This is a genomic window from Aromatoleum toluclasticum ATCC 700605 (genome assembly GCF_000378245.1).
Classification (GTDB): domain Bacteria; phylum Pseudomonadota; class Gammaproteobacteria; order Burkholderiales; family Rhodocyclaceae; genus Aromatoleum; species Aromatoleum toluclasticum.
In genome coordinates, this window is the sequence record NZ_KB899494.1 from 287299 (window position 1) to 344446 (window position 57148).

Genomic DNA, 57148 nt, shown 5'->3' on the forward strand with positions numbered 1-57148 from the left:
CGTCCTCGATCAGCTCGCGGCTGAGGGCGAGTCCGAGGCCGGTTCCCTTGCCGGCCGGCTTTGTCGTGAAGTATTCGTCGAACACCCTCCCGAGCGTGCCGGCGTCGATGCCGGCGCCGTTGTCCACGATCTCGACCAGCGCATCGTGCTCGAACGCCTGAGTACGCACGAGAATCCGGGCGGGATGTTCGGCAGGCATTTCCTCGAGGGCGTCGGCGGCGTTGAACAGGAGATTCATCAGGACCTGCGTCAGGTGATCGCCGATTGCCCGTATGGCCGGCATTTCACTGTCGAGTTCGGTCGTCATGGCGATGCGCCGGAAGCGCCGGTCGTAGCTGACGAACGCGCAGGTATTGCTCACGAGTTCGTTCAGGCTCAGCAGTTCCGGGCGCTGGGGCTGCGGTCGCGTGAAGTCGGCGATCTGCCGCGTGATTGCAGAAATGCGCTTCGCCTGTTCGAGGATCAGTCCGGGATGGCACGACACGCCATGATTGGGGCACTGTCGGGACTGCTGCACCTGGTTCATCGCGCTTGCGACCCCCGTGATCGCCGCAATGGGATTGTTGATCTCGTGTGCGAGTTGCGCCGCGAGCGAGCCGACGGCCACCATCTTCTCGCGATGGAACTGTTCGAGCCGCGCGCGTTCGATGTGGCGTTCACGTTCGCGCAGATCCTGCTGCATACGGTTGACCGCGTGCATCAGCGTTCCCAGTTCGTCATTGCGTGTAACGGGCAGGGCCGCATCGCGATTCCCATTCACGATTCCGTGTGCATGTGCCTCGAGTTTGCGGATGTCCCACGTCAGACGGCTGAAGAATATGGCGGTAACCGCGCCCAGCAGGATCAATCCGATCACGAGCATGGCCAAGCTGCTCAGTGTAATTCGATCGTAATTTTCCCGGTACTGGTCGAGGAGCTTCAGCCGGTGCGCATGCGCATTCTTTGTAACGCCGTCGAGTTCGATGATCAATTCGTTCAGGGTTGCGCGCGCAACCCCCAGGGTGCTGAGCGTCGGCGACTGCGCCAGGTCGCGCACCAGCGCGTGCAGCTTCCCGGCAAGCATCAGCACCGTCGGGTGGCGGTCCTGTATCGCTTCGAGCAGGGACAGGCTGGCTTCGACCTCGATCATCGAACGGATTGCCGACGTCGCCAGGTCGTCGTCCGAGAAGGACATGTTCACGGCGAACAGCGTGCGCGCCATGGAGGTGTTGATCTCGAGGAGCTGTGCTTCGGTACGATGGGCTATCTCGAGCTCGTCGACCACGCGCAGGAGGCCTTGGCGCTGCGTTTCGGTGGTTACGCCGATCAGCAGCGAGTACGCGACCATGAGGATGAAGGCGATGATGCCCTTTGCCCTGAGCGACAGCGAGCGCGGCTGCCGCCCGAGGTGATCCTGCGGTCGTGTGTCGTCGTCGGGCATCTCGAAGAGACCGTCGGCGGTGCTGAAGGTCGTGTTCATCTCATTTCTCAGGGCGCGTACCGCTTCCGTCGGAACTGTCGGGCTACACTAGACGCGCACGCACGCATTTTCTCAGATGGCGCGCTTGCCCGCACGATGGCGCCACGCGGGGGAGAAAAAGATAAGAACACAGTACCGGCGATACGTTCGCAATCACGTGGGACGGTACGGTTATTGCGTGCGGGTTCGGCAATACGCCGGGAGTGTTTGCTGTCGCTGCTCCCGGACACAGAACTGACTTGATAGGGAGAGGGTTTTTTCATGTTGCGTCGTCTTTCCTTTTGCATGTTGTTGCTGACCGGAGCCGTGCATGCCGCCCCCATCGACGATGCGCTTCGCCAATACGATGGCGGCCAGTACGAGGTTGCCGCCAAACAGTTCGCACCACTCGCCGAGGGCGGGAATGCCGTAGCCCAGGAAAGACTCGCGATCATGTACTTCTACGGACGCGGCGTGCCGGAGGACGAGGACAAGGCGTTGCAGTGGGCTCGACGCAGCGCGGATCAGGGCAATCTCGATGCAATGTACTTCATCGGCAATATGTACGTGTTCGGTGACAGGCTCCCCAAGTCCGTGCAGGATCCCGACCAGGAGGCGGCGCGCTGGTATTTCGAAGCCGCACGCAAGGGGCATGCCGAAGCGGAGTACGGTCTGGGACTGCTGTTCCTGGCAGGCAAGGGTGTCGTTCAGGACCAGGAGGAGGCGATGCGCTGGATTCGCTCGGCAGCCGACCATGGTCACGCCGGCGCGCGGTCCTTCCTCGGCGGACCGACGGGGGCGGGGCACTGAGCGTGCCCCAGGCAACGCACATCGCGAGTGGTGTCGGTATCTGAAGCAGCCGCGCTCCGATTGGTTTCATCGCGCATGAACCGGAGAAGTCGATGAGATTGCGCTGGATGACGGGTGTCGTTGCCGCAGTGTTTGCCGTGACGGTGGCGGCGCAGGCGCCAGCCGACGGAAGTGATCAGAAGCGGCGCCTGATCGAGCAGAAGATTCGTCTGGTCGAGACGCTGATCAACTCTCCGGCGGCCAGAGGCGCGGCGGAGGGGCGCGAGGCGGAATCCCGGTCGCTCATCGAACAGGGTAAGCGCGCAATCGACGACGCTCGCAAGGCACTTGCCGACGCGCGTTTCGATGAGGCCGCAAAGCTGGCGGACGACGCCTTGCGGTCCGTGTCGAGCGCATCGCGCCGGATGTCACCCGGCGACGGGGCCCTGCCCGAGAGTGCGCAGCGCAAGAACCTGCAGGATCTCGACGACCAGGTCGGGATGTACAGGAGCTCGATCGAGGAGTTGTCCAGGGATCCCCAGAAAGGCGCCGCGGCCAAGGCATTGCTCGGGCGCGTCGATGGCCTGGCGGCCGAATCGAGGCAACTTGCCGAGGCGGGGCGCGTCGGCGAGGCCGGCAAGAAGATGGCCGAAGCCTACAAGCTTGCCGTCGAGGAATTGTCGCGTCTGCGGGCCGGCCAGGAGGTTTTGCTGTCGCTGAAGTTCGACACGCCTGCGGACGAGTACGCATACGAGAAGAAACGCTTTGCGAGCAACGAGATCATGGTCGACATGATGGTTGCGGAAGGGCGGGCTGCCGGCGACAAGCGGCGTCTGGTCGAAGGCTTCGTAGAGGAAGGGCGCAGGCTCGGCGCACACGCCGACGAGCAGGCTAAGGCAGGTCAGCACGCGGAGGGGGTCAAGCTCATGGAGCAGGCCTCCGCCCAGCTGATTCGAGCCTTGCAGTCGATGGGCGTACCGGTGTTCTGACGCGAGGAGCGCTCAATGATGCGGAAGCTGTTCGTTCTCCTCTGGGCAATGATGGCGACCGTGGCCGCGCACGCCGCTGCGCAGCCGGGCGTATCCCCCGGCGACATCAATGCCGCAGGCGAACTCCGGATGCTGTCGCAACGTCTGGCCAGGTCCTATGTGCAGCTGGGCCTCGAGGTGGTCCCCGCCGCTGCGCTGGAGCAGTTGCAGGATTCGATCGTGCGCTTCGAACGAAATCTCGAGCGCATGCAAGTGCTTGCGGCCGGCGTGCCACCGGCGGGGCCGTCGATCGAGCGCCTGAGAGGGGACTGGGCGGCGCTGCGCGCCGCGGTCGCCGAACCCGCCGACAGGACGCGCGCGCTGCTCGCGTCACGACGCAGCCTCGATGTTCTCGAAAGCGCGGACCGGCTGGTCGTTACGCTGGAAGCCGCGGCCAATGGCGTCGGTGCACGCAGGATCAATCAGGCGGGAAGCCTGCGCATGCTCTCGCAGCGTGTCGTGAAGGCCTACATGCTGTACTCGTGGGGCGCCGATACGGCGGCAAGCCGCCGCGAGATGGAGTCCGCAGCCGACGAGTTCGGGCGCGGCCTGACTACCCTCGCGGCCTTGCCGGGCAACACCGCGGACATGCGTACCGAGCTCGCGGAAATCGCGCTGCAATGGGAGTGGTTGCGCACCGCATTGTCGGTCGAGGGGGCTGGGTCCTATCGCCTGATTGCTGCGGAAGCCGCAGACTCCATACTCGCGGCGACGGATCGTCTCGTTCGCCTGTATGAGCGCCCGGAATCGCGCTGACCCGCACCTGATCAACTCGTTCGAGGGGGAGACGATGGGTATTTCGCGCCGCCAATTCATCACGTCAGCCGCATCGTCGCTCGGCCTGATCGCACTTTCTCCCCGGCTTGGCAATGCCGCCGCTCAACGGGCCGCGATGTTGCGTGCGGCGCCGGTCGAACAGTCGATTCGCGCGGGGGCGCCGCGCACTAATTTCTGGGGCTTCAATGGAAGCGTTCCGGGGCCGTTGCTGCGGTATCGCAAGGGCGAATCGGTCCGCCTGAGCTTCCAGAACGCACTGGACACGGAGTCCGCAGTGCATTGGCACGGGGTTCGTGTACCGAACGCCATGGATGGCGTTCCCTACGTCACCCAGAATCCGGTGAAGCCGGGCGAGGAATTCGTCTACGAGTTTCCGCTGCCGGATTCAGGCACCTTCTGGTACCACCCGCATCAATCGAGTTTCGAACAGGTGCCGCGCGGACTCTATGGTGCCCTGATCGTCGAGGAGGAGCGGCCGATCGAGGTCGACCGCGAACTCGTCTGGCTGCTGTCGGACGTGCGGATCGGCGACGATGGACTGCAGATCGAGGACTTCGGCCGCATCCTGGACATCGCCAACGACGGGCGGATCGGCAACGAGGTCCTGCTCAACGGCAGCGCGGCCGGTGCAGGAAACGTCCTCGAGGTCAGAAGCGGCGAGCGCCTTCGCCTGCGGCTGATCAATGCGGCAGCAGCGAGGATCTTCCAGCTCGAATTGCACGGCCACGCGATGAACGTGATCGCCCACGACGGTCAGGCCGTCGAACCGCATGTGGTCGAACGCCTGGTCCTTGGGCCGGGAATGAGGGCGGATCTGGTCGTCGATTGCATGCAGACCCCTGGAAGCCGCTTCCTCATGAACGACACCCATCGCCGCAGCGCGGGACCGATCGCATCGCTGGTCTACGTCGATGCGCGCCCGCTGCGCCGCAAGCCGTTGGGAGCCCCGATGCGGCTGGCACCCAATCGCCTGGTGGAACCGGACCTGGCGAAGGCGACCGAGCACTACATCATGTTCCAGGGTGGAATGCGGGGTGCCCCGACTATGGGCATCGTCGACGGCAAGCCGGTCCGTTCGCATGAACTGATGGAGCGGCATGGTCTGGCGTGGACGATGAATTACACGGCCCAGCATGAACATGCGCTGACGCACGAGCCGTTCCTGCACCTTCGGCGGGGCGAGCATGTCGTTCTGCGCATGATCAACGAGACCGACTTCATTCACCCCATGCATCTGCACGGTCATTTCTTCCGCGTCCTTGCCGTCGATGGTCGCAAGGAGGCCCGGCCGGTCTGGCGCGATACGGTCATCATGGGCCCCCGCCAGACCGTCGACGTCGCGTTCGTGGCCGACAATCCGGGCGACTGGATGTACCACTGCCATATTCTCGATCATGCCGCGGGCGGCATGATGGGGACAATTCGCGTCGTGTAAGGCACGGGTGGCGGCCCGTGCAGCGCGCCGGCTAGGGCTTGGTTGGCGTCTTCGCAGCAAAGCGGCCGCGCACTTCGCGTACCGTCGCGGGATCGGCCCAGTCCCGCTGTCCGAGATGACTGCCCAGGATGCGCCCGTCTGCTCCGACATACAGCGTCTGGGGGAGCGCAATGACCCCCAGTGCGGCCATGGCCTGGCTCGGTGAGTTTGCGATGCTCACCGGCAGGGTGATCCCGTACTTGAGTACGAATTCGCGCACGAGGTTGTGATCGCTATCGACGGACAGCGCGAGCACGCGAATGCCCTCGGGTGCGAGGAGCGCTTCGAGCCGCTGCAGCGAGGGCATTTCGGTGCGGCAGGGGGCGCACCACGTCGCCCACAGATTAAGCACGGCCGGACGGCCGTCGAGCCAATCCTGGCTACGAATTGCACCACCTTCGAGACCGGTGAGTTGCAGCGCCGGCATTGATGCGGGTGTCTCCGCGGCTCTTGTCGGTGCCGCATGCGGAGTCAGGAGGGCAATGACGGCAAAGGTCGCGAAGATGCGGCGGGTGAGTGTGCGCCGCGTGGCTGCGACGGCGCTAAGCGGTGACGATCGGTGATCAGAATCTCGAGTCATCATTTCGCGGCTTCCTCTCCATTCTTGCAATTTTGGCATAGCGGCCAAGATGCTCGAGGATGGAACGGCGCGTCAATGCAAGGACGGCAATTTCCGTGAAGATGACAACGATCGCAACGAGGTAGGCGCTCCAGACGTAGAGGCCGTCGCCGCCCATCGCCCAGAATTCGCTCCAGCTGCCCCAGTTCATGGTCGGGCACCGAAGTTTTGTATGACCCACTCGCTGTTGCGTTCGCGCTTGAGTATGACGTTGCGCAGGCGGGCGAGCGTTGCCGCAACGGCGTAGGCGAGCAGGCCCAGGCTCATCAGCAGTATTCCTGTGCCGATCACCGGAGTTCCCGGGGCCGACAGGCCTTGCGGTGCCGCGCCATACATGCCGCTCCAGCGAAAGACGGCGAAGTAGAGCAGGGGCAATCCGAACGCTCCGATCAGGGCCAGGAGTCCGCTGGCGCGGTCCGCGCGGCGTGTGTCGTCTATGCCTTCCTGCAGGGCAACGTAGCCGAGGAAGAGGAAAAGCACCAGCAGCTCGGCGGTCAGGCGCGCCTCCCACACCCACCACGCACCCCAGATCGGTTTGCCCCAGAGGGACCCGGTCCATAGTGCCAGAAACGCAAACAGCGCCCCTGTCGGCGCGAGGGCCGAAGCGATCATCGACAGAAAGCGCTGTCGTCGCACAAGACCGTAGCCCGCCGTGCCCGCGGTAATGAAGTAGATCGCGACGGACAGCCAGAGGGACGGGGTATGTATGAACGCGATTCGGTAGTGCTCGTGCTGGTGCGGATCCGTCTGGGCGACGACGAGACCGACGAACAGGCCAATCGAGCAGAGCACCGCAGCCGCGCAGGCGAACCACGGGCACAGCCGCCCTGCATGAACGTAGCCGCGCTGCGGGGTCGCTGCCGACCACGCGGCCAAGGGCGGCGATTCGTCCGAGCTGAGGGTGGTGCTGAGTGCGGGCATCTTGTCGTGCGTTTTCGATGGCGGGGTCGTGAGATTGATCTAGCAATCGGCATGCCGACCCGCAATCGCTCGAAATCCGGGGTGGACGTCCAGGCCGCTGCGTTTCGGGGAGCGCAATCGAGACTTCGGGATGACGGTCTTCCTGATTTCAGGAATTCGTCCTCGCGGGTGCGGATCAGGGTTGTGCCGTCTCTCCATGCATGATCGAGCGCGGCACGCAAACGGCTCAGCCGGGAATGTAGATACCGGCGCTGCGGATCGCCTTGACCAGTTCGCTGGTCGATTGTTCGAGCAGTTTGATCCCTGCCTCGAAATCCTTGCGCGATGCGGCCGCTTCGGCTTCGCCGCGGAGCGAGCCTGCGTTCGTGAGGAATTCCGTGACGCGCGGGCTCATCGGGGCCCCGGCGAGTTTTTCCTCGAGCAATACCTTGACGAGCATCTTGTGCGTCTCGTTGCGGTCGATCTCGTAGTGATATTCCTCTTCCTTCGATGCGAAGTTCAAGGAACGTACCAGCGTGTCGCCGGAGCGCATCGAACTGACCGATGCCTTGGCAAGGAGGTATGCCTGTTCGAGAATCGTCCGGCCGCTCGCATATTGGCCGGCTGCTGCCTTGCGTTCTGCGTCGGCGATGAGCGCCTCGACCTGCCGGCTGCTTTCCTGCGATTCCTTGTTACCCTTTTCCGACGCAATTCGCTGCTGCGCGGAGAGCAGGGCGCGGACACTTTCGAGCTTGTTCTTGTAGTCCGTTTCGACTTTCTTTCCGTTGACGCTTTCCGGTGCGGCAAGCCGTGCCGCTTCGAACATGGTCTTGCTCGCAGTGGAAAGCAGGCTGGAAGCCTTTGCGAGATCGCCTGCATCGAAGGCGGCCTTTGCTTGCGTGTATTGTTCCTTGGCCGCCTTGCGCTTCTCGATGGCAGGCGCTTCGCCGCTCGACTCGATCTGGCGTGCTGCAGTGGATTTTTCGATCAAGGTTCCAACCGACTCGAAACGGCGCTCGAGCTGGGCTCGGTCGGGCTCGTTGGACTGGAGGCGGGTCGATGCGCTGCCCGGCGGTACGGGCTCGGTCTGCGCCATCGTCGCGCCGCCCGAGGCAAGCGTCAGTGCCAGTGCAAGCGCAGCATGCCCAAGAGTCCCACTACGGTAGTTCGGTTTCATCACTGTGGACTCCTGGGCATGGATGTTGTTGGCTGCGAAACGACTTACTGACCCGTGCGGGCGACCGGGCCGTCCTTCTTCTTCGAGTGGCACAGGCGGCACTCGGACACCGGGAAGGCAACCTTGCCGTGGCACACGCCGCATTTCTGCCCGAGAAGGATGGCCGCCATGCTGATTTGGTTGGCGCCTTTCTGCGGGACGAAGATTGCGGGGTGGCAGTTGGAGCAGTCAAGCCACTCGGTGTGCTGCTTGTGCGGATAGACGACGTCCGGCATCGATCCCTTGACTTCGCGGACGATGTTCAAATCCATCACGATCGGTACCGCGTTTGTATCCACACGGTCCCAGCGCGGGTTGATCGCGCGATCTTCGAGGGCCTTGACCCAATTGACGCGGTTTCCGGCGTTGCTGCGGGGAAGCGTTTCGAAGGCGGACAGCGGCGGCATCAGCGCTGCAGTGCCTTCGCTGCCGGGGTCGTGGATGCCGTCCTGCATCGGAGGCAGGTTGCGTTGATTGGCCGGCTTGAGCAGGCGGTTGAAACGGTTGACGTCAGTTGCCGGCGCGGTTGTGGCCGGAGCGGCCGCCGGGGCTGCGGCGGAGGGGGCCGCGGGCTTGCTCTTGGCGTCTTGGGCGATGACGGGTGCCGAGCCGAACAGGGTGGCGGCGAACACGGTCAGGAGAAGGGTTGGAATACGGCGGGTCATTTCTTGCTACCTCCTTGCCCGACGGGAACTGCCAGTTTCTGGATGGTGCTTTCGTGCACTTGCGTGGGGGTGTTCGGTTTGCCGGAATGGCACAGATCGCAGTTCTCGACGGACCAGGCGACTTCGCCGTTGTGGCAGGCGCCACAGAACTGGCCGTCAATGATCTTCAGCATCGTGATCTCGTTGCCGCCGGCCTTGAACTGGAAGCCGAGGTCCGCGTGGCAGACCTTGCAGCGGAAGCGGATCCGGTGGAACCAGTGCGGAAAGATCGCCGGCCGCATGCCGGCCGCGTCGGCATAGTTGTTGATGACGATGTCGCCGTACTCGGCGCGGCTGTCGGACGGGGTCCACAGCGTGATGGCCACTACGGCAAACAGCAGCGCAGTGAGCCCACGACGGACTCTTGTTACCCACGGGACCTGCTTCATAGTTCAACCCTCTTCATAACGTGATCCGTTCCTGCCAGCCAAATTGCACGAGTTACGGTCGACTGACAACCAAACGAGTGTAATCGTCCCCTTCGCTGCTCCGGACTCGTGGAGCGTCGGAAGTTCATGCTTCCGCACCGTGGTCACCCGCCTCTCGATCCTTGCTTCCCTGCCGGCGTTGCCGCGGTACGTCGGACCGGTCCTGCATGCAAAATTCGGGCCCGAGTGCTATTACCATTGGCTTATCGGCAAGAAAAGCGGCTGGCTGAAGGGAGCTGCCATTCCGGCTTCGAAAATGTAACCGATTGTATCGTTTGCGGGAATGGATTCCTGGATTCGGGAAATGGCGGGCAAGTCGCGTCGATGCAGGCTATGGCTTGCCGGTGGGCGTTGCACGTGACGCTTGCTTGTCCGCGCCATCGTGCTGAGGCTCCGAGCGCCATTCCCACAGGGCCGATTCCGCTCGCGGACGGAATGGATCGTCCATCGGTGCGAGGTGGAGGTAGGTTTGCATTGCACCCATCGCGCCGGGGCGGTCACCGAGCTCTTCGAGGGTTTGCGCGAGACCGTAGTACGCGTTGACCTGATTGCGCCGCAGTTCGATTGCCGATTCGAAAAAATCGCGAGCCTGTTTCCATTGCTCGAGTCCGATCAGCGCGAACCCCATATTCACGTGCGCCTCGGGAAGCCTCGGGGCCAGGGTCAGAACCTGATGAAACGCCGTGAGTGCGTAGTCATACTGACGCATCTGAAGCATTGCGACGCCCTGCTCGAATCGCAACCGAACTTCGTTCTGCGTTGCATCGGTGGCGGAGGGCAGGCGAGGCTTCGCCCTGAATATGTCCGCGTATGCAAGGCGTGTCTGGGGGAGTCCATGGGGTGGGTCGGGTTTCCAGGCCAGCAGAGCCCCGAGGCCCACGGTCGCGAGCACCGTGACGGCTATCGCACGGCGGCGAACATCGCGGCGGCTGCGGGGGCGTTGGGCGGGGCGGTCGGGGTTGTGTGTGTTCTGCATAATCCGAGAATTCGAGGTACGGCGACGCATGCAAAGTATCCGACGCCCGCTATCGTGATCGCGCCGCCGGTCCCCGTCAGGGCGGCGGCGAGGATTGCGGCCGGATCTGCCCCCTCTCCGCTGAACGCGACCTTGCGGGGGGCGCCGAGAATCCCGCTCCAGGCGAGGCCGCAGATCAGTGTAGTGATCCCGAAGGCATATACCGAGAGCGGTCGGGTGCTGGGAGGGGGGAAATGTTCGGCGTCCGCGGCTGGCGATATGCGGGCGAGAACGGCCGCCATCTGGGCGAGCGTGAACGCGCCGATTGTACCGTGATAATGGGCGGGCACCATGGTTGTCTGGCTGTCGATTGCGGTACCCGCAAGAATGCCGATGCTATATAGCCCAAGTGATGCGATAAAACTGTCTGCGCGGCGGACCTCCTTGCGCGAGAGCAGAAGAAGACCGAAGGCCAGTGCCGCCGGCCAGTTGGCCCATCTCATGACATTCGTATGAGTGGAATGGAGCGTGCCGTGATCCAGGCCGGCAAGCAGAAGCGCCGGTGCGATGGTTGCGGGCAGCGATGCGGCGGCGAAAAGGGGAATGGCGAGTCGCGACGAGACGCTCGTCATTCCGGTGCGCTCCGCCAGACGGAGCCACATTGCCATCATGAGGGTGACAAAGCCGAATTGGAGTATGTGGCCGGCGCCCCAGAGGGCATCGACAAGCCCCATCCGCTGGTGCAGGGCAAGTGCGAGATAGACCGTCCCCATACAGAATGGCCAGCGCGCGATCGCAAAACCCCATTCAGCGGCGTCGCGGGGGCGAGCCAGGGATATTCCGCCCGTACCGAGTCCCGCGGTGACAAAGATTGCGAGGGATCCGAGAAATACCGGGTGGTCTACATAGGGGAAGTAGTTTGCGAGGACGGGATTTCCCGGGGCGAACAGGCCTGCAGCGACGATCCCGATGGCCCCGGCTGCGCCAGTGACAAGAAGGCCTTGTGCCGTACGGTGTCGACTCGACGGCAGGGTCTCGGTCCACATCGCTCCGGCCATCGCGAAGTACCAGAGCAAGGTGGCGAGATTGACGTGTACGACGAGGGCGCGCGGGAAGCTGTCCGGCGGCACCAGAGATGTGAGGACCGGCGTGCGGGCGAGTACGAGCGCAGTGGCCGCGACGGCGGAAAGCCCCAGGAATGACGCGGCGAGCAGCAGCCAGCGATGTGATACGCCGGGGGGAGTGTCGAACCTCTTTGCCATCATACGGCTCCCTGATGAGGGGTTGCCGATATGAACGGCACGCCGAAGAAGGTCAGGAAGGCGGTGACGAATACGGCAAGAATCAGGCCGGCGTGCATGGGGGGCGTCAGCCGGTATGCCAGTCGGGCGTGGATCGTAAACGCCACGGTGAGCCAGGTGATGAATGCCCAGGTTTCGAGAGGGTCCCAGGCCCAGTAACGACCCCAGGCGTCCTGCGCCCAGATGGCGCCGGCGATGAGCATCAGTGTGTGGAATATCAGCCCGATCGCCATGCAGCGGAAGGCAAGTTCGTCAAGTTGGGGATTGGGTGGCAACTGCTGCAATCGCGTGATTCCGATGCCGGCTTGCCGCATCAGGATCACGCAGGACAAGCCGACCGCGACCAGAACCGCTCCAAGGAACACCTTGCCCAAACCAATATGGATAAAGAGCCAGGGGGTGTTGTAGGTCGGAGGGTAGTGCCCCTCGCCGGGGTGGGTGACCATCAGCCAGCCGAGCATGATGAACATCAGTGGCAATACGATCGCTGCAGTTGCGCGAATCCGCGGGATGCGCCAGTAGGCGAAGGTGTAGGCGCACATCAGGCTCCAGATATTCGAGCAAAGTATCTCGAACATCGTGATGAACGGTCCGTGCCCGAGACGCTCCCAGCGCAGGCCCATGGATACGGTCTGCAGTGCGAGTCCTGTCAGCGTCAGCCCGAGGACCGCGCGTTCCGGCCGTTTACCGAGCACGACACCGATGACGGCGATGATGCCGGCTAGCACGTATGCGGCTACTGCGGTCCAGAGGATCTGAAGTTCTCGTTCCACGTCATGCGTCCCACGGTTTTACTGCGAATTTTTGCCAAAAATGTACGCCCAGACTGGCGATGGCCACAATGCAGGCGGCGAGCAGCCATGGCAGGGTCCAGTCGTAGAACACCCGATACCCCATCCAGCTGCGCAGACCGTCGAATTCGAGGCGACCGTCCGGCAGCTCGATCGAGTCGCCCGGCTGCATCTCATGACGCGTGCTGCCGATTCGTACGATCAATTTGTATCGTTCGGGCAGGCGGAAACTGCTATGGCGCTCGGGATCGAGTACGGTCTCATCGAAGTCGAGCATCACCCACACGGGAACGCTGCTGTCAGGAGGTGTCCATTCAGCTGCCTGGCTGTACTGATTGCCGGGATATGGAGGCAACTGTACCGATCCGTACATCGCCTCTCCGGCCTTCGGCAGCCAGCGGAACGTGGGAGCGAAGCCCTTGTTGAAGGTCGTGTAGAAACGGTAGTTTTCCAGTATCAATGGATCCTGGTCGCCGATCTCCGCTTCGTGCCAGTGTCCCTGCATGTCGGCCCATGCGACATGGTTACGCGTGGCTCCCCGTTGCAGTCCAGGGGCATAATCGATTGTAAATCCCTTATTGACGAAGCTGACCTTTGACAATTCTCCTGTATGCCATGGACCTCGTTCGGAGGCCGCAAGAACGCCGTCGAAGGCTGTGCCAACCGTAACGCCGGCGTGCCCGTTCAGATACGTCAGGCGGCCTGCTGCGACAAGCAACAGCAGAACGATCAGGCTGAGGTGAAAGACCAGCAGCGCGATCTGACGCCTGAATACGCCATTGGTTGCAACGGCAGCCAGCAGGTTGAGGGCGAGCAGCAACAGGGGCGCGACCAACGGCCACGTGCGTGCGCCCTCCCGAAGATAGGCGAAGGCTGTGCCCGCTCCGAGAAGTGCAATCAGCCACAGCGTGAGACGCAGCGATGCCAGCGTGCGCAGAAATTTCACCGGATAGAGTCCGGATCGAGTCTCCCCGTCGTCACACTTGGTGCGGCGAGGAGACTGTCCCCGCGAGTCCCATGCTGACGTCAGGTTTCCGCGTTCCCTTGCGCCGTCGCCAATCATTCCGAGTCGCCCTTGGCTCCGCCAAGGTATTGAAAAATCGTTACGCGGCCGTTGAACGTGTCGGCAACGAACACCCGGTTGAAGGCATCGACCCATACTCCGGACGGCAGGTAGAAATTGCCCGTACCTTGGCCGACGCCCCCGATCGGCATCAGGAAGTCACCGGTTTCGTTAAATACAAGCAAATTGTCGTAATAGGATTCCACCACGTAAATGTTGCTTTCGCTGTCGACCCCGACGCCCTTGGGGCGGACCAGGTTGCCGTAGTACAGGCCACGTTTTCCCAGGATCTGCGGGGCTGAATCGTCTGCCAGCGGCAGTATTTGCACGCGGCTGTTCATGGTGTCGGTAACGTAAAGTTTTCCACCCCCAATAGCGAGGTGTGTCGGGAAGTTGAACTCGCCCGGTGCCTCCCCCCGTTCGCCGATCACCCGTTCAAGGCGACCGTCGGTGCCGAAAACCTTGATGTCGTGGGCGTAAGTGTCGGCGACGTAAAGCAGTCCGGTGGTCGGGTCGCGCGCCAGTCCCGTCGGCCGTTGCAGAACCCCAGCCCCGATCGGCGGCAACGGGTTACCTTGTGCGTCAAGGTGCGCTACGAGTTGCAGTTCCGCATCTGCAACCCAGACGCCTCCGCCGTCGGCAAGTGCTACGCCGATAGGCGCGACAAAGCGGCGAGCCTCGACCGCGTGATCCCAGACCTTCAGTTCTCCTGCGGGCTTGTCGAAGACGAAAACGGCTGCACGACTTACATCGGTGACAAAAATCCGCTCTTGCGCGTCCGCGACAACGGCTTGCGGCCGTTGGAGCACGTTGGGCTTTTCCTCGTCGAAAAGACCGACCGCCCACGCAAGAAATCCGACGAATCCGGTCGCAGCGTCTTCGCGCACGAAGTTTTCTTCGCCGGTTAGCTGGCCCGCGAACTGATAACGAGGGATCTCCGGTTCGGCGGGCCACATGAGCCGCTTGCCTTCCGGGGCGTCGAGCAGGCCGTAGTGGAGGCGCGCCGGTATGGCCTGCGTGGCACAGCCGCTCAGTGCGACCGAGAGCGTCAGCAATAACCAGCAGAAAGGGGAGAGACTGGGCTTCAAGGCGTTCTCCGTTGTGGCGGAATAATCGCAAAGACACCGATCCGGCCCGCAGGGCCGTCGGAAATATACGCGCGAAAGGCGTCGATAGAGATCGCCGTGATTTCTATCAATCCCAGATGTCGCGGCTCGAACGACGCAAGTGCTTGTCCGTCGGCGAAGACTTTCAATCGGTTGTCGCCGCGGTCGACAACCCACGTGCGCCCATGTGCGTCGATCGCCATGTCGGCGGGGGATATCAGAGTACCTTCACCATAACGGGCGATGATCGCGCCTTCGCGGTCGAAATCGATGATGCAGCGGCACCGTGGATCGATTCCGGAAACCCGTTCGCGACTGGCGGCCAGCAATGTCGCGCCCGGGAATTCGCCGGCAAAGCCGTCGCCACGACCGACCAGTGGTTCGCTCATCCTTCCCGACGGATGGAATGCAAAAACACCGCCTGCTGCGTCGGATATCCAGACGCGATTGAGGGTCGGTTCGATGACGAGATCTGCAGGCTGGAGGACGTCATACTTGGCGGCAAAGCTTGCGATGCGACGGCCGTCGCGCGTCAGTCGGACGATTTCGCCCCGATCCGGGCGCAGCACGTACACACTCCCGTCCGGTCCCGCCTTCAGGCGTGTCCCGGGCAGAGGGGAAATCTCGCCCAAGGGAGTCACCGCCTGAGTGACCGTGTCGACGCGCAGCAGGAGACGTTGTGCGCTGTCCGCCACGTAGAGGTCCGGTCCGTTTGCGGTGAGCGCAGACGGGTGGACCAGTTTGATGTAGGGGCCGTGGGGCGGCTGACCGTGTACCGGACTTACAGGGGCGGAGAAGCCACCTGCGATGACTCCTTGCGGCGCGATCAGCTCGTTTACCCCAGCGTGCGGAATGTCACCGGAGTCGGGTTGCGCGTGTCCCCCGAGTGCCACCGATATCAGGATTCCGCCGATTATCTTTTTCCACATGATTGGGTCACCAGCGGCCGGGGCCGAGGGTTTCATGTCCGCCGAAAATCCCTGGAGGCAGGCCCGCCTTGCCGGAATGACACAGGTCGCAATTTTCGACAGACCATGCGGTTTCTCCGTCATGACACGCGCCGCAAAAGCGGCCGTCGATGATGTCAGTCATCTTGATCTGGTTTGCTCCCGCGCGCATTTTGAAGCCCAGTTCGGCATGGCAGACCTTGCAGCGGAAACGTATGCGATGAAACCAGTGCGGAAAGATGACAGGCCGCATCCCGGCAGCTTCAGCCACTCTGTTCAAGACGACGTCGGCATATTCTGCGAGCGCTGGCGGCGCGGCGAAAATCACGAACATCTCAAGCAATATCGCGGCCATGACCAGTACGAGGGGGTGCCTCTGCCGGGTCATTTGCCTTTTCCCTCCTTTTTGGGACTCGGTGCGCGTTCGTTCGTGGGCGCAGGGGGCGAGAGGGGCGCGGCGGAAGGCAGCGCCTTGGCGGCCTCCTCCCGCTCCAGTTCTGCCATGGCGTCGGTGCGCTTCACGCTGTGGCAGCGTGCGCATTCAGTCAACGGAAATGCGACCGCGCCATGACACACCCCGCATTGCTCGCCTTGAAGTATCAGAAACATGCTTATCTTGGATGCGCCGCGCTGTTTCTTGAACAAGTGATCGTGGCAGTTGCTGCAGTCGAGCCACTCGTTATGGATGCTATGCGGGAAGCGCACAACCGGCATCCCGCCATTGAGATTCAACAGAACATCCTTGTCGTACTTCTCGCTGACGAGCGGCTGACGGAGGCTCGCGCGCGGGTTGATCTGACCTTCCTTCAAGGCGCGTACCCAGCGCACCTGGTTCCCGGCAGTGTCGGGCGATAGCGGGGTCAGCGCATCGGCCGGCTGTTGCAGGACCTTGACTGCCGGGCCGTTGGGATCGCGAAGGCCGTCCTTGGCGATCGGCGCCCAGATCCGCTCGTCAGCCGGGGATGGCCGTGCGACGACAAGCATCAGGACGAGCAGGCATTTCGCGAAACGCGTGAAGGGGACGCAGGGCAAGCGAACGAACATGATGGCGGTGCACCGGTTCAAGCGGAACGGTCCGGAAGGTTATCGGATTTAGTCGGTCCGCAGTACCGAAGGTTTCATCTGCCGGTTTCACTCGGCGGTCAAGCGTCATCAGAAGGAGCCGAACTCGCGGCTGACCCGGAAGAACAAGAGCTGATTGCGCCGCCCTTCGATCTCGGCGATCCGGTACTGAAGCTCGGTATCGAGGCGACCGATCCGGTAAAGCAGGCGTTGGTCGAGATCAAGTGTCGCGCGGTTTTGCTCCCTCGCGGCATCGGCATTGCCGAAGCGGCGGGAATCGTCGCGGGCGGTGTTGGCGCGGAAATCGAGCCGATAGCGAAGCCCACGGATGCCCATGACACGCCGGTGGCCATATCCAAGCCCCCCGCCCAGGCTTGTGTTGCCGCTGCGCGTCGACGTATCCACTAGTACCGGGCGGCCGAATTCGTCGCTGACAACGACCACCTCATTGCGGTCGGACGACTGTCGTGACATCTGCCAGGTCAGGTTCGAGTTAAGCTCGGAATAGGCGTTGATGCGCCAGTTTCCCGTCAGCTGGACGTTCAACATCTGAAACGATGAAGTGGTTTCACCGGTAGTTCGGTTGTCGGAGGCGCTGACGCTCAGATAGCCCGACAGTGCCTCGCCGGCATTCGCCTGCAGGCTGACGCTGGCTCCATGGGTCAGCGTGGTTGCGTCCGAGCTTCCGAGCCCGGTCGCCCTCGACTTCGTAATCGACTGATTCAGGCTGCTGTACACGGTCGTCTGTTCGGGGAGCTGCCAGCTTCTCGTCAACGTGTGCCCGAGCGAGCCGTTGATCGTACGGACGGAATCCCCGTCGCCGGTGGTGGCGTTCGAAGCCGAGAGCGAAGAGAACCAGACGTAGTCGAAATTGCCGAATCGCAGCGAGTCCCCGCTATAGCTTGCCCCGATCGATTCGTTCGAGTTCATCTGGTTGTTGGTGTCGAAAGTCACCCCTGCAGAGCCGAACAGACTCAAGTTGCGGCTGGCCTGGTAGCTAAGGCTTGCCGCGCCTCCCATTGTGCGATTGTCGAAGGTGGCATTTTCAAACGCACTGTTCGTCTGGAAATATCGGACGTTCGCCGAACCCCGCCACTTGGATTCACTTGGCGTCCAGTTGGCATAGCTGAAAATCTGCGTGCTCTGCGTCTTCGCAGTCAGGGACGCGCCGTCCGTCCCCAAGTCGAACTGTTGACCAGTAAAGTTTGCATTGGTATTGAACTGGAGTTCGTCGCTGAATGTGTAGCTGTGCCCGCCCCCGAGGAAGAAACTCTTGGTCGTCTGGTCGGCGGAGTGATTCGTCGAGAAATCGCCCGCGACGTTGAAGGACTGCCGGTCCAGTGTGTTCGAGAAATTGCCATACACCCGATCGACGGTGTCGGAGCCGAAGTCACCAGTGATCGCGCTGCGATCGTAGCCGCCAGATGCAGACCATTGTCCGACCTGCGGACGGTAGTTCTGGCGCAGTGCGAGGCGGCTCTGTTTGACGTTCGTATTCGAAAAGCTGCCGTCGCTGCGACTGTCGGCGAGTGACAGCGATGCCGAAAACGGGAATCGGCTCTGCGGAAAGACATTCACTGATCCGGAACCGTTAACAGACGTCCCGATCAGGTTGTTCGAAGCCGCGTCCCCCGTATCCTGCGAGCGCACGGTGGTCAGTGCGAAGTCGCCGGATACCAGCGCGATGTACGGTTTCCAGATATAGGAGCTTGCCCGCAATCGCGCTTCGTAGACCTGGCTGGTCGAATTGGTCGAATTGTCCGACCAATAGCTTCGCAAGCCGGTGGAAAGCGCTCCGCCCCAGCGAATCGGGGCGAGTCCCCAGCCAAGATTGCGTGATGCGGCGCTGGCGGGGGGCGGGGCTGTTTTCGTCGTCCCCGGCAGGGTCGGGAGCAGATCGGTATCCAGTTCGTCGGCGGGAAGGAACTCGTCGCTGCCGACGACCTTGGCGTCGGCAGTTCCCTGTCTTGGGGGCGGGACGTTCTCTTCAGCGATCGTGGGTAGGGCCGGGGAACCTGCCGCCGCCAGCTTCATCTTCCGCGTAGCATCTGTGGTCCGGTCGAGGGTGTTGCTTCTTTCGATTGATATTCTGCGCGGCGGAAGGGCTGCCGACTCCTTGCCGGAAAGTCGCTCTTCGGGTCGCGGTCCCGCCGGAGGGAGCGATGAAGGAGCCGTGTCGGTGACCGGGAGCGAAGGCTCGGCGGGCAAAGGAGGAAGGACGGGAGCGTTGGGCGGAAGTTGAAAGTTCCACGCCAGTGTCAGCGGAGCCGGGTCATGACTTGCCTGTTCCGTGTCGGCCTGGGGGCTTGGCGATGCGGTCGCGGCCGGTTCGTCGTCGCGCTGCAGGCTTGCGAGGATGGTCGTCAAGCGCAGTCGCGGTTGAGCGGGCGATTCCGCTGATGCGGCTTGTCCGCCAATTGCGGGCATGGCCGTCACTCCAAGCAGAATCCCTCCGCACAACGGCGGAATCCCTCGGCGGCAAACGTCAAGGAGGTAGCGTGCCGCGTGGTCAGCGGTGACCGCTTTCGAGGCAGCTCCGATGTCCGACATTCGATGTTAGGTGTTACTTCGTTCCCGTCGACGTCTTCTTGCCAAGTGCCGCGTAGCGTTGCGTATTCAGCTCGATCTTTGCTTTCTTGCGGAGTTGTTCACGCAGGTTACGCCACGCATCGTCGCCCAGGTCGCGAGTGAGCAGATCTGTCGCGCGCGGCTTGACGGTCTCGAAGTCATGGTGCTTCGGCGGTTGCAAGGCGTCGTAACGGAACAGCGCGATTCCCTGGAGCACGCGTGTCGGCGGGGAGAGATCACCGGGTTTCATGGCGTCGAGTTTCTCCTGAATGCCTTCGGGTAGCATGCCTTTGTGCATGTAGCCCAGATCGCCGCCGTTGGCGGCCGATTCATGAGCGGAGCGGTCGCGTGCCAGTTGGGCGAAATCCGCCCCCCCTTCGGTGAGCTTCAAGCGCAGGGATCCGGCCGCGGTTTCGGCCTCATCCCATGCCTTGGTCGGGGACGACGGATCGACCGGCAGCAGAATGAGGGAAATGCGCATCTTTTCCGGTTCGGTGAATTTCTCCGGATGAGCCTTGTAGTATGCAAACACCTTGTCCTGCGAGGGGGGGGGGACGTTGCGCGCTGTCGCCTCGATGGTGGCAAGCATGTCGTCCTCTTCAAGGCGTTGGCGCAGTGGGGGCAGTATCTGGGTGCGTTCCTGCTGCCAGCGTGCGCTCGATGCGTAACGTTTCTCGTAGTTGGTGATCTTCTCGTCAACCACTTTTGCGTCGGGCTTCATGCCCCGTCGTTTGATTTCCTCGACCAGCAGGATGCGGTCGATCATGTTGGTGGCGACATCGCGCACCAACTGCTCGATCTCCCCTTCCGGGGGGGTGCCGTGATAGAACTTCTGCCGGATCGCTTCGCGGACGGCCGTGTCGAACTCCGCCGAGTTGATCACCTTGCCATTGACAATGGCGGCGAACGGGGGCGACACGTGCGGGTCGGCCGCTCTTTGTGAGCTTGTTGCCGTTGCCGGAGTCTTGACCGCGTCAGACTTTGCATTATCGCCGGCATGGGCGCCGAGGGAAACGAGCGTACAGGCGAGAGCGCCGGTAAGGGTGCGAGCAAAAGTTTTCATGACGGATTCTAATCTTGCCGGTCTGATTGCGTCGATCCCGGGTTGCATCGATATTTGACACGATTCGCCCGAGTCCGACAAAAAAGAAAGGTCAGGCGACGACGTCACCTGACCTTTTTCTGACCGCGACGGTGTCGTAGCGCTAGGGCGCGAGCGACCCCGTGCGCGGCCTTTGCCCTTACTTGGTGTGGCAAGCCAGGCAGATCTGGCTGCCGGCCGTCGTCACACGCATGAAGCTGATGTTGTCGGAGCCCTTCGTCTCGACGTGGGGATCGTGGCAGGACGCGCACTCGACCGACGGGCCCTTGACCGAGCCACCGGAGAAGTCACGGGTGTAGAGGATGATGTCGGACTTCGAGCGGGTGTTGTCCACCGTGCTTGTGTCGATCCAGAACACCTGTGCGCTGTTGATCGTCTTCGTCTTCAGACGAGTCGCAGCGCCTGCGAAGTCGCTGTCGCGGCAGGAACCATTCACGGTCGTGCCGGTGCCGGTGATGCCGCCGCCGCAGTACTGGATGCCGATCGGGTGGTCGTTACGGAGGTTCTGGCCGAGGTTCGCGATCGCATTGCCGCTCGCACCGATGATTTCGCCGCCGGCGGTCCAGACGTAGGCCTGGTTGGCGCCACCCGACGTGTAGCCGCCGCTGCCCGGGGCGTTGACCAGGTTGTCCATCGCCTGGGTGCCGTCGTGGCACGACAGACAGGCGGCCGAGACGGAGCCGACGCCGAGCACTTCGCCGTCGATCGTCGACGAGTTGGCCGTCGAATAGGTCGTGTAGCCGGTGGCGGCGGGCAGGCCCTTGTTCCACAGCGGAGCCTCGACGCCGGTGTTTGCAGCGTGCGGCGTGTGGCAGAAGACGCAGATCTGCTCGGTGCTGCTTTGCTTGTTCGGGCCCGTGCCGGTCGTGGTCAGGTTGTGTTTTGTGGCGGAAATACCCGCAGACGCGGCGCTGGCGACGAGCGCGAGCGACGCGAGAGCGAGTGTCTGCTTCATGATTTTTTTCATGGTAACCCCCGATGGATGGTTGTACGGTTTGCGAGTCAAGCGGGAGGCTACCTGAGACCCCGGCGGCCGCCTGTGATGACCGTCAAAACTGAAATTCAATCCTGCAGGCTATCTAAGCAGATTCCGGTCCACATTTAGTGCGTTGTTGAATAACGCATTGTAAATAAGAGAAAAAATATGATTTGACCGGAGTCAGGATGTGTCGGAAGGCACGCGTACGACCCGCGGGTTGGCCTCTCTCGTGCTGAAAATCGAGAAGTGACAGCGGAATATTCCTGAACTCGGGAATCGGGTGGTCAGGGCTTCGGTGCGGTCGCGCGATTGACCAGGAATCCCTGGTCAGCGGGGAGGTTGTAGGGCCGGAATACGTCGATCTTCGAGAACCACTGGTCGACGAAGAAAACCCGTCCGTCCTCGTCCACTGCGATGCCGGAGGGGAGGATGTACTGGGCGGGTCCGCCCTGCTCGGAGCGGTTGCCGATGAACATCAGCAGCTCCCCCTCGGGATCGAAGATCTGAAAATTGCCGAATGCGGCGTCCGCAACGTAGACGTTGCCGTCCCGGTCTGTCGCGATTTCCTTGGGGCGAGCGAAATTGCCCAGTTGGCGGCCCACCGCGCCGAAGCTGCTGTGGAACGTTCCGTCCTCGTCGAAGATCTGTACGCGGAAATTGCCACCGTCTACGACATAGAGTCGGCCATCCTTGCCGATGGCCATGTCGCGCGGGAGGTTGAACTCGCCCGGACCCGAGCCGCGCTTGCCGATGTCGCGGATATGGCGGCCGGTCGCGGTGTCGAAAACGCGGATGCGGTGGTTCTCGGACTTCACTCCGCCGATGTCCACCACGTAGATCCGCTGGCCGGACGGATCTACTGTCACGCTGGAAATGCGATCGAAGAGGTCGCTGCCGCCGATCTTGCGGAGGAATTTTCCGTCGCGGTTGTAAATGAAGATCATCTTGTGCGTCGAGTCGGCGACGTAGAGGCGTCCGGCGCGGTCGACGTCCAGGCCTAGCGGCTTGGCAAGCTGGCCGGGTTCCTCTTCCCCGATCGTAAAGTACTTGCCGGCAGGGATGTCGAAGACCTTGACCTTCAGTTCTGCGGTATCGGATACGAAGACGCGTCCGCGATGCACCGCTACGGCGTACGGTTTGGACATGAAGTGTCCGGTGCGCTGCGCGCCGGTGACAATCCGTCGGAACGCATCGTCGCTGGTGTCGTTTTCGACGTCAGCGGAACTGGTGATCGTGCGCTCGTATACGAAACGCGGTTCGTCGGGGGGCGGGGGAAAGACGAGAGCGCGTTTTTTCGGCTGGCTGGTGGTGGTGTCGCCAATCTGGGCGCAGCCGCCGAACATCATGGCACTGCTGGCAGCGACCATACAGGCGAGGAGAAGCGCGCGCCCGCGCGGCGCGCGAGCGGTATTACTGCTGCGTTTGAACAGATTCATGGGATGGCCGGAAAGAGTGGAGGGTGTCGACAATGGTAAGGTGTGACGGAAAGTCGGTAGCAGCTTCCGTGCGAGGAGGCGCTGCTACTTGATGTGGCAGGTCAGGCAAAGTTCGCTCGGGTTGTTTTCCGCTCGCAGGAACAACGGACGAACCGTGTGAGGGTCGTGACAGCTCGCGCATTCAACAAAGGGAATTTCCATCTGATCCTCGGCGTCGATGCGTACGTAGAGCGGCACGTCGAGGCGTCCGCGCTGAACCGAGGAGGTGTCCTTCGATACCCACCAAACGGGACGTTTGTCGATGATGCCGCGCGTGGCCTGGCGGAAGCCGTCGTCGAATTTAAGCTGTTTTGCGGTATTGATGAGTTTGCCTGCTCGTTGCAGGTCCTCGCGGATTTTCTTGCGCTGTTCGGGCGTCAGGGCGCCTCGATATGGCACGGCGAAAGGGTGGTCTATGCTGCCCCCGGCGACGCCGAATGCCTGCGACGAGTCGTGGCACGACAGGCAGGCGATGGACTGGGAGCCGACCGCCTCGTTGCCTTCCGTGCCTATGCGGCCGATGTCATCGAACATCAGGAAGGTGCTGTCCTTCGGTACGGAGCTTTGCCACTTCGGCTGGGCAGCATCGTCCTGGTTCGTGTCGCTCGGGGTATGGCAGAAGACGCAGATCTGGCGGGGGTCGACGTTCCGGCTGGAGTCGTACTGGATCAGGTTGTGCTTGCTGTTCCGCATGTCGATCCGCTGCGCCTGCACAGCGGGGGCGCCGAAAAGAGCGCTGACGATCAGCAGTGCGCTTAGTGCGGTAAAGAGGCGGCAGGAGGCGATGGGGCGCACGGTTGGCAATTGTCGCTCTTTACGTTGTCGTCCGCTTTTCCAAACGGTGGAACCTCGTTCTCAAGTTCGGGATCCGGTTCGGGCATCCCTAGCGGGACTGAGAAACCATGTATTCGACAGCGGCGCGAACCTGACTGTCGGCGAGGCCCGGATTGCCGCCTTTGGGCGGCATACCGCCCTTTCCGCGGAGAGCCGACTGTTGCAGGGCCTCGAGTCCCGCCGGAAGGCGAGGAGCCCAAGCGTTACGGTCGCCGAGAATCGGAGCTCCAGCCACCCCGGTTGCATGACAGGCGCGGCAAATTTGAGTATAAACCGCCTTGCCGTCGGTAGCCGATACCTCGGTTGCCAGGATAAGGAATGCCAGGCCGACCGGTGCAAGAATGTGTTTCATTTTGGTCCCGTCGATCAATCGCGAAGCCGGCCCGAGGCGGTAAGCATGGTTGGATCGGTAACCGAAGCAACCGACATGCCAGTATTGTGCATCGGTCGGTTCGGTTCTTGCATCAAGGCTGCAGTTTTTCGACCCAGGGGTATCTTGTGAATCAGAACAAGCAGTTCACGCAGGTCCTGCGCGCATGCGCAATCGGTTTCGGTGTGGTACTGAGCTTCGGTGCCAGCGGCAGCACGATCAAGGCCGACGTGCTTTATCACGAATACTGTTCGGTGTGTCATGGCGACCGGGGTGACGGCAACTCCCGCGCGATGAAGAGCCTGAACCCGCCGCCCCGGGATCTGACGAAGGCAGGACCCACACTGCCGCGCGACTACATCCTGCATGTGATCACGGAAGGCAAGCCGAATACGGCGATGGTCGGTTTCAAGACCCGCCTGAACGCGGAGGAGTTGGGGGCGCTGGCGGACTACGTGCACAAGGACATTGTGAATCGCGGGGCGGCCATTACCGCAGGCTCGCTCAAGGGCATTTCCGGCACGTCGGGAACGACCGGTGGCGGTACGGCCGCCCCGACCCCGGTACCTACGCCTGCCCCGGCGGCCCCCGCAACTCCTGCCGTGGGTGGCGGTGCTCCCGTTCCCCCGATCGCGGCTCCGCTTCCGCCCGTGAAGCCGGTGGCGCCCGACGAGCGTGCGGACATGGCCGCGCCGTATCCGTCGGGTCTGAAGGGAGATGCGGCCAAGGGCAAGGAGTTTTATGAGAAGAATTGCGCCGAATGCCATGGCGTGAAGGGGGACGGCCAGGGGCCGCGCGCCTACTTCATTCGCCCGGTGCCGCGCGATTTCCTGCATGAGCGTTCCCGCCTGACGCTGAACCGGCCCGCGATCTATGCCGCGGTCTTCTTCGGACGGAATGGCACCGAGATGCCTGCCTGGAGCAAGGTGCTTGGCGAGCAGGAAATCGCCAACGTATCCGAGTATGTGTTTCAGACCTTCATCCGTTCGGGCGACAAGGCAGCCAAGGCGAAATGAGTCGTAGTATCTGGGTGGGAGGGCTGGCCGCAGCGTTGTTCGCGATCCAGCCCGCGGCTCCGGCGATCGCGGCCGATGCAGGCAAGGACGGCGCCCGGCACGAGGCCGGGCGCAAGATCTACAATTTTCGCTGCTATTTCTGCCACGGCTATTCCGGTGATGCGAAGACCCTGGCTGCGACCTATCTGACCCCGAAGCCACGTGATTTCACGAAGGACGTCGAGCAGTCGATCGGGCGGGAGCAGATGATTGCGGCCGTGCGGGACGGTAAGCCCGGTACCGCAATGAAGGGGTTCAAGGGAATCATCTCCGAGAGCGAGATCGAGAAGGTGGTCGATTTCGTGCGCCTGGAGTTCATCCGCAACAAGGCGGTGAACACGCGCTATCACACGCCGGAGAATGGTTGGCCGAACCATGAGCGAAACAAGCTGGCCTTCCCCTTTGCCACGGGCCAGATACCGCTCGATCGCTCGTGGGAGGCGCTGAGCCCGCCCGAGCAGAAGGGCAAGCGGCTTTTCCTGACGACATGCATCTCGTGTCACGATCATGCGCGGACAGAGGATCCCGGTCCGGTGTGGGGTGGGCGGCCGCTGTCCTATCCCCGCAACCATTTCGACCCGGGTGATTTTTCGGCCCCTCCACCGACCAAGGCGGATGCGATCGCCAGTGCCAGTCCTTATGCAATGCACGACGTGGTGCCGCAGGTGTCGGGTTTGTCACCAACGGAGAAGCGGGGTGAAACCCTGTTTCAGGCGAACTGTGCGTTCTGCCATGGTGCGACGGGTACCGGACGGAACTGGATCGGAAGCTTCATGGAGCCGCATCCGCGTGATCTGACCGATCCGAAGTTCATGCAGAACATGACGCGTCAGCGTCTCGCGCACACAATCCGTGAAGGCTTGCCGAATACGTCGATGCCTGCATGGAAGTCGGTACTCAAGGACGATGAGATCCAGGCAGTCATTGCCTACGTGTCGCGGGTCTTTCACCCGGTGAAGCAGTAGTTCCTCGAAGTCGGGCAGTCGGACCCTCACAATGCAATCCGGCTGCCCGGGCGGTCTTCCCTAGCGCCCTGGGTTCGTCTCGAGTGCTCCGATGATCTGTGCGGCGCGCAGCTCGGCAGGGTCGAGGGCAAGCGACCGTCGCGCGGAAGTCAGTGCTTCCGAGTGTCGCCCGAGTTGCATCAGGGTTTCCGCACGGCCGTAGTGCGCGCGCGCATTGTCGGGCATTCCGGTTATGGCGGAGTCGAAGTCGGCAAGTGCTGCGTCGAGTTTGCCGCTGCGCAGGTATGCAAACGCGCGGTACAGGAGAGCGGTCCCGTGTGCGGGATTCATGCGCAGCGCGCGGCCGAAGGCTTCGATGGCTTCGTCGTAGCGGCCGAGTCGACCGTAGGCTGCGCCGAGGAGGTCGAAGTATTCGTCCGTTGCGATGGCCGGGTCGCGTCCCCGCGCGTCTTCCAGCGCCGTGATGGTGGCGTCGGGGCGGCCCGTGGCGAAATACACATCGGCGAGCTCGCGGAGCGGGAGGGGGGTGCGGGCGTTCAGCCGGTTCGCCGCACTCAACCACTGTATCGCTTCGTCGTATCGGCCGGCGGCGGCGTGGAGGGCTCCAAGGGCGTAGGGGCCGCGATAGTCATCCGGTTCCAGTTCCATGAACCTTCGATAGTCGGCTTCGGCCGCGATGAAATCGCCGAGCTTGCGGTGACTCGAGCCGCGATTGAGGTGGGCGATGGCTCGGTTGGGCTCGAGACTCAGTGCCCGGGTGTATGCAGCGACGGCTTCGAGGCTGCGGTCCTGGTCCTCGTAGGCAGTGGCGAGATTCGTCCAGGCGCGCGGTACGCCCGGCGCATGGCGCACGGCGTGCTCGTACAGGGTGACGGGCGTCCGCCAGGTCGGAATGCGATACAGCGTTGCGGTGAAGAGGCCGGCCGTGACGAGGCCGATCAAGATCGCTGCGATACTCAGTCGCCGTTCCGTGAGTTTCATCAGCCCCAGCCCCGCCAGCCCGGCGAGCCCCACCGAGGGCAGGTACATCCGGTGTTCGAACACCATTTCCAACGCTATGACGCTGCTCTCGACGGCCAACGTGGCGGGCACCCACAGCACGAGGAAGCCGACGGCCGGAATGCGGCTGCGCAGTGCGAGCCAGGCTCCGGCAACGATCCAGATCAGTATCCCGGCCAGTGCCAGCGGTGTCGTCCATGGGGTCCAGAGATTCCTCGATAGGGCGAATTCATGCTCGATCGAAAATCGCTCCGGTAGCGGAATGAGCATCTGGCCAAGGTGGAAGAAGATCACTCGGGGCTGGGTGAGGAGGCGCTCGGACAGGGTGAAGTCCCGGTGGGCGTAACCGGGCACGACATAGTGCGAGACCGGGCCCTGAAACACCGCGAGGTCAAGGATGACGTAGGCGGTGATCAGGAGCGGCAGGGCGAGAATCGCCCTATCCGCGTGGGAGCGGATCCTGTCGCCTGCTTCCCGGCATAGGGTGTATTCGGCCAGCAGGACCAGCGCGGGCAGGATGTAGGCATTTTCCTTCGAAAACCATGCGGCGATTGCGGCGAGGATCGCGATCGGATACCAGAGGCCGTGACGTCGGGTCAGTCTGCCCCTGACGTACGCGATCACGGTGATCAGCATGAACAGGGCGACCATGGACGCCATGCGCTGGACAACATAGGTCACTGCCTGCACCTGGATCGGGTGCAGAGCCCAGATTGCGGTCGCGGCGGAGGCGAAGAGCCATGCTGTGAGCGGCGGGGCGCCGCTGCGCTGGAACACCAGCAGGAGGAGCGCGAGCGTCGCAATGGCGGTAGCCGCGTGGATGATGATGTTCGTGATCAGGAAGGGGGCGGGATCACCATTTCCGCGCCACCAGTCGATCGCGAAGCTGATGTTGGGAAGGACGCGCTGGGGGAGCAGACCCTCCCGCGCTGCGCGGAAGATGGCCTCGATGCCCGGCTCGGTCATGTGCACCGGTCCGTGCCGCACGATATTGGCGGCGTCGTCGAAATGGAAGCTGTTGCGGGGGGCTGTGTGGTAGGCGAGTCCGATCAGGATGAGCAGGGCGGTGATCAGACCGGTCCGTAACAGCCAATGAGGGCGTGTGTGGCTGGCGGTAAGCGGAGCGGAGGTGGCTATTGCGGTCGGCATGCGCTCACCGGTTGCAGTCGGGTGTTACGCCCAGCGCGCAGGCGCGGCGTCGAGCAGTGCGGGCTTCGAGCGGTCGCCCGGTGCGTTCGTACAGTTCCCCGAGGTAATGTTGGGCGGCGGCTTCGCGCGACGAGATCGAGATCGCACGTTTCAGGTCTGTCTCGGCTCCGGGGATGTCCCCTTGTAGATAGCGCGCGACGCCGCGGTTGGTCCAGGGGGCGGCGTACTGGTCATTGAGGGCTATGGCGCGATCGAATGCCGACAGCGCTCGTTCGTAGCGCTCCTGTGTCAGCAGTTCGTCGCGGCGCTGCCCCAGATTTGCGACACCGAGAAGGTTCCATGCGCGGGCCGACCGCGGGGCGAGCCGGACGGCCTGCTCATATAGGCTTGCCTCGGTGCGCCACTGCGGAATCCGTTCGCTGGTCGACCAGAGCGCAACCCCCGTTGCGAGAAGGTATGCGGACCAGATGCCGGTGGTACGGACGGTTGGTCCGCGCGAAGCGGCATGCAGGAGCCCTATCGCAACGAGCCCCGTGAAGCCGACCGTGGGCATGTACATGCGGTGTTCGAAGACCATCTCGAGGGGGACGAACGAGCTCTCGATGAAGAGCGTGACCGGAACCCAGAGAGCGAAGAAGCCTGCGCGGCGGGTGCCCGCGCGGGCTGCGAGCAATGCGCCCGCGCCGCTCCAGGCCAGGATCACGCCCATGGGAAGCCAGAACTCCCATGAGGCGGCGGAACGAACGATTTCGACGTCGTGTTCGAGCGAGAACCGTTCGGGAAGGGGCCAGAGTATCTGTGAAACGTGAAAGAGCACGACCTTGGGTTGCGTGAGCAGGCGCTCGCCGAGGGTAAAGCTGCGGCCGCCGTAGCCGCTCAATGCCCATTGACTGACGGGGCCGCCGAAGAGAATGTCGGCGAGAACGCAGATGACCGTGATCGCGGGGAGTGCGAGCAGCAGGCGGTCGCGGGGGTGTCGGATGAGGGAGCCGCGGTTGCGGATGACGAGATATTCGGCAAGCAGGATCAGGAGTGGCGCGATCCAGGCGTTTTCCTTGGACAGGGCAGCGAGCACCAAGGTGAGCGCGGAAAGCACTCCCCAGAGGGCTGCGCCGCGGCCGGCCGATGCGCGCGCCTTGAGGTAGGCCCAGACGGAGAGCACGGAAAACAGGGTTGCCAGCTCGGTCATGCGCTGAACAGCGTAGCTCACGGCCTGGACGTGGATCGGCTGTACGGACCACCACAGGGCTGCCGCCGCGCAGGCGACGACCGCCGGCGCGGTCGGGCGTGTCGAGTGCGTGAGTGCGCGCAGCATGAACGCAAAGATCGCCCAGGCCGTGAGTACGTGAATAATGAGGTTGGTGGTCAGAAAGGCGCCCGGAGCGCCACCTCCGCGCCACCAGTCCACCGCGAAGCTGAGTGTCGCGACCGGGCGGCGCGGAAGATAGGCGCCCTGGACGGCTGCGAGCAGACCGTCGACGCCGAACTGCTTCATGTGCAGCGAAGCGTTGTCGACGATGTTGGGCCAGTCGTCGAAGTGGAATGCGTTCTGGTCTATCCCGTGATAGGCGAGGACGGTCGCGATGGCTAGCACGAGCGCCGCCAACGCAGCCTGCAGAAGCTGCGAGCCGGTGCCGGCGGGGGCGTCGGACGTTTGCCGACGGGTGAAGAATTGTTCGCTCATTTCGTCAGGGGGTTTCTTCCGCAGTTTCGGGCGATACCCAGTCGGCACGCGTGATCCCGCGCAGCCGCGGCGTCTGCCGTGCGGCCGCGTGCTTCGTAGATCCGGCCAAGATAATCGAAGGCAACCGATTCCCGCGGCGAAAGCTCGGTGGCCTTCTCGAAATCGGCCATCGCGGCATCCATGTCGCCTCGCAGGAACCGGGCGGTGCCGCGGTTGGTCCAGCACTGTGCGTATTTCGGATCGATCGCTATGGCGCGATCGAAGTCCTGTATGGCGCTCTCAAGGTGCCCCGAGCGCAGCCTGAGGAGGCCGCGATTGTTGTAACCGAGCACCTGTTTGGGGAACCGGCGGATGGTTTCCTCGTAGATCGCGCTCGCCTCCCCGGTTTGCCCCATCGCTTCGAGGACGACTCCGCGGTTGACGAACGGAAAGCCGTCGCCCCATGTCGGATCGATTGCATTTGCACGGGAGATTGCAGCCAATGCGAGATCCGGTCTGCCGCCGCCAAGATATTCCCGCCCCAGTTGATTCCATACGCGAACCGAGTCCGGGGCATGTCGGGTCGAGTTTTCAAGCAGACTGATTGCCGTTCGCCACTGCGGCAGGCGCTCTTGCGTGGACCACATCGCGAAGAGGGCTGCGACGGCTGCGAGTGAACAGGCCGCAACCGAAAGGGAGGGGGACGACCGCTGTGATCCGGCGAGGGCGATGAGGCCGGCGATGCCTACCGACGGGAGGTACATGCGGTGCTCGAAGATCATTTCGAGGGGGATGACGGAGCTCTCGATCAGCAGCGTCACGGGAATCCAGAGCATGAAGAAACCGGCGATGCGCGAGCCCGGCTGCAGGGCGAATCGCACGCCGGCGGAGCACCAGCCGAGAATCACGAGCAGCGGCAGCCAGAACTGCCAAGATGCCGCGCTGCGGATGATTTCCACGTCGTGTTCGAGCGAAAACCGTCCGGGAAGCGGCCAGAGGATCTGGGAAACGTGGAAGAGCACGACCTTGGGCTGGGTCAGCAGCCGCTCGCCAAGGGTGAAATCGCGATTGGCGTAACCGGACAGGCCCCATCGGCTAAGCGGACCGTCGAGTGCGATATCGGCGAGCGCCACGAGCGCGGCGAGGCCCGGCAATGCGAGAAGCAGCCGCTCGGCATTGTGTCGGACCAGCGGTTTATTGTGCCGCAGCACGAGAAATTCGGCCATCAGCACGAGAGCAGGGGTGATCCAGGCGTTTTCCTTGGACAGTGCGGCGAGGGCGAGGCTCGTGAACGAGAGTGCGGCCCATGCAATTTTCGCGGTGCCGCCGGCGATCCGCGCGCGCAGATAGGCCCATACGCAGATGAGCGCGAACAGGGCGGCGAGCACGGTCATGCGCTGGACTGCGTAACTGACCGCCTGGACATGGATGGGCTGGAGGGCCCACCAGGCAGCCGCAGCTCCGGCTGCCAGTATCGTGCGAACGTCTGCGCGGCCATCTTCGCGGACAAGAATCGCCGTCTGCAGCAGCAGTGCGAGGACGGCCCAGCCTGTGAAGACGTGCAGTGCGAGGTTCGTGAGCAGGAAAGGGGCTGGTGTGCCGTTGCCGCGCCACCAGTCGATCGCGAAGCTTATCGATGGTACGGGGCGGTGCGGCAGAAAGCTGCCGCGGGCGGCATCGAGCAAGCCTTTCAGGCTGAACTGCGTCATCTGCACGGACGCGTTGTCGAAGATGTTGGGCCAGTCATCAAAATGAAAGCCGTTCAGGCCGATGTCGCGATAGGCGAACAGGATCGTGGCTGCCAGGACGATCCCTGCGGCCAGCACGACAAGCTGCCCCTGAAGTTTGAGGTCGCGGGCAGTCACGGGCGGATGGTGGTTGGAGTGGGGGCCACGGGGTGTGTTAGCGCTTGGATGGCAGGGCCCGGCAACAAGCAAGCCTCGTTCCATCAGACGGTATCGGCATATCCGGTGTCAGGTCGGCCCGAATCGTGCTTGCTGGTGTGTGCCGATGTATCATTGCCCGCCAGTCAATGACAAGGAAATGCCGGTTGCCGCTGCGCCGGTACGAGCGCATAGCGCACCGGAAAACTCATGTCCCGTAATATCAGTGTGATTTTGCCTGCCAAGAACGAGGCGCCAGTGGTCGGTCGTGTCATCACGGCGATCCGGACTCGACTGCCCGAGGCGGAAGTGATCGTGGTCAACGACGGTTCGACGGATGGAACCGCCGAGGAGGCGCGGCAGGCCGGAGCTCATGTCATCAGTCATCCATACAGCATGGGGAACGGGGCGGCAATCAAGAGTGGTGCCCGGGCGGCCCGCGGAGAGGTGCTGGTCTTCATGGATGCGGACGGGCAGCACGATCCGGCCGACATTCCCCGCCTGCTTGCGCGTCTCGACGAGGGTTACGACATGGTCGTCGGTGCCCGTGACGGCGGCTCGCAGGCCAGTGTCGGGCGGGGGGTTGCGAACAGATTCTACAACTGGCTCGCCAGTTACATGACCGGTCACCGCATCGATGACCTGACTTCAGGGCTGCGTGCCGCACGGGCGCACCGCTTCCGCGAGTTTCTCTACCTCCTGCCGAACGGGTTTTCCTATCCCACGACGAGCACGATGGCGTTTTTTCGCGCGGGGTATCCCGTCGCCTATCTGCCGATCGTTGCCGCGAAGCGGGTGGGGAAGAGTCATGTGAAGATTCTCAAGGACGGCATGCGTTTTCTCTTGATCATCTTCAAGATCGGCACGCTGTATTCGCCGCTCAAGCTGTTTGCGCCGGTGGTGCTGATGCAGGCCTTGCTGGGGCTTGGCTATTACGCCTACACGTTTGTCGCCCACGGCCGGTTGTCGCTGGCGACGATCTTCCTGCTCACCTCTGCCGTGACGACCTTCCTGATCGGCCTGGTTTCCGAGCAGATCACGCAACTGATGTACCGCCCTTCGGCTGAAGACAAATGATCGGGAGTTCGCAAGAAAAAACTGAGTCTGTCGGGGTTGCAGGCGAAGGCCATTCGCAGAGTGAATCGGGTGAGGAGATCCGGCGCGGCGAGCGCTTCGCGTTTGGCGAAAACTGGTCGCGGTTCCTCGAGGTGCTCGACGAGGATCGCATCGGTGAGGCCGAGCGTTCCCTGCAGGGCATGCTGGGCGTGCAGCGGCTCGATGGCCTGAGCTTCCTCGACGTCGGCAGCGGCAGCGGGTTGTTCTCGCTGGCAGCGTGGCGCCTCGGTGCCCGCGTGCGCTCCTTCGACTACGATCCCCGCTCGGTGGCGACGACGCGGGAGATGCGCCGACGCTATGGCCGTGACGACGAGTCCTGGCTGGTAGGCGAAGGATCGGTGCTGGACCGTGCCTATCTCGACGGTCTGGGGCAATTCGATATCGTCTATTCGTGGGGCGTGCTTCATCACACTGGCAGCATGTGGGAGGCGATGGCCAACGTCGTGCCGCTCGTTGCTCCGGAGGGGAAACTGTTCATTGCCTTGTACAACGATCAGGATTTGATTTCCCGTTTCTGGGGTGCCGTGAAGCGGACGTATTGCTCGGGCTGGTTCGGTCGCATGATGGTCGTTCCTGTCTTCTTCGCATTCTTCGCCGCCGCCGGCTTGTTGGGCGACCTGCTGCGACGCAGGAATCCGGTGTTGCGCTACACCGAATACCGCAAGAAGCGGGGCATGTCCTTGACGCACGACTGGATTGACTGGCTGGGCGGCTATCCGTATGAGGTGGCGAAGCCGGGAGACGTCTTCGAATTTTATGCCGCCCGGGGATTCGCGTTGACCAAGCTCGTGACAAGGGCTTCGCTGGGTTGCAACGAATTTGTTTTTCGTCGCGGTTCGGCCGGAGTGCGTGGAGACTCTTCGCCGGTTCGGTCCGGGCAGTGAATTCCATCGTCCGGACCTTGCAGCGCTGGCTGCGTCCGCTTGAGCGTACGCCTCTGCATCCGCAGTGGCTGGTCTTGCGTCATCGGCGCGATATTTCCGCGTGGATCGTGGAGCACGCGCAAGGAACACTTGTCGACGTAGGTTGCGGAAATGGTCGATTGCGTAGCGAGCTGCCGCCGGCGGTGCGTTACATCGGTGTCGATTATCCAGCGACGGTCGCCCTTGGTTACGTCGGCACGGCGGACATCTACGCCGATGCGGCACGCTTGCCGATTGCCGCTGGCAGCGTCGACGTCGTGACACTGCTGGATGTGCTCGAACATCTGCGGGATCCGGCGAGCGCGGTCGCCGAGGCCGGGCGAACTTTGCGAGCCGGCGGCAAATGCCTTGTGCACGTGCCGTTTCTCTATCCGCTGCATGACGAGCCGCACGATTACCAGCGCTGGACCTGTCACGGGCTGCGCAATCTGTTCTCGTCCGCGGGCTTTGCGGTCACCGAGATCAGCGAGACCACGCATCCCGTGGAAGCCGCCGCGGCGTTGCTGTCGATCGCGTTGGCGAGCGGTGTGGCACAGGCGATCGGCACCCGACGCGCTGTCGTCCTGCTGGCTCCGCTGGTGTCGGCAATGGTGCCGATCGTCAATCTGGTGGGCTGGATGCTGGCGCGCGTACTCCCTTCGTCGCCGTTCATGCCCTTCAGCTACCGGCTGCTGGCCGAGAAGATCAACGATTCGAGCTGTCCTCGCGCTCCGAGGACGAGTTGATGGGGATGGGGCGAAGCTCCGAGGTCGGTCGCGCCGCTTTGCGCGTCGGATTGTCGTCTGCCGGGGAAGTCGTCGGCCGGGCAGTCAATCTTCTCCTGCCATTCGTTCTCTTTGCTGCCCATAAGGCCGACGCCTACACGGACGGCTTCTTCCTGGCGCTTGCTGTTGCCTTGTTCGTGCAGGCTTCGGTCGGTGGAGGGCTCGTCAGCGCGCTCGTGCCGGAGTTCGTCCGCTCGGACGAGCGGAGGAGTATGGTCGTTTTCGCAGTCGGCGCAGCGGGTGCGGGCTTGCTTGCCGGAGTCTCGGCTTCCGTCGTGACAGCCGGCACCCTGCCGGCATCGGTGTCGGCAATAGCGGTGGGCACCATGGCGGCAGCCGGGCTTCTCGCGGCGCCGCCGATCGCGCTGCTGAATGCCGACCATCGTTATGGAGTTCCGGGCTTGTGTTGGGCCCTGCGGTTGGTGCCGGTCGCGCTGTTTGTCGTCGCGGAGGATGCGGGGCGTCAACTTGCGGCACTGCTGCTCGGGCTGGCTGCCGCCGATGCGCTGCGTGCGGTGATCCTGTTGCGGATGACGCGGGCAAGGCTGGGATTCTCGCGATCGCAACCTCAGCTTGGATTTCCGGTGTCGGCCGCGAGCGTCATTCTGGCGTCAGTTGTCGCGGGCTTCAATCCGTTGGTGGTGCGTTGGATCGCTACACTGCATGATCCGGGCAGCGTGTCGCTGCTCGAGGCAGCGGATCGTCTCTATTCGAGCGTTGCGTCGCTCGCCACGATCGGCGTCGGCAGCGTGACGCTGGTATATCTGGCGCGCTTGCGGGGTGCGGACGGGGAGGTGCGACGCTGGCGAACGATTCTGCGCGTGTCGATAGCCTGGAGCATGTTGTGGCTGGTGGTGAGCCTTGCGCTGTGGCGCTGGTTTCCCTGGGATGGATCGTGGTTTGTGTTGCAGAGTCCGGAGGGGATGAAGGCAGTGCGCGATACCTTCCTTTGTCTGGCAGTCGGCATGACGGGGTTCATCCTGACGGGCGTGTTTGCGCGACGCCTGTTGGTCGTCGGCTTGTCGCACTGGCTGGTGCCGTTGTCGCTCGCGGGGCTTGCCTGCACACTGGTAGCAGGCCTGCTGGCGGTTCCAGCGTTTGGCGTACCCGGAATCGGTGCAGCCTTGTCGCTGACCCAATATCTTGTCGCGGGGCTGATGATTCTGGTGCTCAAGTCGAAGGGTAAGGATGCGCATACTCGTTCTGGCTGATGTGCCCCCGGGCACTGTGGGCGGCGCGGAGGTGCAGGCTTGGCACCTTGCACGACAGTGGGCGGCAAACGGTCATGCAGTATTGGTTGCCGGGGTCAACAACGTGCCGCGCACCGAGGGTCGGGTGACCGTGGTCAGGTTGCCGCTTTGGCAGCGGAGCCGGTTGTCACGCGGTGTGAGCTACCTGCTGGCAGTGATGTGGCTGATGTGGCGGCGGCGCGGCGGGTTCGAGGTGGTTTATTGCCGCTTCATCCGTGAACAGGCGTTTGCAGCGAGCTTCGCGCGGGCCCTCGGGCTTCTCGGGTGCCCGGTGGTCGTGTGTCCCGCCTGCGCGGCGGGGCATGGTGACGTTCATCGCATCCTGCGCTCGCCCGCACGTTCGATTTGGGTGTGGGTGCTACGTCGGGGGGGGCTGACAATCAATGCGATGAGTCGCCAGATGAGGGATGAAATTCCGCTGCTCGGTCTCGCCGATACGCGGATTTCAGATATTCCGAACGGCGTCCTCATGCCAGAGTTGCCCTTACGGTCGTCGAGTGCTGCGGGGCCCTGGAAGGTCCTGTTCCTGGGACGGCTAGTCGAGCAGAAAGGGGTGGATGTATTGCTCGACGCCGCACAGCGGCTCCGGCAGGCCGGGCATGATTTCGTGATCGAGGTTGTCGGCGACGGTCCCTTGCGTGGGGTCTTGTCGGAGCGTGTCGCATCGCTGGGGCTAGACGGCTGTGTGAGGATGACCGGCGCGAAGGCGCCCGACGCGCTCAGTGACGTATTCCTGCACGCCGATGTCTTCGTCTTGCCGTCGCGGTACGAGGGTATGCCAGGTGTCCTGTTGCAGGCGCTCGCTTATGGCGTGCCGGTCATCGCGACGCGCGTGAGCGGATCGGAGGATATCGTGAGTGAGGATGTCGGCTGGCTCGTTCCTGTCGATGATCCTGGGGCGCTGGCCGGCGCATTCGAAGAGGCATTTCGACGCGGGCGAGACGAGCTCCGTGCGATGGGCGCCAAGGGGCGCGCGTTGGCGGCCCAGGCCCATGACATCGAAGTCATTGCGCGGCGCTACGAGAGGCTTTTCGTGGAGTTGATCGAATCCTCGCACAAGACTCCAAGGTAGGCGCCGATTGCGGCATCGGTGGCCGCTGACGTCGCTGCGGCGCCTGAGTCTTGCGAACGGGTTCGCGCGACCAGGCGGCCGATCGCCCTGGCGAGTGCGCCGGGGTATGCCGGAGGAACCAGGACAACTAGCCCGCAGGTAGCCAGTGATAGGGCGGAATCGTCATATTCGGTAACGACTGCGGGAATGCCGAGAGTCAGTGCCTCGAGCAGCGCATTCGGGTGCCCTTCCCAGAGCGAACTCAATACGAACAGATCTGCACGTGCCATCCAGCGCCAGGGGTTGGCGTCGAAGCCGGGCAAGTGGATACGGGTGCTGATGCCGAGTTCGGTCGCCAGTGCTTCCAGGCGCGGACGCTCGGGCCCCTCGCCGACGATGATCAGTCGCGCGGACAAGGTGGCTGGAAGCAGCGCGAAGGCCCGCAGCAGGGTGGCGTAATCCTTCTGCGGAATCAGACGTCCCGCGGAAATCACGACCTTGAGGTCCGGGGCTTGCAGCCACGGGTGGGCGAGCGGTTCGTTGCCCTGTGCCCGGATTCGCGCGGCATCGACTGGGTTGGGGATGCAGTGGATCTTGGCTGGCGGAACGGCGAGATCCCGGACGAGCTGCTCGGCCATGACGTCGGTGAGGGCGATCACCGCGTCGGCATGGGGGTACAGCCAGCGCATGGCGCGGCGGCGTAGCGTACTGGTGTGGTTTTCCAGCGTGACGGCTTCGCGGATCACAAGCCGCAGAGGAATGCCGGCGGCGCGGCGGGCAAGGATGGCGACGAGGTTGGCGCCGGTGATGGTGCTGAGCAGGGCTTCGGGGCGCTCCTTTTTGAGCCACGCGCCGAGGCGGCGTATCGACGACAGGGTGAAGCCGAGCTGGCCGAGGCCGTGCGCTCGCGCGGCGAGATCGACGAGCCGGACTTCGTCGGGGATCTCGGCGAGGAGGGGGCCGGTTGCCTGCAGCAGGATCAGGTCGATGCGGTGGCCACGGGCGGCGAATTCTCGCGCCAGCAGGAGCATCACGCGCTGGGCTCCGCCCGCCTCGAGCTCGGGCAGGAGGAGGGCGATATGGCGGCCGGGGCCGACGATGCTCACGGGCGCTGGCGCTTCCACAACAGATAGGCGTACAGCGCCCACAGGCGGTAGCCGTGGTCGCGGCTGCTGCTTCGGTGTTCGGCGACCAGCGCCGCGACGGCTTCCGGCTGTAGCGGGCCGTCGGTGTCCTCGTGGGCAAGGGCGAGAAGGCGGTCACCCAATTCGCCGCGGAACCACGCGTGGATGGGAACGCCGAAGCCTTGCTTGCGGCGGCGCCATAGCGACGCGGGGAGGCGGTCGGCGAAGCTTTCATGCAGCATCCGTTTGCCGCGGCTGCCGCGCCGGTGCCAGGTACGGGGCAAGGAAAAGGCGAGTTCGACCACTTCGCGGTCGAGAAAGGGGGCGCGGGTTTCCAGCGAATGCGCCATGCTGGCGCGGTCGACCTTGACGAGGATGTCCTGCGGCAGGTAAATCAGTGCGTCGGCGAACATCATGCGGGCGATGTCGTCGGGTGCCGTGCTTTCCGGGATGCCGGGCGGAGGATGGCCGCGGCCGTCGAGGTCCGGCGCCAGTCGATGCAGGTGGGCCGGCGCGAACATCAGCGGCGCGAAATAGGGCGTTTCGGCCTGTTGTCGGCCGACGACGTCCATGAACAGATGCGCTTTCTTGAGCACGCTGCGGCTGTGATGCGCGGTGGGTTCGGGCAGGGCGCGCACGGCCCGTTCCGCCAAGTGGCGCAGGCCGGCGGGCAGGCGCGAATACCAGCGCAGGATGTTGCGTGCCTGATAGCGCTGGTAGCCGCTGAACAGTTCGTCGCCGCCGTCGCCGGAAAGGGCCACCTTGACGCGTTGTGCCGCGACGCGCGAGACGAGGGCCGTGGGCAGCAGCGAAGCGTCGGCGAAGGGTTGTCCGACGTGGTTCAGCAGCAGGCGTTCGAGTTCCGTTTCGTCCCAGCCGGCGAGCACTTCCTCGTAATGGTCGGTGCCGAGGGCGTCCGCGGCGAGGCGTGCGTAGCGCCGTTCGTCGAATGCGGCCTCGGTGAAGCCGATCGTGAAGGTTTTCAGCGGCAGGCCGAGTTCCTGTCGCACAAGCGCGCACACCAGGGTCGAATCGACGCCCCCTGACAGGAAGGCGCCGACTTCGACGTCCGCGACCATGCGGCGTTTGACGGCTGTGGTCATCGCCGTGCGCAGTGCCTGGCGCGCTGCGGACGGGTCGCCGGCGAAGGGGCGCACCTGCAGCTGCCACCAGGCGCGTTGTTCCAGAGCGCTTCCGGGGTGCCAGTGGCCGACGTGGCCGGGCAGGATCTCGCGCACTTCGCGCCATGCACTGCGGCCGGGCATCGTGTAGCCGTAGCGGAGGTAGTCGGCGGTACTGTCGGCGTCCTCGTGCCAAGGGGTATCGCTCAGCTGGCGCAGGGCCGGCAATTCGGATGCGCAGGCCAATCCGCCGCCCGGGAGTTCCTGCACGAAGAGCGGTTTCTTGCCCATGCGGTCGCGGCCGAGGATGAGCGTCTTTTGCTGCGAGCCCCAGAAGGCGAAGGCCCACATCCCTTCGAGTCGTTCGAGAAAACGCTCTCCCTCGAGGATCAGGCCGGCGAGCAGGACTTCGGTGTCGCCGTGGGTGCGGAAATTCCAGCGCGGCTCGAGCCGTTGGCGGACTTCGGCGTAGTTGTAGATTTCGCCGTTGTACGCGAGGACGTAGCGGCCGCTCGTGTCGGGCATAGGCTGGGGGCTGCCGGCGAGGTCGATGATCGATAGCCGCCTGTGGCCGAGCACTGCGTCGCCCACGTGTTCGATGCGCCCGTCGTCGGGGCCGCGGTGGTGCATCGCGGCAAGGCATCGGGCCATGCGCCGGGCCGCGTCGGGCGGGGGAGTGCGCGCGTCGTGGAGAAAGGCGAGTCCGCACATCAGCGGGGTCCGCTTGGTCGAATGAGGGTTTCAAAGAGTCGGGCGTACGAGGCTGCGGCGCGGTCCCAGGTGAGCCCCTCGTCGACGATGAAGCGGCGGGCCGCGGTGCCGAGCCGAGCGCGCAAATCCGGGTCGGCCAGGCGGTCCAGCTGCGCCGCGAGTGTCGCGACGTTACCCGGCGGATAGAGCAGGCCGCGCTCATCGGCTCCGATCAACTCGCGAACGCCGTCGATGTCGCAGGCGATGACCGGGCGGGCCGCGGCGAAGGCTTCGAGGACGACGTTCGGCCGCCCCTCGGCGAGACTCGGCAGCACGAAGGCGTCCGCGGCGGCGAGCAGCTCGACGATGCGGGCGGGAGGCAGAAAGGGCAGGAAGCGGATGCGGTCCTGCAGGCCCAGGTCGCGGACGAGCATCGAGAGACGTTCCCTTTCCGTCCCTTCGCCGACGATGGTGAGCGAGTGGGGGCGTTGCGTCAGGGCGAGCGCATCGACCAGGGTTGAGACGCTCTTCCGCGGGATCAGGCTGGCGACGCACAGCAGTTCGAGGGGTCCGTCGGGCTTGCTGCGAGGTGCAAGCCGGAGGAATTCGGGCGCGACGCCATTGGGGATTGTCTGCAGTTTCGGTCCGAGTGCAGGGATTGTGCGGTCCAGGACATGGCGCATCGCCTCGCTCACCGTAACCACACCCTGGCAGAGATGGGCACACAGAGCGAGGATCGACCGGAACAGCTTCCCTTTGTGGGCGCGGTTGGCGTCTTCGCCGCGCAGGGTGACCACGACGGGGATCCCGCGGACGCGGCCGACCACGCCGGCGACGATGCCGCAAATCGACCAGTTTGCGAAGATCACATCTGCCCCCCGTGCGTGTCTCCACGATGCGGCCAGCATCGACAACAGGAAGGGGGGCACGAGCATGAGATTCGCGCGGTTCGCTCCGATAGCCGCAGGAATGCCGCCCGCGCCGTGGGCGAGGATCTGTTGCGTGCGCGGGGCATAACGGAAAGTGATGACTGCCGGCCCGCCCGCGGGCGGGCGGGGCGCATGGACGTCGGCTGGAGTCAGAACCCGGAGGTCGACCTGCTGCGCAAGGGCTTCGGCGAGGCGCTGAACGAACAGCCCGCTGACGGACTGTTCGTTCAATGGATACGAGGTCGTAAGCAGGAGTACGCGCAGCTTGTGTGGTACGGACTGCAGGTCGGGGCGGGGATAGTCGGTTTGTGCGGGGGCCATGCGGGATCGTGATCAGGCACTCGAAGTGGCCGTGGCCAGCGGCGTCCGCAGAGCGTGAATGAAGCGGCGGAGCGCAATTGCAAGCAGGGCCGCAACGAGGGCCGGGCCGATCTGGATGCTGAGGCGTGCGGCGATCAGGAATGAGGTGAGCAGGCCGGCGAAGCTGAGCACGAGCGCTGCGATTTCGTACGCGCGCGCGCCGCGCTGCTGCATGTCCATCCAGATCCAGGCCGCAGCGGGAACCACGATGACGAGATCGTAAAGGTAGACCATGGGTATCGCGAGCGGTGTCGCCAGGCACAGGATCGCGGATTGCAGGCCGAGCGTTTCGGGGCGGCGGCGACCGGTAGCCCAAACGACGCCGACGCACAGGGCGGCGAATGCGGCGGCCGTGAACTGCAGCGTCCAGGCTCGCTCGATCGGAATGCCGGCGAGATGGGCTGCGCTGAGAATCGACGTCATCGAGTTCCACGTGTAGGCCCCGGCGTCGAAGCCGTCGATATGGAACAGGGTGGTGCCGATAAAGCCGTACCATGGGTCGACGCCGAGAACCGCGATGCTCACGGCAATCAGTGCGACGACGGTGAGCGCTGCGCCGGCAAATGCCCGCCAGTGCCCTCCGGCAGCCAGCGCGATCGGGATCAGGATGCCGAGGTGCGGCTTGACGCTGGCTAGGCCGATCCAGAATCCGGCGGCGAGCGGTCGCGCTTGAAGGCGTGCGAGCCCGAGCCCGATCAAGCCGCCGCTGAGAAACCCCGTCTGGCCATAGGCGAGATTGAAGAATGCCGGGGGGGCGGCAAGCCCGAACGCTGCCGCGCTCGAGCGCCGCGGGATGATTGCGCGCATGGCCGCCAGGTAGGGCACTGCCGTGGCAAGGATCCAGGCGATGAAGGACGGCAGATAGGGCAGCCACGCGAGCGGCATTGCGAACAGGATGAAGGTCGGAGGGTACATCCACGGCGCGAAGCCCGCCTGACGGGCTTGTGCCTCATTGATGGTGTTGCCATAAACGGCATAGGCGCTGGCGACGTTTGCCTGGTACATCCGTCGTGCGTAGTAGAGGTTTTCCGCCGGTTCGGTCCGCAACAGCATCGATGCCGCATACAGCGATGTGTAGTCGGTGTATAGCGGCGCCGCGCCGCGCGCAGCGGACCGATAGCCGCGATCGAGTTCCCACGCCACGAATGCGAGATAGCCGAACACGACCAGCCACAGCAAGGTGCCGGCATGTGTCGGGAGCCGCGAACTTATCACTCGATTCCGCATGCATGCGTCGTTACGGTGAATGGATGTCATGTGCCCGATGTCTGCTTGAGGCTGTGCCCGTGACCTTCGCCCGCACCGCAGCGAGCATCAGGCCCTCCTATGGCGGACTGCTGCACGTGCTCGTTTTCATCCAGTTGATGCCCTGATCGCCGCTGCCCCCGCTGCGCGAACCGCAGTCGCCAATGACCCACTGATTGTTGCTCTTGAAGTTCACGATTTTCAGCATCGCGTTGCGGTAGTACGGCCCGTTCGTGTAGGCGCCGTTCGGCTGCTCGGTACCGGCGGTGAGACCGACCTCGGGACCGGTGTCGTTGAGGTTCACGAGCAGCGACTTGTTCTTCCAGCCGTGCGGGACCGCGATATGACACCAGTTGCAGCGTGTTCTCGAGAGCTTGCTCCGCGCGCTATGGATGAAGTGGCCGTCGCCCTTGTCGGTCTTGAAGCCGCTCGTGCCACCACCTCCATCCGTCGGCGCGTAGGTGGTCTGTTGATGGCACTTGAAACACAGCGCATTGGCCTGGCTGCCGTCGGTGCTCGTATTCCACAACCCTTTGAGGATGAAATCGTTGCTGGAGCCATGCGGACCCCACGGTCCCGAGGGCGTGATCGAGCCGGCGGGGGTGTCCGCGCCATGGCAGTCGGTGCAGTACATCGTCTGGTTGCCGACGTTTGCGTTCCACGGTGCGCGCCATGAATCGGCACTGGCACCGTTGCGCTGCGCGGTGCCTCGGCCGGTGACGTCCATGACCGGGTGCCAGGAGCGGTGATTATTGGCGTTGAAGTTCGCACCGGCGCCGGCCGCCGTGCCTAGCAAGGTCTGCGCGCCCTTGTGTCCCGCGGGTGCCTGGAATTCGCGGGCCTGGTTCGTGTAGCGGTCGAAGTTTGCACGCGGGCTGGGTGTTCCCGGCGCGCCGAGGAAGGGGCGCGAGTTACCACTCGGCAGGACGTTGTCGTCGTAGTAGCCATAGTCGGAATGGCACTTCAGGCAGATCTGGTATTCGCGCGTGACCCAAGTGCTTCCTACGGTCGTGGCGGCTCCCGTGCCGCCGTCGCCTCTCTTTTCGTCATAGCGGTTCGGCAGCTGAAAGAAGCTCTGGTCGCTGTACACTGGTTCGACGCCGAAAGCGCCGCGCAGCGCACCTGAGGCGATGTTGCCGTTGCTGGTGGTGGAGGGGGCGCCGTTGGCGCCGCCGGGCACGTGCGTGCGTTTGGCGGGGTCGCCCAGCGTGGTGAACAGGTTGTTGCGCGTCACGCGGTGCGGGTTGTGGCAGTCGGTGCACTCGGCGTGGCGATTGGCGTTGTTGTTCAGGCCGAGCGTCTCGCGCGCTTCGGTGAAATTGCTGTCCTTGATATCGTGCGTTTCGACGCCGGACGCCTGTTCGGTGCTGGTGATCGGCATGTGCCGTGCCAGGGTGAAGTCGGTCTTGATGTTCGGAACGGTGCCCGTCGCGATGTTCAGGATGCTGCCGGCTGAATCCGTGTGGCACTGGTAGCAGGTTTCCTCGATCGCCGAGACGCTGTTGGGCGCCGCGCCAGAGTCTCCGCCGAGCTTGTAGGCGCCCGCGCCGGTGCCGCCGGTGCCGCCGAGGACGCCTTCGCGCAGCAGGCGGCGCGAGCCTTGCACGGCGTGGGTGTCGTGGCAGTTGAGGCAGCCGGCCTCCCACACCTGGATGCTCGCCTTGCCGCCGAGGAGGAATTCGCGCCGGTTCGCGGCGTCGGTCTTGTAGGTTTCGTCGGCGATCGTCTGTGACGCGTGCGAGGACTGCGCCCAGGCGGTGCTGAGCTTTTCGTGACAGCCGAGGCAGATCTGGTCCGAGGCGGGCAGGAATGGGCCGCCCGCCGGGTTGACCGTCTGCAGGCGGTTCAGGCGTAGGAACTTCGGCACGTCCAGGTGAGGGTCGTGGCAGGTGGTGCATTGGACCTGGCCGGCGCCGGCGGTGCCCGTCGGCTGCAGCGGCAGCAGCGGCTTGTAGCCGGCGCTGCGGATGCCGATGACCGTGCCGCTGCCCGCCGGACTGCGCTGTTGGGCGTCCATGTGGCGCAACTCACCGTCGGCATTCGCGAGGGTTTCGTTGTAGGTGAAGGAGATCGGGTGGTCGTTGCGCAGATCGATGCCGAGGTTGCGCGTGAAGCCGGAGGTGGCCCCCTGCGGGCCGGCGGGCATCGTGCCGCCTGCATCGGTGCCCCCCATGGTCACCGACACGTTGGACTTGCCGCCGAGTACGCCGACTGTGCCGATCGCCATCGTGCCGTCGTGACAGGACAGGCACAGCTTGGAGCTGCCGCCGGGCTGTGACAGCGCGCCGAAGATGGTCTGGGCGTCGAGCGAGTTCGAGGTGTAGGGCGTGTAGGTCGCACTCGAAAGGGTGCGGTTCCACAGCGGCGCCGGGGCGGCCGTATTTGCGGCGTGCGGGGTGTGGCAGAAGACGCAGATCTGGCTTTCCGTCGTAGCCTTGACGGTTCCCGAGCCGGATGAAGACAGGTTGTGTTTGGTGTTGGAGATCTTCGACTGCTGGGCTTCGGCCGGCGCAACGCTGCCTGCGAGCGACAGCATGCACGCGACGAGAGTCAGGATGTGCCGGAAACCGGTGGCGGGGCGACTGTAATTTTCCATTCCAGTACTTTGGTCTTGGGTGCGCACACGGGTTTCGGGCAACTCGCAATCATGCGTCGCACAGTGGATCTGATCGCTTGCGAACCGCTTCCGCCGGGCGTCCGAGGGGAAATTCCCCGCGTGGGATGATCTTCCGGCGCCAGTTCGGCAGCGTGCCGGCATGGGCGCGGTTCATGACGACGGCAATGCTATCCTTGCCATTATCAGGCAGCGCGACGCGAATGAAAAGCGTGGCGGGGTGAGGACTTACATGTCGTTTCCCGATGGGGTTTCAAGGTAACGGAAATATTGCCGGTCGGCGCCGACGAGGTGCTGGGCGACGACGTCGTAGGCGAGGAACTGGAATACCTCTGCGATCGGGAGCTCGGCGTCTTGTCTGGCGCGCTCGAACAGCCGCGTGGCCTGAGCGAGCAGGCGTCCGTGCTCTGCAGTATGCGCCTCGCGGGCGGGAAAACCGATGGAGTGGTGCAGTTGCTCTTCTTCTGCAAAGTGTGCGGTGATGTCCTCGACGAGGACTTCCATCGCTTCGAGGACTTCTGCCCGCGGTGCGTGCGAAATCACGGCGTGCAGAAGCCGGTTTGCGTGTTCGAAGAGTTGACGGTGCTGGCGGTCCACCCGTTCGTTGCCGCTGCGGTAACTTTCGCGCCACACCAGTTCGACCGGCGAACAGGCCATGCGGGTGCCGTCGCTCGCGAATGCGGAGTAGGGGTCGGCGACGACGCGATTGCGTCCGGTGTCCTTGGCCCGGTACATCGCACGGTCGGCGCGTGCGAGCCAGTGCTCGAAGCCTTCGCCGCAGTGGTATTCGGCGACGCCGATGCTGATGGTGATCGGTCGTGCACTCGATAGCTGCGCTTCGGACACGCGTGCGCACAGTTTTTGCGCAAGTTGTTCGGCTTCGCGCAGGGCGGTGTCGGGCGCGAGCACGACGAACTCTTCGCCACCCCAGCGCGTGACGGTGTCGGCGTGACGGATGTCGCTGCGGATGCAGCGGACGAGTTCGACGAGCACGTAATCGCCGACGGCGTGGCCGAACTGGTCGTTGATTTCCTTGAAGTGGTCGACGTCGAGCACGAGCAGGGAAACGGAATGGCCGTGGCGTTCGGCGCGGGACATTTCGAGCAAGGCGGCGTCTTCGAGGTGGCGGCGGTTCCATGCGCCGGTCAGCCGGTCGGTGTAGGCGAGCCGCTCCATCTGTTCGAGGGCGTGCAGGAGTTCTGCGTGGCGTGCCTCGGCGTATTCGGCCGCGTTGGCGGTGGTGCCGGTGCGCGCGCCGATTTCGGTGGCGATCATCCCCGATGCGATGACCTCGCCGTCGCCCGCGCGCAGCGGGAAGCGTGTGATGAGGAAGCGGCGCGAGCGCAGTCCCACGACGGCCTCTTCTTCGCTGTGCGTGACCTGGACCGATGCGTCGTTGCCGATGCGCAGGGCCCGGGACACGCCGGCAGTGCGCAGTACGTCGTCTTCGTGCCTGCCCGGCAGCGATTCGGCCGGCAGATTTAGCATCTGCGCGAAGGAATCGTTCGCGTACAGGTAGGTGCCGTCGTTGGCGCGAATGCCAATCAGGGCCGGCGACTGGGCAATGAGCGAATGCAGGAGCGACGTGTGGGCGCCGCGTGCCGGGTTTTCCGTTAAGGCCAGGGTGTCGCTCATTCGACCGGTTCCCGAGTGCGTGCACAATAACCGCACTCTCATCGATGGTTTGCGATCAGCGGCATTCTAACGGGATCGGGGGGTGTTTGGCGTGATGCCGGTCACGTGCGTTCCGACCATGACGGCAGGCGACGGCGCGGGCAAAGCGCGGTATAGTCCGCTCCGTTCAAAACCACCGGAATTGCCTGCTTGTACGCGTATTTCATCCGATTGCGCGCGCATGTCCCCGACATGAATGCGAGGCCGGCGCAGGTGGCCTGGCGAAGTGGCGGTCCTTGCCGGAGGAGTGCCCGTGCCCGGGCCTGAGGCGATGCGCCGCATGGACCGCTGGCTCGGCGTGCCGGTGTGCGCCTTGCTGTCCGGAATGCGTCGGGCGGCGCGTACGTGGCGGCGTACACGCGCCCAGGAGCAGGCGGTGCGCCGCGTGCTCTTCGTGCAACTGGCCGAATCCGGCAGCATGGTCCTTGCGGATCCGGCGATGCGCGAGCTGACGGCGCGCAGCGGTGCGCAGGCGTACTGCCTGACCTTCGCGCACAATCGCGACAGCCTTGCGATTGCAGGCACGGTGGCGCCCGAGCGGGTGTTCGTGATGCGCACGGGTTCGCTGCGCGTGTTGGTGACGGATGCCTGGCGTTTCCTGCGGGACGTGCGGCGGGAGCGTATCGATGCGCTCATCGATCTCGAACTGTTCTCGCGCCTGACCGCGGCCTTGTGCGTGCTGACGGGGGTGCGCCGGCGCGCGGGTTTCCACCGCTTCGGAGGGGTCGGCTTGTATCGCGGCGACCTGTATACGCATCCGCTGGCTTTCAATCCGCAACTGCACATGGCGCAGAACTACCTGATGCTTGTGGAGGCCCTGTTCGCCGAGGATGTACCGCCCGCACCGCGCGTCCCCGCGGCGATGCTGGTGCCGAGCGTGTGTCGGCGCGAGTTGGGCGCGGACGAGCTTGCGGTGGTGCGGGAACGGATGGGCCGCCTGCGGGGTGGTCCGATTGGCGACGAACGTCTCGTCTTGGTGAACGCCAATGCGAGCGCGATGCTGCCGCAGCGGCGCTGGCCGCAGGCGCACTTCGTGGCCCTGGTGCGCGCGACGCTTGCGCGCTATGCGGATGTACGCGTGCTGCTGATCGGGGCCGAGGACGACAGGGCGACGACGGCAGCGATCGCGGACGAGGTCGGTGATGAACGCTGCGCCGATATTGCGGGGCACTTCGCCCTCGGTGAATTGCCGGCGCTGTTTGCGCTCGGCGCCGCGCTGGTCAGCAACGATTCGGGACCCGCGCACTTCGCCGCGGTCACGGCCCTGCCCGTGATCGCCCTGTTCGGGCCCGAGACGCCGGTGCTGTTCCGGCCGCTGGGGAATGCGACCGTGATCAGCGCCGGGCTGGCGTGTTCGCCGTGCGTGAATGCGGGTAATCAGCGGCGTACGCGCTGCACCGATAACCAGTGCATGCGGCGGATTGCCGTTGCCGAGGTGTTCGGTGCGCTGTGCCGGGTGCTCGATGCCCGGCCGTTGCGTCTGGCGCCGCGCGACGCGCTGGCCGAGGTCGGGGCGTGATCCCGCGCCGGCGCATTCCCCTGGAGTGGGGCGATCTCGCGGATGCCTTGCGCGCACCGTGGGTGTCGACCGATGCCGCGGCGCTGCAGGTGGCGGCTTTCGAGCGTGCATTCGCGGAGGCGGTCGGCGTGCCGCATGCCATTGCGACCGCGAGCGGCCGCGATGCGCTCGGACTGATCCTTGACGGGCTGGGGCTGGTCGCGGGCGACGAGCTGGTGATCCCGGCCTACACGCTGGGTGAGCTGGTGCCGCTGATTCGCGGGCGCGGCATCGTGCCGGTGCCGGCCGACGTGGATCCGTCGAGCTTCAACATGACGGCCGGGAGCGTGGCCGCCCGCATCGGGCCGCGCACGCGCGCTGTCTTCGTCGTGCATCTGCTCGGTGCGCCGTGCGACATCCGCGGCATCTGCGCCCTTGCCGATGCGCACGGCATTGCGGTGGTCGAGGATTGTGCGCATGCGTTCGGTGCGTCGGTCGACGGCCGGCCGGCCGGGAGCTTCGGCCGGGCGGCGCTGTTCAGCTTGGAGGCGACAAAGGCGGTGGCCGCGTTCGGCGGTGGTGTCATGGCGACGACGGACGAGGGGCTGGCGGCGGCGACCCGGGTGCGCCTGGCCGGGCGCGAACGGCGCGAGTGGCCGCCGGTGCGCAAGATGCTGCTGAAATTCGCCGAGGAACTCGCGGTGCGCAGCCCCGCGTATGCGATCGCAGCGCGCCTGATGTTTTCGTCGCACCGCGCGGGCGGCTTCGACCGGCTCTATCGTCGGGCGCACGACCGGGTGCGCGGCACGGCCGCTGCGTTCAGCGGCTTCCAGGCGCGGCTGGGGCTACGCAAGCTGGAGCGGGCGGCGGCGGCGCGACGGCGGCGGCTCGACGCGCAGTGGGAGCTGCTTGCGCGCAGCCTGCCGCCGCGCTTCGTCGCCCAGCGGCGCGGTGACTTCGGCGAGCCCGCTTTCTACAATTTCGTCGCGCGCTTTCTGGGCGACATCGGCGCGTTGCGTGCCGCGGCGCAGCGGCACGGGCTGGATCTGGGCATCGGCGCAGAGGTGATGGACGATACCGCGGCGATGCTCGGGTTTGCCGATTGCCCCGGGGCCGCGACCGCGGCGGCGCAGGCGGTGCTGATTCCGCTCTACGAGGGGTTGTCGGACCGGCGCCTGCGGCAGACGATTGCCATTCTCCGCCGACTTGCGGAGGAACTCGAATGAACGGCTCGGGGCATCCCGTCGTGGTGTTGCGCGTCGACCGCGAGGCGGGGCGACACACCGGTCATCCGCGCCATCTGCACCCGGCGCTCGACTTGCTGTATGTGCAGGCCGGACTGGAGGACACGCTGAAGGTCGCGGTGCCGCTGCTCGATGGCTGGTTGGGGGATTTCTCCGTCGATGCGTATGTTGCGCGCGTGCTGGCCCTGCTGCCGCGTGTCGCAGTGATCCGCGCCGTGACCTGGTGCCTGGAGGAGTCGGTGCGCGTCGCGGCGGCACTGCGCGCGGCCGGCGTCGTCACGATCGCGATCGGGCAACAGGTGCAGCACGTGGCGCGGGCGCGCTTTCGCGGCTGGGGCGAGGCCTACGACCTCGCGTTGCCGGGCGAGCCGGAGGAGGAGGCGCCGCGCTTGGCGCTGCGCGTGCTGGCGGGTGAGGACCTTGCGGCCCTGCGTGAGGAATGCCGGCGGCGCATGAATGCGGGCGAGATCGCGCTCGTGGAGGCGCCGGATGCGCTGCCGCGGCCGCGCTTCGGGCGTGATGCGCTGAAGGAGTATGCGTTCCCGTTCCCGGTGCGCGGCCGGCCGGTGTCGCGCTGGGGCTACGTGCTCACCGCCTGGGGTTGCCCGCGGCCGTGCCGCCACTGCACGGCCATCGTGCGCAAGAGCGTCGGGCGGGACCTGCGGGTGCGCGCGGTCGCCGACGTGGTCGACGAGGTGCTCGCGCTGAAGGCCGCCGGCGCGCAGGCGATTGCCTTTGAGGATGATTCGCTGCTGGTGCATCGCGGTCGCTTCCTGCAGCTGGCCGAAGAGCTGGTGCGCCGCGGGGTCGATTTGCCGTGGATGGCGAATGCGCGTCCCGACGAGCTCGATGCGGAGCGGGTGGCCGCGGCGGCCGCCGCCGGGGCGGTGCTGCTGAAGGTCGGCGTAGACAGCGGGTCGGCGCGGCTGATCGAGCGCTTGGGCAAGACTGCGGACGGGGCGGGCTGGATTGCGGCGACGGAAGCGGCCTTCGAACGGTTGGACCGCGCCGGTGTCGGTTCGGTGGCGCTGTTCATGGTCGGCATGCCGGACGAGACGGAGGACGACGCCGAGGGTACCTTGGCGCTGGCACGGCGCATCCGCCCGGATTACCTGCAGATGCAGATCTACCGCCCGTATCCGGACGTTCCCCTGTGGGGCGAGCTGCCGCCGCAGCTGCGCACGCACGGCGCCGACTACCATTACCTGACGCCCGCGAGCAGCTGCAGCCGCATTCCGCCGGCGGCGCTGACGGCCCTGCAGCGCCGCTTCTACCGGGCCTTCTACCTGCGCCCGGGCTTCGTGGCGCGCCACCTCGCGCGCCACTGGCGGCATTACCTGTCGCCGGCCGGACTGGCGCGCGCGCCCGGTGCGTTGGCGTACCTGCTGCGCGGCGCCTGAGAATATGGCAATGAGCCCGGCGCGTGGCCGGGCCCATTCGGGGCTTAGTGTCCCGAGCAGCCGCAGCCACCGCCGCCGCCACCGCAGCCGCCGCCCTGGGGTGCCGGGATCGGAGCGGGTTCCTGGTCGCGTGCGCCGAGCTGGATGCGGAAGTCGATGACGATGTTGCCCGGCTCGCGCGCGACGTATGCGATCGCGATCTGCGCGCCGTAGCGCTGCTGGATCTGGCCGAGCAGCGGCAGGGGGTCATGGTCGTTCACGAAGCGCATCGTCTCGCCGTCCTCGAGAGATTCGAGGGCGCCGAAGATCGCGGCGTGGCGGAAGCGTTTGGCGACGCCGCGGGCGTCGAAGGGAAAGACGGTGTTGTCGAGGATGGGCAGCTCGCTCATGAGCAGGGTCTCCGGTTTGGGGCGGCGAAAAGCGTATGAAAGGGGTGCTACAGGGTTCCGATCGTAGGCGGCAGAGGGGGGCTGCGCCTTGAGCCAGAACAAGAATCGACCCTTTGCCGCGCGGGGGTGGGGAGGTGCCGCGCGCTGCGTGCGGTATGACAATGTGCCGGGTTTTGTTCCGTGTGTTATCTTTAGATAAAACAAGAACATATTCGAGCAAAGAGGATGAGGCGAGCTGGGCGAAGTCCTTTCGGGTGTCGGAGACCCGAGGCGATGGGCAATATCGCTGTGCTGCGCTGCAGCATGCGGGGCGTTGTTGCGGGCGTGTGCCCGGATCAGCGAGGGGGCGATGCGCGCTAGCGACCGGTCGACGCCGTCGGCGACGGGCGCGCGGAAACGCATGCGCCTGGGCTTGCGCGGCCGCTATACCCTGTACGGCGCCGCGCTGACCACGCTGGTCGTGGTCGTGATGGCGGTTTTGTCGTATTTCAACGCGCGCGCCCTGGTGCACGGAATCGCCGCGGGGCACCTCACTCAGATTGCAAGTGCCGTGTCGGAACGCATCGAGCGCACGCTGGACCTTGCGCATCGCGAAACGGCTGCGCTTGCCGGGCAGCCCCTGCTGTCGAACGCGCTGCTCGATTCGCAGGGGCGCGATGCCTATCTGCGCCCCTTCCTGGCCCGGCACACGTTGCCGGCGTCCCTCGACTACAACCTGGTCGTGACCGACTACCGTGGTGACCCGGTCGCCGCCCGCAAGGCGCCGCGGAGTTTCCGTGGCGAGGCGTGGCTGTCGGACAAGGTGCTGCGCGGCGAAACCTATGCCGCCATCGACCGGCGTGACGCCGATGCCGTGCTGCGCGTTGCGGTCCCCATCTTCGTCAATGCCACGGGCACCTTCGAGGGGGCGTTGGTGTTCGAGGCGAATCTCGGTCAGTGGTTGCGGAGTGCCGGTTCGCCCTTCGATCTGCATGACGACGGCCTTGCGGAGGCGGCACTGACCGCGGGTGGAGGCATGGTCGTGCAGCGCAGCTTCCCGGGCAATTCGGCGCGGCGGGTGTCGAGTTCGCACGCGGTGAACTCGGGTCTGCCCCTGTCGGAGCCCTTGCTCGTGAGCGTGAGCATGGATGCCGAGGTGTTCGAACAACCGATCGAGGCGCTGCTCGCCGAGCACGTGGGATGGGGCCTGGTCGCGATCCTGCTGGTCGGGGCGGCCAGCCGCGCGCTTGCGCGCGCACAGACGCGCCGTATAGAGGAGCTTGCCCGCGAGGCGCGCGAAGTCGCGCTGACGGGGCGGCCGCGCCAGGGATTCAGTGCGGGGCTCTTCGGCAACGACGAGGTCGGAGATCTCGCGGCGAGCCTGGTGCGCCTGCTCGAGAACCTGAAGGCGCACGAGAGCGAGCTGGAATCCCTGGTCGAGGAGCGTACTGCCGACCTGAACCGTGCTCAGGCGATCGCGCATGTCGGGAGCTGGGTCTACCTGCCGTGGGAGCCGCGGCTCGAGCTGTCGGCCGAGACGCGCCGGCTGTTCGGTTTGCCGGGCGATCGACGGCCGTCGTGGGAGATCCTGCTGGAGGCCGTGCATTCCGAGGATCGCGCGATGGTACAGAGGGCGTGGAAGCGGGTGATCGCCGGGGAGCCCTTCTGCATCGAGCATCGTGTGCTGCTGGACGGGGAGGTGCGCTGGGTGCGCGAGATCGCCGAGCGCATCGTGATCCCGGGCGAGCCGCCACGCTGCGTCGGCACGGTGGAAGACATCACGGAACGGCGTCTGACCGAGGCGCGCATGCGCGAAGCGATGGTGGTGTTCTCGGCGTCGAGCCAGGGCATCATGACGATGGATGCGGAAGGCACGATCACGTCGGTCAATCCGGCTTTTTGCCGCATCACGGGCTACGTGGCCGAGGAGGTGCTCGGGCGCAAGTCCACGGTCTTCGGGGCCGGACGCCAGGACGAGGCCTTCCATGACGCGATGTGGTCGGCGCTCGCGATGTGCGGCGAGTGGGAGGGGGAGGTTTGGAACCGGCGCCGCAGCGGGGAGATCTACCCGCAATGGCTGACGATGTCGGCGGTGCACGGGGAACAGGACGGCGTGCTCGAATATGTCGCGATGTTCAGCGACATCACCGAGCGCAAGCAGCACGAGGACGAGATCTGGCGCCAGGCCAACTTCGACGCGCTGACCGGGCTGGCCAACCGCAGCCTGCTGTATGACCGTCTCGATCGCGCGCTCGTGCATGCGCGCCGCAACGGCAGCAAGGCGGGACTGTTGTTCCTGGACCTCGACGGCTTCAAGTGGGTGAACGACACGCTCGGCCACGACGTCGGCGACGGGCTGCTCGTCGAGGTCGCGCGCCGCCTCAAGGGCTGCGTGCGCGAGCAGGACACGGTGGCGCGTCTGGGCGGGGACGAGTTCACGATCGTGATCGGCGACCTGCTGGACGCCGAGGACTTGCGCACGGTCGGCGAGAAGGTGCTGGGTGTGCTGGAGGAGCCGATCGCGCTGGCGGGCACGCGGCACCAGATCTCGGGCAGCATGGGCATCACGGTATTCCCGGACGATGGCGAGGACGTGCACAGCCTGCTGCGCAACGCTGACATCGCGATGTACAAGTCCAAGCAGAACGGCAAGAACCGCTTCCATTTCTATGCGCGCGAGATGCAGTGCGATGCGCTCAAGCGCATGCAGATCGAGGCGGATCTGCGCACGGCGCTGGCGCAGGACGAATTCACGCTCGAATACCAGCCCATCGTCGTCGCCGACAGCGGCGAACTGTTCGGGGCCGAGGCGCTGATCCGTTGGACGCACCCGCAGCTCGGGTCGGTGCCGCCTTCGGATTTCGTTCCGGTGGCCGAGGATAGCGGCCTGATCGTGCCGATCGGCGCATGGGTGTTGCGCGAGGCCGTACGCCAGATGCACGCCTGGCGCCTCGTCGGTCATGTCTTGCAGCATCTGGCCGTCAACGTGTCGGGGGTGCAGTTCCGCGATCCGGCGCTGCCCGAGCTGGTCGCCGAGGTGATGGACGGCTACGCGGTGGCGTCGGGGGCGCTGACGCTGGAGATCTGCGAATCGGTGATGGTGGACGCCAACAGCGCCACCGAGAAACGCATGCGTGTGCTGAAGGATCAGGGGGTCGCGTATTCGCTCGACGACTTCGGCACCGGGTATTCGTCGCTGTCGTACCTGAAGCGCTTTCCGGTCGACATCGTCAAGATCGACCGTAGCTTCGTGCGCGATTGTCCTGACGACCGCAGCGACACACACCTGGTCGAGGCCATCATCAACATGGCGCACAGCCTCGACCTGAAGGTGGTCGCGGAAGGTGTCGAGACGCAGGCGCAGGCGGATTTCCTGCGCGAGCGGGGGTGCGACTACCTGCAGGGCTACCTGATCGCGAAACCGCTGCGCGCGGATGCGTTCGAGGGGCTGCTGCGCCGCAGCGTGTCGCCTGCAGGCCCTGCGGGTGTCGCGCTGGCGGCGGCGGGGTGAGAGGGCCGGGTGAGGGGGCGGCTCAGTCCGTGTATTCGAAGCGCACGCGCTTGACGTTGCACAGCAGTTCGTAGGCGATCGTGTTCGCCGCCTCGGCGATGCGGTTCACGGGGATGTTGTTGCCCCACAGTTCGACGCGGCTGCCCAGCCGCGCGTCGGGCAGGTCGGTGAGGTCGACGGTGAGCATGTCCATCGACACGCGGCCGATCAGGCGCGTGCGCAGGTCGTCGACGGCGACCGGGGTGCCGTCCGGAACGGTGCGCGGGTAGCCGTCGGCGTAGCCCATCGCAACAAGGCCGACGCGGGTCGGGCGCTCGGCGTGGAAGCGGGCGCCGTAGCCGAGCGGTGCGCCGGCGGGGATCTCGCGTATGGCCATCACCGCGCTCTCGAGCGTCATCACCGGGCGCAGGCCATTTGCTGCGCCAGGCATGGGGTCGGCGCCGTACAGCAGGATGCCGGGACGCCCCCAGTCGCGGTGGGCGTCGGGCCAGCCGAGGATGGCGCCGGAGTTGGCGAGGCTGCGCGGACCGGGCAGGTCGCGCGTGGCGGCGTCGAAGGCGGCGACCTGCTCGGGTGTGGACAGGACGTGAGGTTCGTCGGCGCGCGCGAAGTGGGTCATCAGCGTGATGTTGCCGACCCGGCCGTTGTCCTTGAGGCGTTGCCACGCGGCGCGCAGCTCGTGCGGCATGAAGCCGGCGCGGTTCATGCCGCTGTTGACCTTGAGCCATACGTCGAGCGGCAGCGCCGGCTTCGCATGGTCGATGATGCGTATCTGCTCGGCGTGGTGCACGACCATCCACAGGTCGTGGCGCACGACCTCGTCGAGTTCGTCGGCGTCGAAGATGCCTTCGAGCAGCAGGATGGGCTGGTCGATGCCGGCCGCGCGCAGTTCCAGCGCTTCCTCGAGGAAGGCGACGGCGAAGCCGTCGACCTCCGGCGCGAGGGCGCGCGCGCAGGCGACGGCGCCGTGGCCGTAGGCGTTGGCCTTGACGACGGCAAGTGCCCGGCCGCCGTGGCGGCTGCGGGCGAGGCGGTAGTTGTGACGCAGGGCGTCGAGATCGATCAGTGCGCGGGCGGGTCTCATGCGACGGGGGACAAGTTAAGGCCTTGCGAGCGGGAAGCCGCTACTTTGCCATAACGCGCGAGTCCCAAGTCGGAATGACGGATCGCAGGCTGCTTGCCGGTGACCAGATCGGCGACCAGTTGCCCGGAGCCGCAGGCCATCGTCCAGCCGAGGGTGCCGTGGCCGGTGTTGAGGTAGAGCTGCGGATAGGCGGTTGCGCCGACGACGGGGGTGCCGTCCGGCGTCATCGGGCGCAGGCCGGTCCAGAATTCCGCTGCGGGCAGGTCGCCGCCGCCGGGGAAGAGGTCGCCGACGACCATTTCCAGCGTCTCGCGGCGGCGCGGGTTGAGCGAGAGGTCGAAGCCGGCGAGTTCGGCCATGCCGCCGACACGGATGCGGTCGTCGAAGCGGGTGATGGCGATCTTGTAGGTCTCGTCGAGCACCGTGGATACCGGCGCCTTCGCCGCGTCGACGAGCGGCACGGTGAGCGAATAGCCCTTCAGCGGATACACCGGCAGGTCGAGGCCCAGCGGCTTGAGCATCTGGCGCGAGTAGCTGCCCAGCGCGAGCACGTAGCGGTCGGCCGCGAGCACCTCGTCGCCGACCTGCACGCCGATGACGTCGCCGCCGCCGACGAGCACTTCGCGGATGTCCTGGCCGAAGCGGAACTCAACGCCCAGTTCGCGCGCCTTTTCGGCGAGCCGCGTGGTGAACAGCTGGCAGTCGCCCGTTTCGTCGTTGGGCAGGCGCAGGCCGCCGGCAAGCTTGTCGCGCACTGCGGCGAGTGCCGGCTCGGCGCTCGCCAGCGCTTGGCGGTCGAGCACTTCGAAGGGTACGCCGCATTCCTTCAGCACCTCGATGTCGCGCGCCGCGGCGTCGACCTGGGCCTGGCTGCGGAAGAGCTGCAGCGTGCCGCGCGTGCGTTCCTCGTAGCTGATGCCGGTGTCGGCTCGCAGGTCGCGCAGCACGTCGCGGCTGTACTCGGACAGGCGCATCATGCGTTCCTTGTTCACGGCGTAGCGGTCGGCGGTGCAGTTCTTCAGCATCTCGGCCATCCAGCGCAGCTGGAAGAGGCTGCCGTCGGCGCGGATCGCGAGCGGGGCGTGGCGCTGGAATAGCCACTTGACCGCCTTCAGCGGGATGCCGGGCGCGGCCCACGGGGTCGAATAGCCGGGCGAGACCTGGCCGGCGTTGGCGTAGCTGGTTTCGAGCGCCGGCGCGGGCTGGCGGTCGATGACCGTGACCTGGGCGCCGCTGCGGGCGAGGTAGTACGCGGTGGTGGTGCCGACGACGCCGCTGCCGAGGACGAGAACGCGCATGTTTGTCTCCGTGGATTTCGATGCATTGAATATCGCCAGTCTATTGATGGTTTGATAGTGAAATTCACCTGAATTGACGCTTCACTCAGTGGATTGACGTATATTCAGCCGGTGTTTTCCTACGGAACAGTGAAATGCGCGAACTCGACCGCATCGACCGCAAGATCCTCGATCTGCTGCAGAAGGACGGCCGGATTCCGATGACCGATCTGGCGGCGAAGATCGGTCTGTCGGCGACGCCGTG

Annotated in this window: 50 protein-coding genes (2 of these 50 running past the window's edge); 17 read left to right on the forward strand and 33 right to left on the reverse strand. The window is 64.7% G+C overall.

Annotated elements, in window-relative coordinates:
- A protein-coding gene (locus F464_RS0108930) for a sensor histidine kinase (protein WP_018989456.1) crosses the window boundary here: on the reverse strand, positions 1–1459 show its 5' portion. Its footprint begins 92 nt before the window's first position; only the first 1459 of its 1551 coding nucleotides appear in the window; its start codon is at positions 1457–1459; the stop codon falls past the left edge of the window.
- A gap of 261 nt (positions 1460–1720) precedes the next feature.
- On the opposite strand from F464_RS0108930, the gene F464_RS0108935 reads away from it, so the two are divergent.
- The 4 genes from F464_RS0108935 (at position 1721) to F464_RS0108950 (ending at position 5467) form a co-directional block, all read left to right on the forward strand.
- Positions 1721–2248, forward strand: coding sequence for a tetratricopeptide repeat protein (locus tag F464_RS0108935; protein ID WP_228215143.1), 528 nt, complete (start codon positions 1721–1723; stop codon positions 2246–2248).
- A 92-nt stretch (positions 2249–2340) separates the two neighbouring features.
- Positions 2341–3216 (forward strand): hypothetical protein, encoded by an 876-nt coding sequence (locus F464_RS0108940; RefSeq protein ID WP_157353620.1) that lies wholly within the window; start codon positions 2341–2343, stop codon positions 3214–3216.
- Between the two features lie 15 nt (positions 3217–3231).
- Entirely contained in the window at positions 3232–4011 is a 780-nt protein-coding gene (locus F464_RS0108945) for a type IV pili methyl-accepting chemotaxis transducer N-terminal domain-containing protein (RefSeq protein WP_018989459.1), read from the forward strand.
- Positions 4012–4045: 34 nt separating this feature from the next.
- Positions 4046–5467 (forward strand): multicopper oxidase family protein, encoded by a 1422-nt coding sequence (locus F464_RS0108950; RefSeq protein WP_040394776.1) that lies wholly within the window; start codon positions 4046–4048, stop codon positions 5465–5467.
- Between the two features lie 31 nt (positions 5468–5498).
- Here F464_RS0108950 and F464_RS0108955 read toward each other — a convergent pair whose 3' ends face one another.
- The 20 genes from F464_RS0108955 to F464_RS30270 all read right to left on the reverse strand — a co-directional run bounded on the left by F464_RS0108955 (position 5499) and on the right by F464_RS30270 (position 23908).
- Complete coding sequence (locus tag F464_RS0108955) at positions 5499–5933, reverse strand: TlpA family protein disulfide reductase (RefSeq protein ID WP_018989461.1); 435 nt, start codon at positions 5931–5933, stop codon at positions 5499–5501.
- 136 nt (positions 5934–6069) lie between these two features.
- A complete protein-coding gene (gene ccmD, locus F464_RS0108960; RefSeq protein WP_018989462.1) occupies positions 6070–6276 on the reverse strand; it encodes a heme exporter protein CcmD in 207 nt (68 codons plus the stop codon).
- The gene (ccsA, locus tag F464_RS0108965) at positions 6273–7046 is read right to left on the reverse strand and encodes a cytochrome c biogenesis protein CcsA (protein ID WP_018989463.1); all 774 of its coding nucleotides are present in this window, start codon (positions 7044–7046) and stop codon (positions 6273–6275) included. Before ccsA ends, ccmD begins: the two co-directional genes overlap by 4 nt.
- Before the next feature lie 226 nt (positions 7047–7272).
- Positions 7273–8295 (reverse strand): hypothetical protein, encoded by a 1023-nt coding sequence (locus tag F464_RS0108970; protein ID WP_232428853.1) that lies wholly within the window; start codon positions 8293–8295, stop codon positions 7273–7275.
- Positions 8247–8906, reverse strand: a complete 660-nt coding sequence (locus F464_RS0108975; RefSeq protein ID WP_018989465.1) for a c(7)-type cytochrome triheme domain-containing protein — start codon at positions 8904–8906, stop codon at positions 8247–8249. Before F464_RS0108975 ends, F464_RS0108970 begins: the two co-directional genes overlap by 49 nt.
- Positions 8903–9334: a c(7)-type cytochrome triheme domain-containing protein gene (locus tag F464_RS0108980; protein ID WP_040394715.1), complete on the reverse strand. Its 432-nt coding sequence runs from the start codon at positions 9332–9334 to the stop codon at positions 8903–8905. The genes F464_RS0108975 and F464_RS0108980 overlap by 4 nt, the downstream gene beginning before the upstream one ends.
- Before the next feature lie 370 nt (positions 9335–9704).
- Positions 9705–10379, reverse strand: coding sequence for a tetratricopeptide repeat protein (locus tag F464_RS0108985; protein ID WP_332309969.1), 675 nt, complete (start codon positions 10377–10379; stop codon positions 9705–9707).
- Positions 10274–11590 (reverse strand): hypothetical protein, encoded by a 1317-nt coding sequence (locus F464_RS0108990; protein ID WP_018989468.1) that lies wholly within the window; start codon positions 11588–11590, stop codon positions 10274–10276. The genes F464_RS0108985 and F464_RS0108990 overlap by 106 nt, the downstream gene beginning before the upstream one ends.
- Positions 11590–12402: a cytochrome c biogenesis protein gene (locus F464_RS0108995; RefSeq protein WP_018989469.1), complete on the reverse strand. Its 813-nt coding sequence runs from the start codon at positions 12400–12402 to the stop codon at positions 11590–11592. The genes F464_RS0108990 and F464_RS0108995 overlap by 1 nt, the downstream gene beginning before the upstream one ends.
- A 1-nt stretch (position 12403) precedes the next feature.
- Complete coding sequence (locus tag F464_RS0109000; RefSeq protein WP_018989470.1) at positions 12404–13366, reverse strand: cytochrome c biogenesis protein ResB; 963 nt, start codon at positions 13364–13366, stop codon at positions 12404–12406.
- A 113-nt stretch (positions 13367–13479) separates the two neighbouring features.
- Entirely contained in the window at positions 13480–14571 is a 1092-nt protein-coding gene (locus tag F464_RS0109005) for a 6-bladed beta-propeller (protein WP_228215138.1), read from the reverse strand.
- Positions 14568–15518, reverse strand: a complete 951-nt coding sequence (locus F464_RS0109010) for an NHL repeat-containing protein (RefSeq protein ID WP_018989472.1) — start codon at positions 15516–15518, stop codon at positions 14568–14570. The genes F464_RS0109005 and F464_RS0109010 overlap by 4 nt, the downstream gene beginning before the upstream one ends.
- Before the next feature lie 7 nt (positions 15519–15525).
- Positions 15526–15924 carry a c(7)-type cytochrome triheme domain-containing protein gene (locus F464_RS0109015; RefSeq protein ID WP_018989473.1) on the reverse strand — a complete coding sequence of 133 codons (399 nt, stop codon included), beginning with the start codon at positions 15922–15924 and terminating at the stop codon, positions 15526–15528.
- Entirely contained in the window at positions 15921–16580 is a 660-nt protein-coding gene (locus tag F464_RS0109020) for a c(7)-type cytochrome triheme domain-containing protein (RefSeq protein ID WP_018989474.1), read from the reverse strand. The genes F464_RS0109015 and F464_RS0109020 overlap by 4 nt, the downstream gene beginning before the upstream one ends.
- A gap of 108 nt (positions 16581–16688) precedes the next feature.
- Positions 16689–19025 carry a TonB-dependent receptor gene (locus F464_RS31550; protein ID WP_232428855.1) on the reverse strand — a complete coding sequence of 779 codons (2337 nt, stop codon included), beginning with the start codon at positions 19023–19025 and terminating at the stop codon, positions 16689–16691.
- Positions 19026–19161: 136 nt separating this feature from the next.
- Entirely contained in the window at positions 19162–20229 is a 1068-nt protein-coding gene (locus F464_RS0109030) for a peptidylprolyl isomerase (protein ID WP_084600446.1), read from the reverse strand.
- A 178-nt stretch (positions 20230–20407) separates the two neighbouring features.
- Complete coding sequence (locus F464_RS0109035; protein ID WP_018989476.1) at positions 20408–21223, reverse strand: cytochrome c3 family protein; 816 nt, start codon at positions 21221–21223, stop codon at positions 20408–20410.
- A gap of 308 nt (positions 21224–21531) precedes the next feature.
- On the reverse strand, positions 21532–22683 hold the full coding sequence (locus tag F464_RS0109040; RefSeq protein WP_018989477.1) for a 6-bladed beta-propeller: 1152 nt from the start codon (positions 22681–22683) through the stop codon (positions 21532–21534).
- Positions 22684–22767: 84 nt separating this feature from the next.
- Positions 22768–23517, reverse strand: a complete 750-nt coding sequence (locus F464_RS0109045; protein WP_228215350.1) for a cytochrome c3 family protein — start codon at positions 23515–23517, stop codon at positions 22768–22770.
- Positions 23518–23605: 88 nt separating this feature from the next.
- Positions 23606–23908, reverse strand: a complete 303-nt coding sequence (locus tag F464_RS30270; RefSeq protein ID WP_084600451.1) for a c-type cytochrome — start codon at positions 23906–23908, stop codon at positions 23606–23608.
- Between the two features lie 203 nt (positions 23909–24111).
- On the opposite strand from F464_RS30270, the gene F464_RS0109050 reads away from it, so the two are divergent.
- The gene (locus F464_RS0109050) at positions 24112–24942 is read left to right on the forward strand and encodes a c-type cytochrome (RefSeq protein ID WP_232428857.1); all 831 of its coding nucleotides are present in this window, start codon (positions 24112–24114) and stop codon (positions 24940–24942) included.
- Between the two features lie 35 nt (positions 24943–24977).
- Complete coding sequence (locus F464_RS0109055; RefSeq protein ID WP_018989480.1) at positions 24978–25946, forward strand: c-type cytochrome; 969 nt, start codon at positions 24978–24980, stop codon at positions 25944–25946.
- Between the two features lie 60 nt (positions 25947–26006).
- Here the strand turns inward: F464_RS0109055 and F464_RS0109060 are convergent, their stop codons facing one another.
- Genes F464_RS0109060 through F464_RS0109070 form a run of 3 tightly spaced genes read right to left on the reverse strand, consistent with a single transcriptional unit; the run spans position 26007 to position 31622 of the window.
- Positions 26007–28094: a tetratricopeptide repeat protein gene (locus tag F464_RS0109060; RefSeq protein ID WP_018989481.1), complete on the reverse strand. Its 2088-nt coding sequence runs from the start codon at positions 28092–28094 to the stop codon at positions 26007–26009.
- Positions 28095–28098: 4 nt separating this feature from the next.
- On the reverse strand, positions 28099–29778 hold the full coding sequence (locus F464_RS0109065) for a tetratricopeptide repeat protein (RefSeq protein WP_018989482.1): 1680 nt from the start codon (positions 29776–29778) through the stop codon (positions 28099–28101).
- A complete protein-coding gene (locus tag F464_RS0109070) occupies positions 29775–31622 on the reverse strand; it encodes a tetratricopeptide repeat protein (RefSeq protein WP_232428858.1) in 1848 nt (615 codons plus the stop codon). Before F464_RS0109070 ends, F464_RS0109065 begins: the two co-directional genes overlap by 4 nt.
- 228 nt (positions 31623–31850) lie before the next feature.
- On the opposite strand from F464_RS0109070, the gene F464_RS0109075 reads away from it, so the two are divergent.
- Genes F464_RS0109075 through F464_RS0109095 form a run of 5 tightly spaced genes read left to right on the forward strand, consistent with a single transcriptional unit; the run spans position 31851 to position 36765 of the window.
- Positions 31851–32717: a glycosyltransferase family 2 protein gene (locus F464_RS0109075; RefSeq protein WP_018989484.1), complete on the forward strand. Its 867-nt coding sequence runs from the start codon at positions 31851–31853 to the stop codon at positions 32715–32717.
- The gene (locus F464_RS0109080; RefSeq protein ID WP_018989485.1) at positions 32714–33640 is read left to right on the forward strand and encodes a class I SAM-dependent methyltransferase; all 927 of its coding nucleotides are present in this window, start codon (positions 32714–32716) and stop codon (positions 33638–33640) included. The genes F464_RS0109075 and F464_RS0109080 overlap by 4 nt, the downstream gene beginning before the upstream one ends.
- The gene (locus tag F464_RS28085) at positions 33637–34404 is read left to right on the forward strand and encodes a class I SAM-dependent methyltransferase (protein ID WP_157353633.1); all 768 of its coding nucleotides are present in this window, start codon (positions 33637–33639) and stop codon (positions 34402–34404) included. Before F464_RS0109080 ends, F464_RS28085 begins: the two co-directional genes overlap by 4 nt.
- A gap of 5 nt (positions 34405–34409) precedes the next feature.
- Entirely contained in the window at positions 34410–35654 is a 1245-nt protein-coding gene (locus F464_RS0109090; RefSeq protein ID WP_157353635.1) for a lipid II flippase MurJ, read from the forward strand.
- Positions 35632–36765, forward strand: a complete 1134-nt coding sequence (locus F464_RS0109095; protein ID WP_026295867.1) for a glycosyltransferase family 4 protein — start codon at positions 35632–35634, stop codon at positions 36763–36765. The genes F464_RS0109090 and F464_RS0109095 overlap by 23 nt, the downstream gene beginning before the upstream one ends.
- Here the strand turns inward: F464_RS0109095 and F464_RS28090 are convergent.
- Genes F464_RS28090 through F464_RS29860 form a run of 3 tightly spaced genes read right to left on the reverse strand, consistent with a single transcriptional unit; the run spans position 36711 to position 40815 of the window.
- Positions 36711–37850 (reverse strand): glycosyltransferase, encoded by a 1140-nt coding sequence (locus F464_RS28090; RefSeq protein WP_018989489.1) that lies wholly within the window; start codon positions 37848–37850, stop codon positions 36711–36713. The two genes, F464_RS0109095 and F464_RS28090, sit on opposite strands and share 55 nt — an antisense overlap.
- A complete protein-coding gene (gene asnB, locus F464_RS0109105) occupies positions 37847–39700 on the reverse strand; it encodes an asparagine synthase (glutamine-hydrolyzing) (protein ID WP_018989490.1) in 1854 nt (617 codons plus the stop codon). Before asnB ends, F464_RS28090 begins: the two co-directional genes overlap by 4 nt.
- A complete protein-coding gene (locus tag F464_RS29860) occupies positions 39700–40815 on the reverse strand; it encodes a glycosyltransferase family 4 protein (protein ID WP_232428867.1) in 1116 nt (371 codons plus the stop codon). The genes asnB and F464_RS29860 overlap by 1 nt, the downstream gene beginning before the upstream one ends.
- On the opposite strand from F464_RS29860, the gene F464_RS31555 reads away from it, so the two are divergent.
- On the forward strand, positions 40741–40941 hold the full coding sequence (locus tag F464_RS31555) for a hypothetical protein (protein ID WP_232428873.1): 201 nt from the start codon (positions 40741–40743) through the stop codon (positions 40939–40941). The genes F464_RS29860 and F464_RS31555 overlap by 75 nt on opposite strands.
- On the opposite strand, the gene F464_RS0109120 is transcribed toward F464_RS31555, so the two are convergent.
- The 3 genes from F464_RS0109120 to F464_RS0109130 form a co-directional block, all read right to left on the reverse strand.
- Positions 40942–42183, reverse strand: a complete 1242-nt coding sequence (locus tag F464_RS0109120; protein ID WP_232428860.1) for a glycosyltransferase family 87 protein — start codon at positions 42181–42183, stop codon at positions 40942–40944.
- Between the two features lie 109 nt (positions 42184–42292).
- Positions 42293–44809, reverse strand: a complete 2517-nt coding sequence (locus F464_RS0109125) for a cytochrome c3 family protein (RefSeq protein WP_018989493.1) — start codon at positions 44807–44809, stop codon at positions 42293–42295.
- A 246-nt stretch (positions 44810–45055) separates the two neighbouring features.
- Positions 45056–46462 carry a diguanylate cyclase gene (locus F464_RS0109130; protein ID WP_018989494.1) on the reverse strand — a complete coding sequence of 469 codons (1407 nt, stop codon included), beginning with the start codon at positions 46460–46462 and terminating at the stop codon, positions 45056–45058.
- 292 nt (positions 46463–46754) lie between these two features.
- On the opposite strand from F464_RS0109130, the gene F464_RS0109135 reads away from it, so the two are divergent.
- From F464_RS0109135 to F464_RS0109145, 3 genes are read left to right on the forward strand one after another with little or no spacing between them, the layout of a single operon-like run.
- On the forward strand, positions 46755–48020 hold the full coding sequence (locus F464_RS0109135; RefSeq protein ID WP_026295870.1) for a glycosyltransferase family 9 protein: 1266 nt from the start codon (positions 46755–46757) through the stop codon (positions 48018–48020).
- Positions 48017–49225: an aminotransferase class I/II-fold pyridoxal phosphate-dependent enzyme gene (locus F464_RS0109140; RefSeq protein ID WP_018989496.1), complete on the forward strand. Its 1209-nt coding sequence runs from the start codon at positions 48017–48019 to the stop codon at positions 49223–49225. Before F464_RS0109135 ends, F464_RS0109140 begins: the two co-directional genes overlap by 4 nt.
- Entirely contained in the window at positions 49222–50643 is a 1422-nt protein-coding gene (locus tag F464_RS0109145; protein ID WP_018989497.1) for a B12-binding domain-containing radical SAM protein, read from the forward strand. The genes F464_RS0109140 and F464_RS0109145 overlap by 4 nt, the downstream gene beginning before the upstream one ends.
- A gap of 44 nt (positions 50644–50687) precedes the next feature.
- On the opposite strand, the gene F464_RS0109150 is transcribed toward F464_RS0109145, so the two are convergent.
- The gene (locus tag F464_RS0109150; protein WP_018989498.1) at positions 50688–51032 is read right to left on the reverse strand and encodes a DUF2249 domain-containing protein; all 345 of its coding nucleotides are present in this window, start codon (positions 51030–51032) and stop codon (positions 50688–50690) included.
- A 400-nt stretch (positions 51033–51432) separates the two neighbouring features.
- On the opposite strand from F464_RS0109150, the gene F464_RS28100 reads away from it, so the two are divergent.
- On the forward strand, positions 51433–54522 hold the full coding sequence (locus F464_RS28100; RefSeq protein ID WP_018989499.1) for a bifunctional diguanylate cyclase/phosphodiesterase: 3090 nt from the start codon (positions 51433–51435) through the stop codon (positions 54520–54522).
- Between the two features lie 22 nt (positions 54523–54544).
- On the opposite strand, the gene alr is transcribed toward F464_RS28100, so the two are convergent.
- Both alr and F464_RS0109165 read right to left on the reverse strand, forming a co-directional pair.
- Positions 54545–55606 (reverse strand): alanine racemase, encoded by a 1062-nt coding sequence (gene alr, locus F464_RS0109160; RefSeq protein ID WP_018989500.1) that lies wholly within the window; start codon positions 55604–55606, stop codon positions 54545–54547.
- A complete protein-coding gene (locus F464_RS0109165) occupies positions 55603–56952 on the reverse strand; it encodes a D-amino acid dehydrogenase (RefSeq protein ID WP_157353667.1) in 1350 nt (449 codons plus the stop codon). The genes alr and F464_RS0109165 overlap by 4 nt, the downstream gene beginning before the upstream one ends.
- Positions 56953–57038: 86 nt before the next feature.
- Here F464_RS0109165 and F464_RS0109170 point away from each other — a divergent pair, with 86 nt between their 5' ends.
- On the forward strand, positions 57039–57148 hold the beginning of the coding sequence (locus tag F464_RS0109170) for a winged helix-turn-helix transcriptional regulator (RefSeq protein ID WP_018989502.1). Its footprint extends 355 nt past the window's final position; the window shows 110 of its 465 coding nt (coding positions 1–110); it begins with the start codon at positions 57039–57041; its stop codon lies off the right edge, out of view.

What these genes read in the sequence shown, in the direction of transcription:
- F464_RS0108935 (WP_228215143.1), top strand. Translation starts at nt 1,721, where the DNA reads ATGTTGCGTCGTCTTTCCTTTTGCATGTTGTTGCTGACCGGAGCCGTG.
- F464_RS0108940 (WP_157353620.1), top strand. Translation starts at nt 2,341, where the DNA reads ATGAGATTGCGCTGGATGACGGGTGTCGTTGCCGCAGTGTTTGCCGTG.
- F464_RS0108945 (WP_018989459.1), top strand. Translation starts at nt 3,232, where the DNA reads ATGATGCGGAAGCTGTTCGTTCTCCTCTGGGCAATGATGGCGACCGTG.
- F464_RS0108950 (WP_040394776.1), top strand. Translation starts at nt 4,046, where the DNA reads ATGGGTATTTCGCGCCGCCAATTCATCACGTCAGCCGCATCGTCGCTC.
- F464_RS0108955 (WP_018989461.1), bottom strand. Translation starts at nt 5,933, where the DNA reads ATGCCGGCGCTGCAACTCACCGGTCTCGAAGGTGGTGCAATTCGTAGC.
- ccmD (WP_018989462.1), bottom strand. Translation starts at nt 6,276, where the DNA reads ATGAACTGGGGCAGCTGGAGCGAATTCTGGGCGATGGGCGGCGACGGC.
- ccsA (WP_018989463.1), bottom strand. Translation starts at nt 7,046, where the DNA reads ATGCCCGCACTCAGCACCACCCTCAGCTCGGACGAATCGCCGCCCTTG.
- F464_RS0108975 (WP_018989465.1), bottom strand. Translation starts at nt 8,906, where the DNA reads ATGACCCGCCGTATTCCAACCCTTCTCCTGACCGTGTTCGCCGCCACC.
- F464_RS0108980 (WP_040394715.1), bottom strand. Translation starts at nt 9,334, where the DNA reads ATGAAGCAGGTCCCGTGGGTAACAAGAGTCCGTCGTGGGCTCACTGCG.
- F464_RS0108985 (WP_332309969.1), bottom strand. Translation starts at nt 10,379, where the DNA reads ATGCGTCGCCGTACCTCGAATTCTCGGATTATGCAGAACACACACAAC.
- F464_RS0108990 (WP_018989468.1), bottom strand. Translation starts at nt 11,590, where the DNA reads ATGGCAAAGAGGTTCGACACTCCCCCCGGCGTATCACATCGCTGGCTG.
- F464_RS0109010 (WP_018989472.1), bottom strand. Translation starts at nt 15,518, where the DNA reads ATGTGGAAAAAGATAATCGGCGGAATCCTGATATCGGTGGCACTCGGG.
- F464_RS0109015 (WP_018989473.1), bottom strand. Translation starts at nt 15,924, where the DNA reads ATGACCCGGCAGAGGCACCCCCTCGTACTGGTCATGGCCGCGATATTG.
- F464_RS0109020 (WP_018989474.1), bottom strand. Translation starts at nt 16,580, where the DNA reads ATGTTCGTTCGCTTGCCCTGCGTCCCCTTCACGCGTTTCGCGAAATGC.
- F464_RS31550 (WP_232428855.1), bottom strand. Translation starts at nt 19,025, where the DNA reads ATGCCCGCAATTGGCGGACAAGCCGCATCAGCGGAATCGCCCGCTCAA.
- F464_RS0109030 (WP_084600446.1), bottom strand. Translation starts at nt 20,229, where the DNA reads ATGAAAACTTTTGCTCGCACCCTTACCGGCGCTCTCGCCTGTACGCTC.
- F464_RS0109035 (WP_018989476.1), bottom strand. Translation starts at nt 21,223, where the DNA reads ATGAAGCAGACACTCGCTCTCGCGTCGCTCGCGCTCGTCGCCAGCGCC.
- F464_RS0109040 (WP_018989477.1), bottom strand. Translation starts at nt 22,683, where the DNA reads ATGAATCTGTTCAAACGCAGCAGTAATACCGCTCGCGCGCCGCGCGGG.
- F464_RS30270 (WP_084600451.1), bottom strand. Translation starts at nt 23,908, where the DNA reads ATGAAACACATTCTTGCACCGGTCGGCCTGGCATTCCTTATCCTGGCA.
- F464_RS0109060 (WP_018989481.1), bottom strand. Translation starts at nt 28,094, where the DNA reads ATGCCGACCGCAATAGCCACCTCCGCTCCGCTTACCGCCAGCCACACA.
- F464_RS0109065 (WP_018989482.1), bottom strand. Translation starts at nt 29,778, where the DNA reads ATGAGCGAACAATTCTTCACCCGTCGGCAAACGTCCGACGCCCCCGCC.
- F464_RS0109075 (WP_018989484.1), top strand. Translation starts at nt 31,851, where the DNA reads ATGTCCCGTAATATCAGTGTGATTTTGCCTGCCAAGAACGAGGCGCCA.
- F464_RS0109080 (WP_018989485.1), top strand. Translation starts at nt 32,714, where the DNA reads ATGATCGGGAGTTCGCAAGAAAAAACTGAGTCTGTCGGGGTTGCAGGC.
- F464_RS0109090 (WP_157353635.1), top strand. Translation starts at nt 34,410, where the DNA reads ATGGGGCGAAGCTCCGAGGTCGGTCGCGCCGCTTTGCGCGTCGGATTG.
- F464_RS0109095 (WP_026295867.1), top strand. Translation starts at nt 35,632, where the DNA reads ATGCGCATACTCGTTCTGGCTGATGTGCCCCCGGGCACTGTGGGCGGC.
- asnB (WP_018989490.1), bottom strand. Translation starts at nt 39,700, where the DNA reads ATGTGCGGACTCGCCTTTCTCCACGACGCGCGCACTCCCCCGCCCGAC.
- F464_RS31555 (WP_232428873.1), top strand. Translation starts at nt 40,741, where the DNA reads ATGGACGTCGGCTGGAGTCAGAACCCGGAGGTCGACCTGCTGCGCAAG.
- F464_RS0109125 (WP_018989493.1), bottom strand. Translation starts at nt 44,809, where the DNA reads ATGGAAAATTACAGTCGCCCCGCCACCGGTTTCCGGCACATCCTGACT.
- F464_RS0109130 (WP_018989494.1), bottom strand. Translation starts at nt 46,462, where the DNA reads ATGAGCGACACCCTGGCCTTAACGGAAAACCCGGCACGCGGCGCCCAC.
- F464_RS0109145 (WP_018989497.1), top strand. Translation starts at nt 49,222, where the DNA reads ATGAACGGCTCGGGGCATCCCGTCGTGGTGTTGCGCGTCGACCGCGAG.
- F464_RS0109150 (WP_018989498.1), bottom strand. Translation starts at nt 51,032, where the DNA reads ATGAGCGAGCTGCCCATCCTCGACAACACCGTCTTTCCCTTCGACGCC.
- F464_RS28100 (WP_018989499.1), top strand. Translation starts at nt 51,433, where the DNA reads ATGCGCCTGGGCTTGCGCGGCCGCTATACCCTGTACGGCGCCGCGCTG.
- alr (WP_018989500.1), bottom strand. Translation starts at nt 55,606, where the DNA reads ATGAGACCCGCCCGCGCACTGATCGATCTCGACGCCCTGCGTCACAAC.